Origin of the sequence: Thalassotalea mangrovi (assembly GCF_005116735.1) — a bacterium.
GTDB lineage: Bacteria > Pseudomonadota > Gammaproteobacteria > Enterobacterales > Alteromonadaceae > Thalassotalea_A > Thalassotalea_A mangrovi.
This window is the reverse complement of record NZ_SWDB01000030.1, coordinates 57,672-102,020: the sequence shown is the minus strand read 5'-3', so window position 1 is coordinate 102,020 and position 44,349 is coordinate 57,672. Positions and strand designations below refer to the sequence as shown.

Below are 44,349 nucleotides of genomic sequence, written 5' to 3'. Positions count from 1 at the left end.
GGCTTCAAAACCCTTCCTGGTTAGTCGTTGACTTGTGCCGTGGAAGTGGATGCGCATTTTAGGGATTTTCTGGTCGCGGTCAACACCCAAATCAACAAAAAACACAAAAAACCGATCGTTCGTTTAATTATCGTACAACATCAACAAATGGTTAACTAAGGCGAGTAAAAAAGTTCACAAAACCGTGGATTCAGGACTCAGAGACTTAAACAAAGTCTGCTTGTATAGGTACGCAATCGAAGATTGCTCCGAGTACGGAATATTAATAAGTACGCTATCAAAGTTTGCTCCGAGCACGGAATATTAATATTCCTCCGGGTACATGAATCAAAGATTCATTTCGGGTACGCGATGAACAACATCGCTTCGAGTATGGGCTCAGGTTTCAGGTTTCAGGTTTCAGGTTTCAGGTTTCAGGTTTCAGGTTTCAGGTTTCAGGTTTCAGGTTTCACAGGTCATCCTCACGTACGTGGGGATCTCGCTCTTTATCTTATGGTGGAGATTTCCTGTCGTAGCAGGAAATGACGAAGACTGTATGGTCTGCGAAAGTCTCTGGGTATCAAAAGCTGTCTAAAGGTGACAACGAAAAGCCTTGAGTTTAGGTGCCCGATGCCATCCCGGCGAAAGCCGGGATCTCACTATTTATATTCTGGTTGAGATTTCCTATCAAGTAGGAAATGACGGTATTTAAAAACGGGTGTAAGTGGAAAGTTTCCAGCTTCGCTGTGGAAAGAAAAGCCGTCTTCCACCTCACACTTCCACCATAACTCTTGCTTTTCGCTAGCCGTAATCTTCGATCGCATACTTAACTATCCGGGGTGTCTAAAGGTGTCAAAGGCTGACAACGAAGGGCCTTCACCCGAAGTAACTCTTCGAGTTACATACTCGGAGCCAATGCTTTTCATTAGCGTACCCGGAATAGATTCCGTGAATTTACGTACTCGTTACCAAAAAAGCAGTTTGCTAGTCGCTAGGCGCAATCTCCGATTGCATGCCAGGAGCTGGCTCGCCAGCGTGCTCGGAGTGAAACGTGCTAGTTGCTAAAAGTTTTGGCTGAGTCCTGAAACCTGAGTCCTTCTTTATTTGGCCTTGCGTTAAAAAATTTGTTATAAGAAGGGTGTAAAGAAACGTTCCAGACCAAGATGGTTAGCTATAAACAATAAGAAGTCGCCCTATGGATAGATTAAAAACAATTACTTCGGCTTTGCTATTGATGAACATAATCGGTTTTCAGGCAGCCGCTAAAGATGTCACCGTATATCGTTGGGTCGATAAAAACGGCCAGATACACTTCAGTCAGCATGAACCGATTGATAAAGAGTATGCGGAAGTTACAATAGAAACGCCTTACAACAAACCAAAACCGTCGTTGCCAGATCGTAAGATCAAAGAAGGTGACAGCCCGGAAGTGGTTTCGGCAAAATTGGCAATGCAAGCCGAGGAAAAGTGCGAAAATGCCAAAAGCAATTTACGCACTCTTAACGATTTCCCGAAAGTGAAAGTTACCGGCGAAGACGGTAAAACCCGAGTCCTGACACCGTTAGAGAAATTACAACAACTTCGCCTCGCAGAAAACGAAGTTGCTGTCTATTGTGATAAATCACTCACTAATTAATATTTCACCGTCACGCGCATCAACTTTAATTCTAGCCCCCGGAATAAATTTACCAGCCAGGATTTCCTGAGCCAGCGGATTTTCCACGTGTTGCTGGATCGCACGTTTGAGCGGTCGGGCACCAAACACGGGATCAAAGCCTGCTTCGGCGATTTTTGCCATTGCCGCATCGGTTACATCCAACGTTAACTGACGCTCTTCCAGACGTTTCGCCAGTAATTCCAATTGAATACCGGCAATTTGTTGGATTTGCTCAGCATCGAGTGGGTGGAATACCACCGTTTCATCGATACGGTTGATAAACTCAGGCTTAAAGTGCTGACCTACGACGCCCATAACCGTTGCTCGCAGTTGTTCATAACTGGATTCGGTTGCCATCTCCTGTATTAAGTCCGAGCCCATATTTGAGGTCATAATGATAACCGTATTGCGAAAATCAACCGTGCGTCCCTGACCATCGGTTAAACGCCCGTCATCAAGCACCTGCAGTAAAATATTAAATACTTCAGGGTGGGCTTTTTCGATTTCATCCATCAGGATCACCGAATAAGGTTTACGCCTGACGGCTTCAGTCAGGTACCCTCCTTCTTCATAACCCACATAACCCGGAGGCGCGCCTATTAACCGGGCAACGCTGTGTTTTTCCATGAACTCGGACATATCGATGCGAACCATGGCGTCGTCGCTATCGAACATAAAATTAGCCAAGGCTTTGGTTAGCTCGGTTTTACCCACCCCGGTAGGGCCCAAAAACATAAATGAGCCAATGGGTTTATTGGGATCCGACAGGCCGGCACGCGAACGACGGATGGCATTGGATACGGCTTTTACCGCCTGACTCTGGCCAATAACCCGTTTTTGAATCTCATCTTCCATGCGCAGTAACTTGTCGCGCTCACCTTCTAGCATTTTCGCCACCGGAATTCCAGTCGCTTTTGACAGCACCTGGGCAATTTCCACATCGGTTACTTTATTCTTCAACAGTTGCATATCGACAACCGGGTTTTGCTCGGCGCTTTCCAGTTGTTTGGTTAACTCTGGTATGACGCCGTATTGCAATTCCGCCATGCGTTCAAAATCACCGCTACGCTGCGCAACTTCAAAGTCTAATTTGGCCTGCTCTAATTCCGCTTTAACATTCTGAGTACCGTAAAGCGCTGCCTTTTCATTCTTCCAAACCTTTTCAAGTTCATCATACTGCTGCTGATTGGCAGAAATTTCATCTTCTAACAGTTGCAAACGTTTTCGGGATGCTTCATCGGTTTCCTTTTCAACCACTTTTTGTTCCAGCTTGAGCTGTATTAATCGGCGTTCGATCCGATCCAGTTCTTCAGGTTTCGAGTCCATTTGCATGCGAATACTGGAAGCCGCTTCGTCTATCAGGTCAATCGCTTTATCCGGTAACTGTCTGTCGGAAATATAACGGTGTGATAACGTGGCCGCAGATACAATTGCCGGATCGGTAATTTCAACACTATGGTGCAATTCGTAACGCTCTTTCAGGCCACGTAAGATTGCTACCGTATCTTCGACACTTGGTTCATCAACCAGTACTTTTTGAAAACGACGCTCCAATGCGGCATCTTTTTCAATGTATTTGCGATATTCATCAAGTGTTGTCGCGCCAACACAATGTAAATCACCTCGAGCCAGGGCTGGCTTTAACATATTACCAGCATCCATTGCGCCATCGGTTTTACCGGCACCGACCATGGTATGTAGCTCATCGATAAACAGAATGACCTGCCCTTCTTCTTTAGCCAATTCGTTTAATACTGCTTTCAGGCGCTCTTCAAATTCACCACGATATTTAGCGCCAGCAATTAAGGCGCCCATGTCCAGAGACAATACCTGCTTATTCTTCAGGCCTTCCGGAACTTCTCCATTGACAATCCGTTGCGCCAGGCCCTCAACAATAGCGGTTTTACCGACACCTGGCTGACCTATCAAGACTGGATTGTTTTTGGTGCGACGTTGTAATACCTGTACAGTACGGCGAATCTCTTCATCCCGACCGATAACCGGGTCAAGCTTACCCTGTTCCGCCCTTTCAGTGAGGTTAACCGTGTATTTTTCCAGTGCCTGGCGGGTATCTTCGGCATTGGGATCATTAACTGTCTGGCCACCGCGCAGCTTATCTATTGCCTGTTTTAATGCTGATTCTTTCAGGCCTGCGGATTTTAGTAGTTTACCTAGATGCCCCTGATCCTGCAGTGCCGCCAGTAAGAAGGTCTCAGATGAGATAAATTTGTCTTGTTGCTTTTGCGAAATTTTGTCACAAACATTCAATAAATTACCAAGTTGATGTGAAACCTGCACATCACCGCCACTGCCCTCAACTTGTGGTAGGGACGCCAATAACTGATTAAGTTGCGCTCGCAGGGAAGACACTTCAACCTGGCACTGCTTGAAAATTGAAGCTGTTGAGCCGTCGCTTTGGTTCAATAACGCCAGCATTACATGGGCCGGCTCAATAAACTGGTTATCATGGCCGAGCGCCAATGATTGAGCATCGGCCAATGCTTGCTGAAATTTCTGGGTTAATTTATCCACTCGCATTTAACAATCCTCTGAATTATCCACAATTAGAATGTGGTTTTATCGTTTGATACTGTTTAAATATGAATCGATATGCAAAAATTCAATGGCTTGGTGAAAAAAATGTTAAGCGCCATTTAACAAAATGGCGCTGTTGCAGAGGTAAGCTGCGCTGGTGGAAGAAAAGGGTTACTTGCCAGGGTCACCCTTTTCAGGTGGAGAAAATTCTCTCGCTGTCGAATTTTGGAGGTAATCGTACGATGAGGGTGACAACGAAGAGTCTAAGTTCCGTCATCCCGGTGTCGACCGGGATCTCGCTCTTTGTATTTTTTGGCTTAGATTTCCTGTCGTGGCAGGAAATGACGAAGTCTCTGGGGCTTGCCAGCGTGCAATTAGCTTGAAGTAAAGGCCTTTCGCCCTCCGAAACCTGAGACCTGAAACCTGCAGACTTAAGTGGTGAAGTAAAGAGCTTCACCACTGCTATGTTTTGGTTATTACTGTCGCCATCCTGCCAGTCTGGCCGTCGCGACGATAAGAAAAAAATGACTCTGGATTGGATACGGTGCAATAAGGGCTTCGAGTAATATGAATTACGCCTAGTTGTTGCAATGTCGTTGTAGCAATACCCTGCAAATTCGCCAAATATTTACCATCTGACTGTTTTTCAAAATACTGCTCATTGTCGATTGAATTTAATACAAATTGCTGGCGAACTTCTGCTCCCACCTCAAACTTTTGCGGGCCAATACATGGACCGAGCCAGGCATGAACATTCGTCGCAGGAGACTGAAAGTAATTGAGGGTGTTAACCACGATTCCTGCCGCTAATGGCCGCCAGCCAGCATGGATGGCAGCGATTTCCGAACCATCTTCTGCAGCAAGCAAAATGGGCAGGCAATCGGCGGTAAGGATGGAGATGGGTTGATTATCTAAGCGGGTATAGACCGCATCTGCCGTATAGGGCTTTGCACTGTAGGCGGTGAGCTCATGGACCCGGTCGCCATGGACTTGGTTCAGCCACTGAATGGATTGACCATTCACAGCCGCCGTTAGTTTTTGTCGATTCGTCACTACCTTCAACTGCTCATCACCGACATGATCGCCGAGATTAAAAGAATCGTAGGGAGCAAGGCTCACTCCCCCGGTTCGAGTCGTGCTTAGTGCTTTGACCCTATGATTATTTGAATCATTTACGTTGAATATCGAGTCAAGACTATGTTGGCTGTTAAACAATTCCCACTCCCTGTCAGGCGACACTTCATGCTGGTTATTAGAGCGTGTTGACCTTTGCTGGACAAACTTTGTTCAACAACCGCCCATTATCGATCCAATCACTGAGTCTACAAACAAGTTTATTATATGAAACGTACCATTGAATTCTGCGAACAGCGTTTGTTTTGAATCTGGTCTGCGTTTTTTCTCGTTACCGTACAATAAGTACGCTAAAGAGAAAAATCCTTACCCATATCCCAAACAACTCGCTGCAAAATTGACCTTCAAAGATCATCACGCTCTAGTATTCTTCCACCATATTCTGCTGAGCATCGAGATGCAAGGCGTCGGCTATTTCCTGCATGTCGTCAGGGACTGGCGCATGCCAGGTCATTAACTCGCCAGTAATCGGGTGATATAAAGACAACATGGTTGCATGCAATGCCTGACGTCTAAAGTTACGTAGCAACTCTCTCAGCTCTTCGCTGGCATTTTTGGGTGGTCTTGGGCGTCCGCCGTAAACCGGGTCACCAACCAGCGGATGAGCAATGTGCGCCATGTGCACGCGAATCTGATGGGTTCGACCGGTTTCAAGACGTAAACGCAGGCGCGTATGCAAGCGATATTTTTCCGCAACCCGGTAATGCGTCACCGATGGTCGTCCTGACATGGTGATGGCCATATGGGTTCGCTTGCTAGGATGACGGCCGATTGGCTCGTCAACCACACCACCAGCAGTCATGATGCCATTGGCAATGGCTTCATATTCGCGGGTGATTTCCCGGTGCTGCAGAGCGTCAACCAAATTCGTCTGTGCTGCAATCGTTTTGGCGACTACCATCAAACCTGTGGTGTCTTTATCCAGACGATGAACAATACCCGCCCTGGGTAGGTTTTCCTGGTCTGGGTTATGGTGCAACAACGCATTAAGTACGGTACCGTCTGGATTACCGGCACCCGGGTGAACCACCAGACCTGCCGGTTTATTGATAACCAGAATATCATCGTCTTCATAGACGATGTTGAGTTCTATATCCTGAGGTTCAAAATGAACTTCCGCTTCAATTTCAGCATCCAGGTTTATCACTTCACCGCCATACATTTTTTCTCTGGCTTTGGTGGTGACTTCACCGTTTACGCTGACATTGCCGGCCAGAATCCAATCTTTTAATCGAGATCTGGAAAAATCCGGGAACATTTGCGCAATTGTTTGATCTAAGCGTTTACCTAAACAGGAATCAGGAACTACTTCCTGAAGTTGTATTTTCTCAGCCATTAAGGTCTCTATGAATTAGCACTGTGCAATACAGATTAGCTGGGTTAGAATGCAATGACTTATATTTTACCCGCTTTGAGACGGGCTTTCACAATTATTTTAACTGGGTCTTTGACAACCTATGCAGAAGTTAGCTTTAAAAACAATATTATTAACGGTAGTCATCGGGGTAGCCGGTTGCTCATCCGCTCCAAAAGAAGTTGAGAAAATCCCCGACAAATCAGCGCAGGCATTATATATGGATGCCAAAAGTGCATTGGACAACGGCTTATACCAGAAAGCCATTCCTATTCTTTCCGCTATCGATTCCCGCTACCCATTTGGTGCGGTATCACACCAGGTTCAGCTGGACTTAATTTACAGTTATTACAAAACGGGTGATACGGCTCAGGGTGTTGCTCTGGTTGATCGTTTTTTACGACTAAACCCTGGCCACCAAAACGTTGATTATGTGCACTATATGCGTGGTCTAATCAACTTGTCGGAGGAAGAGAATCTATTCCAGGAGTTAGCCGGGATAAATCGCAGTGATCGAGATCCGACTCACGCTCGCGAAGCCTTTAAAGATTTCAAAACGGTATTAACCAAGTACCCAGATAGCAAGTATGCGGCAGACTCGCGCGCACGAATGATCGCAATCAAGAGTCGACTGGCTGATTATGAGCTGGCCGCTGCTCGCTTTTTTATGGAGCGCCAGGCTTATGCAGCCGCTGCAAACCGGGGCCGCTATATCGTCGAGTTCTATTCACCAAGTGCGCAGGTGGAAGATGCCTTGGAAATTATGATTGAGTGCTATCAAAAATTAGGCCTGGATGATTTGGAGCGTAATGCCAAACAAGTGCTGGCACTAAACTTTCCAGACAATGCTTTAGTGAGTAGTATGTAACTCATTTTAATTAAAAAAATAGCCGGCAATGCCGGCTATTTTTTTATCTATTCTTTGTTTTCGTTAAACTAGATCGCCGACGGACCTTCTTCTGAAGTACGGATGCGGATAACTCGCTCGATATCCGTTACGAATATTTTACCATCGCCAATTTTACCGGTTTGTGCCGTTTCGATAATGGCATCAATGCAACGCTGAACATCGTCGTCAGCAACGACAATTTCCAGTTTAACCTTTGGCAAAAAATCCACCATGTATTCGGCACCACGGTACAATTCGGTGTGACCTTTCTGACGACCGAAGCCGCGCACTTCTGATACTGTCATACCGGTAATATTGACTGCTGCTAACGCTTCCCGCACATCATCCATTTTAAATGGCTTGATAATGGCTTCAATTTTTTTCATTGCTATCCTTCCGAAAACTAAACCAAGTTGCGGGCCTTCTGCTCTTTCCTGCCCGAACCTTGCTCAAAACCATGCGAATGTCTTTTTGACATTGCTCTGCGATAAAGATTATCGCCAATTCCTGAATCAGTAAAGTAAAACACTCGTCAGCCAAAAATAACATAATCCTTTTGATGACCTACACTTGAATTGTTTCAATACTGCTGGGAGGAATACCATGTCATTAGCTCGCCTGGTTTATATGACTTTAGTGGCTGTTTTCATTGGCGGCTGTAGCTTTTTTGTGGAAGACACGCCCGCAAAACCCGATAACTTTAATTTCGATCGGGATATGGTCACCGGCGTTCGCATCGTCGAATGCACCGAACAGGATCCAAAAGGCTTTTGTGTCGCCGCCCAATGCGTTGCCGACGATATTGAAGATTGTCAGCAATGGCTGCAGGCATGTAAAAGTTATGACCTAAGTGGCGAAGGAGATGATAAAACGGCGCGGTGCGCAACGGCTAAGTAATAATGCTTTCGCATTATTACTGTCTTAAAGGGAGACTGCATTACTGTTTTAGAGGGAGACTGCGTCGGTGAGAAAACCTTCTCGTTGCCAGGTTTCCGGGTTATGGCTAGGGAAGGCCTATATGCAGAAAATGCAGGAGCAATTTTCTGTGACAGACTGACGTCGAAGACAACGAATAGCCTTGAACTTTGTCATCCCGGTGAAGACCGGGATCTCGCTTTTACTGTTTTCTTGAGATTTCCTGTCGCGGCAGGAAATGACGAAGAACTGAAATAAGGTGGAAGTGTCTAGCTTCGCTGGTGGAAGTCGTCACCCACCTTCCTCTTCCACCTCAACTCTCGCTTTCGCTAGGCGCAATCTTCGATTGCATGCTAGGAGTGATAACGTGCTAGGAGTGTAATGTGCTCGTAGCTGCAAGTTGAGGCCCTTCGCTCACCTAGACCTGAAACCCGAAACCTCAATCTTGCTTGCCACTAGTCAGATTGGTAGACTAGCCTTTTTATGCGCTATTGAGGTTTAACATGGATCGCCAGGCTATCATTGCTGAAATGAAAGTTTTGCCAGAAATTGATGTACAATTCGAAATCACCCGTCGGGTAAACTTTATTAAAGAACAATTGATCCAGTCTGGATTAAATCATTTGCTCCTTGGTATCAGTGGTGGTGTCGACTCTTCAACTTGTGGTCGTTTAGCGCAGCTTGCCATTAATGAATTGAATGAAGAACATGGTGGCGGTTATAAGTTTGTCGCGGTGCGTTTACCTTATAAAGTGCAGGCTGATGAAGACGATGCCCAGTTGGCATTACGATTCATCGAGCCGAATCAGGTGTTATCGACCAATATTTTTGCCGGTGCCGAAGGCATTCATGAAGAAGCCGTCACGGTACTAGAACAAGCCGGTCTATTAAACGCCGATAATCGTCGCCTGGATTTTTCTAAAGGCAACGTAAAAGCCCGTACTCGAATGGTCATGCAATATCATCTTGCCGGTATCCTCGGCGGCCTGGTCATTGGTACCGACCACAGCGCCGAAAACATTACCGGTTTTTATACCAAATGGGGTGATGGTGCCTGCGATATGATCCCGCTATTTGGCCTTAACAAGCGCCAGGTAAGACAAATTGCTGCGGCGTTGGGCGCTCCTGAAAAACTGATCAGCAAGCCACCAACGGCGGACTTAGAAGAGTTAGAACCCGGTAAGAAAGACGAAGATGCGTTAGGTTTAAGCTACGATAATATCGATGATTTTCTTGAAGGCAAAGAAGTCAGCCCGCATGTTGAAGATACGTTAATTGAAATTTACCTGCGCACCCAGCACAAGCGTAAACCGATTCCTAGTATTTATGATTAAGCTTAACGCTCTCTGGTTCTAGCCTTAAAGTATTAATACTACGAACGGAGTGTTTTCCTGTCAGTAAAAAAAGCCGCTATCTGCGGCTTTTTTGTGTTAGCTAGGTTTTCATTTTAACTTACCGGACAATCATTTCTTTCATCGATTGCGTGTAAATTTAAGGTGTAAGAACCTGACATTAGCGCGTCAAAAACTAAATTCGTATCGCCTTTGCTCACCTGCGCTTCCGCTTTATCGGCGGCTGCGACAACCCCATTCATTCCGGCTACACACATTTTTATCTTGTCATCACCTTTAGTCGTTAAACTGTCGATTTCCACTTCCCCTTTCCAGGTTGAGATTAAATCGAACGAACGGGTTCGACAGGTATACGTTGAGTAATCCTGACTCAAATAACAAGTGCCTGCCGACGTGTCTTTGAACATGATGTCCAGAGAACCAATTTCGATATCGCCGGTAATATCCCCGGTCAGGATGACATCACCATAAACGGCATAATCGGTCGCAAGGCAGGTGAAATTATCGATCTGGTCGTCAGCTGAGACACCGGTAAAGGTTTGTCGATACCGATCACAAGTAAAAACGCTGGCAGTGTCGTCAAACTCAATATATCCGTCCCAACCATTGCCCCAGTCGTAGACATCGCAACTATACGTCAGTCGATGGCCACCAAGAATTGTGCTGGAATCAACTAGCTGGCAATTTCCTGCACCATCGGAGGTATTAGCTTCGGGTTTAAACCGGCTCAATGGCAGGGTGGTATAAAGGTTAGCTGCAAAGGTTAGCTCATGACGCTTCGAAGGTGGATCGCTCGGGTCAAACGGACAATAAGGATCCATAGAATAGCCAAATGTGTCCATTTTTGTCACATCGATATAACCAGCATCCGTATTCAAACAGAAAAAGTCCGTCGGCACGCCCTCAAACAACATGCCCGGTTGATCACCAATGTAACTGTCTGCACGCACCATGATACCTTCGGTTATACACAAATCACCTTCGTTGCTCCCGGGAGACATATCCGAAATCACAAAATCATGGGACGCCTGACCCTCTACGGGTAATTTAAGTGCATCGGATACTCCGACCGAGTAATAAATAATCTTTTTACTTAAATCCTCTATCGGATCGCCATTTTTATCCGTCGCATATGCCATGCCCCGGTAAACCCGGCGGGCGGCAATTCTTGGATCAGCAAACTCATCCAGAGTGGTGGGATCACCCTGACAGATTTTATCGCGCTGAGTAATACCGGTTGCTAGCATGACTCCGATATTGCCGTGCCAGCCCCCCCCTAAATAGCAGGTATAATCATAATAATGGTAATCTCCGCTCTGGGTTAACAAGGTCGTCGTTGTTGACTCGTCGATTTGGATCGGCGTCGTATTACCTTCATCATCCGTAATGGTGTAATAACGCTGACAATAGGCTGCATCGGATGCTTTAATGTAAACCTGACCTGGTTTTAGTGAAGATTGAGTCGCCGTATCTATATATACCCGCCCTGAGATTTCGACAAAACCAGTACAGGGTACACCGGTTCGCTGGTTATTATCATCAAGTTCACAGGCATCTTCGAGGGTTAGCACCACATCGTCCCCGGCTTCGTCACCATTGGTTAAGCGCAAATCGCCGTCACCACGATCCAACAACCCAGTTAAGTCCCCATTAGTATCGGTATCAATAATTTCACCAGCTTTTACTTGCCCAGCTCCCAAAACCGCACGTCCTGTAGCAGAGCGAACTAATGGGTCGTCATCCAAATCCATCCCTAACAAACCGGTGATTGATGGGGATTTAAAACCAAGCTCCGTCTGCAGTTGTACCTCATGTGTTTCATTTTCGGCACTCACCCAGGACACCATAACGCTGATTTGTCTGGTATCGGCTACCTGAGTTATTTGCTCCTGGCGTGAAAATTGTGCATTGGTGCCTTTTATTGAAGTCTGGTTGGCGAATCCTAAAGTAAGCGCATACAAATCTTGAAATTCATCAATATCAGTAACGTCACCGGTATAGTTGCGCATTTCTTCAAGGCGCTGCTGTGCTAACGCAATTGCCTCAGCCCGTGCTTTATTATCATTGCTATCTTCCACTACGCTCGACTGAAAAACCGCAACGGCCAACAAGCCAACCGCTAGTATTGCCAGAGCAATAAGAACTTCTATCAGACCAAATCCTTTATTCCGTGTCATTTATGTTCTCCTAAAAATCTCTCCAGCTTCCAGCTGCGATTGTACGCGGCCCATTACTGCGGGTTTTTTGAAGCAGCCCAGTATTAAAATGAATATCGAGGCTACCGCTGGTGGTATTAAATGAACCGCCCGAAATTACCGCTCCATGAAAGGTTGAGTTACCAGATGCCGTCGCGGTGCCCATCACAAACACCACACCATAAAAATGTGGCGAACCTTTAAACTCAACATCACCGTTAATGATCAGTATCGAAGGCGCTTCATCGGCATCGGGGCATACATTACTGCCGGTTACAGCGCTGCTACATCCAACGGTACCGCCGTCGATAACGACATTCCCCTCGTACCATACAACCTGATTTGTAGAATTCAGTGCACAACCGGCATAGGTATTTGACGGGCATTCACGGGTTTCCGCAGGATTTGCGGGATCAATAATCACCGATGCCATCAACTCCCGATACGCTTCCGGCGACATGCCAAAAAAGTTTTCAAAAATCCCCTCAGGGCTTAAATTCGCGAGATCACTGTCATGTTCGAGAATATCCAGGCCTACGGTTTCCTTGTTGGAAGTCTGAATCTCGTTACAGGCTCTTGGTATGTCCATGCAACCCGGATAGGCAGGATCAGAAGGATCAGCAACAAAAGTCGCGGTCGAGTTGTTCGAGCCAATATCTATATCGCCGCCACTCCAGATGGTCGAATGCCCTTCCGGGTTGTGAACCGTTGCTGAGCCATTTACATCCAATGCGCCTCGAGTAGTCAATGGATTATCAGGATGATTTGGTAACGGATCTAGAGACTGCATGGTTGCAGTAACCGTTCTCGTCGAAGACCGGTCATCGCTTACCGCCTGGGATATAACCTCAAGCGAAGAAATATCTCCTACATTTATCTCATTGACGGTAACGGTCACCAAAGCGGTGCCAACGGTTCCTGATGGTGAATCACCGATGCCATCACTGTCGGTATCAAATACCGGGTCGATAACGTCATCATTATTACGATCAATACCATCAGCAAGGTATTCCAGTGCAATAGCGAGGCCAGCCTCTGCGGCTTCAAAAGTGGCTTTACCGCGAAAATCGTTGTTAACGATTTTTTGTTCGAACAATACAGTTCTGGCCAGATAAACCGATACCATAGTTACTAATATCAATAATATTATTGAAATGGTTAGTACTGCCATTCCCCGTTGTGATTTGAGCTTCCCATACTTAGGGTTACATCCTGTCATCATTACCTCACCCTGATTAGATCATTGCGAATTCTTACGCTCTGTGTAATTTGCATCGATACCGAGTTATCACTTTTCAACACACCGGCAAGTGATACTTCAATATCCCGGGTTTCAACCGTGATTTCACCACTTCCTACGGCGGGCACCAGACTGTAGCAATCCGCCTCGCCCGCATCGTCTATACCATTGGCGCCATCATCATCAATACCATTTGGCTCAGATGAGTCAACACAGGCCGAATTTTTTGGGTTAAACGTTAATCGAGTAATGGTATAAAGATCGCTATCGCTGAGATCCATCCACACCCCATTATTACAATTATCACCATCGGTTACGGTGCCACTGGCACGCATTTGCACTACGCCGTCAAGTAAGCGAAAGCCAAAGTACTCTGAATCAGCGTCGACCACGCCATTTTCGTTTTCATCGTAGGCGTAAACAATGCACTCACCATTTACGTCCGTATTATCGGCATAGCCTGTATTACTGGCTGGACTGTTTATCACTTCAAGAGCAGTGTCATCAAGTTGGCTAAAGGGGTTGGTTTGAGGCTCAGAAATAAAGTCATTCCAATAACCCGCACGGCGAATATCATTGCTCATCACCGACATAATGGTCATTAGTTGTGTATTTAATTTGCTGCTTTTTAACGTATCTGAACTGGATTTAACCACGGCCACGTAAATGCTGATAACACCACTGAGGACAACGATACCCAGCAGCATCGACAATAATAAATCGACCAGGGTGATACCTGCCTGTTTATGAAACGTCATCCCTGACACTCCTGGTAATCACTTAAATGAGTAGAGCACACAGAAATACTGCCTAATTTAGACAGGGTAATTTTCGTAGATTTATTACTGGCGTTAGTCAGAGTGAACACCATGGGATTACTGGCAACTCCACGCTTAGGATCAAAAATGATAAAATTACCGGCGCCGGTTAAATTGGTTAAGTTGAGAGAAATGGCATCATATTGACTGCTGTCTACGCGATTGAGGACGTTATCATCTGCAGCATTAAATACATCATCGCCATTATCTGACATTAACGTGCAGGCATTACCGTCACTGTTGTTAACAATTGTAGGGTCACAGGCAATCTCTGCCTTGATGCCATAAGCCCACTGCGTTGAATTAACACCACTAAAATTGACATACACGGATTGCGATCGAACCAGTGATTCAACCCGGGCGAGTTGTAACTGGGTATATAAATCTTCGGTAGCAGCGACCAAATGCCGTGACTCAATACTGCGAACAAATGAGGGACCGGCGACCGCAGCTAATATCCCGATGATAGCAAGCGCAACCATCAGTTCGATTAGGCTAAACGCGGCCATATTCTTTAATAATCGAACATGTTCGCGGGTTGAATTTTGCGCAAAGCGAATGCAGGAAACGGGTGACGCTCCCTGACCAAGGCGATCAGCCTTAGCAAAGGCTGCACCGCTTAGATTGAATTTATTAGCCATCTTTCCTACCCCTTAAAAGGGTGACATCCATTGTACTGACAGGTCCCGTTTTTCAGGGTCCACTAATCCTTTTTCTTTTCTTATCAGGATTTAATGACGACTACTCTCTGTCTATTTTTTAGACTAACACTGAAGTTGGTTTGAATACAAGCAGTTAAGCGTCGATGCTAATGCATCGACGCTGTTGCAGAGGGAGACTGCGTCGAGGGAGACTCCGTCGGTGAGAAAACCTTCTCGTTGTCAGGTTTCCAGGTGACAGACTAACGTCGGAGACAACGAATAGCCTTGAGCTTTGTCATCCCGGTGGCAACCGGGATCTCGTTTTTATGATTTCCTGAGATTTCCTGTCGTGGCAGGAAGTGACGAAGGCTCTGAGGCTTGCGAAGTTTCTGGGTGTCTAGATGTGTCGAAAGATGACTATGGGTGTCAATGAAATGCCTTATCCTTGGTCATCCCGGCGTCGGCCGGGATCTCGCTCTTTATATTCTGGTTAAGATTTCCTATCAAGTAGGAAATGACGTAGATCTTAAGCTAAGAGGAAGGTGGAAGGTGGCAGTCGTCTTCCACCTCCCTCTCCCACCATAACCCCCGCTCTTAACTAGGCGCAATCTTCGATTGCATGCTAGGAACGATTTTTAATCGTGTGCCAGGAGCTGATTTATCAGCGTGCTAGAAGTGACAACGTGCTAGAAACGACGTGTGCTAGAAATGAAATGTGCTAGAAATGAAATGTGCTAGAAATGAAATGTGCTAGAAATGAAATGTGCTAGGAATGAAATGTGCTAGGAATGAAATCTGCTAGGAATGAAATCTGCTAGGAATGAAATGTGCTTAAAAAGAGTCAGTAATTCTCACTGACTCTTTTTCAAAATCTACGATTACCAACATTGCGCCGGAGCTTTCAGGCCCTTAGGGTTGGCTGCGTTAACGGTCAGGGTGATGCTAGTACATCCGGTATCAGATGTCTGTGCGCCCTGGGCTGTAGCAGTGATGGTATAACTATTGCCTGACGCATTACTCAGGGCGAACGCGTAATAGCCTTCCTGGCTGGAACTACTGCTTTTTACTGTAGTAGCTGCCCCGGAAGCGCCGCAACTGTTCGCACCACCAATTGCCTGGGCGTAAAATGGGCAGCTGCCACGAAGTTTCTGCTGCGCCAGCATCATCGACATCATTCCTGAATGTGCATCACTGCGGCGAGCTTTGCGCACTGAATCCTGATAGCCCGGATAGGCGATCATCGATAAAATCCCGACAATCGCTACCACCACCAGTAACTCTATTAAGGTAAATCCCTGAGTTTTACTCGTATTGTTTTTCACTCTTTGTCTCCCTACAGACAACCATCGTTACGTGCAACGACACTGATATCGACCTGGACAAAACCACGATCAACATTTGTCAATTCAATGCTGGCGGTCTTACCGTTAATAATATTCTCAGGTGTAGTCGGAGTTGGTATAGGCGCACCCACACAGATGTCATGGTTGCTCTTTTGCGCAGTGTACATTACCTTTCCGGACCATTGATTAACGGCATCAAATTCAGCACTGGTACAAGAGTAACTGGTTCCGTCGGAATTAGTCAAACAGCTTCCGGTCGCATCGGAAATCGTTATGGCGCCGACAGCCCCTGCTAATTTATCAATATCCCCGTAAATGGTTACTGTACCTTTACCGGTATCATCATTGAAACAGTCGAAATCTGTTATCGTCTGATCACCGGTCACGTCAGTAAAGCTTTGCTTTAACGTGGTACATGAGAAGATTGAAGTATCCGGCGAGATTTGTACAAATCCGGTCCAGCCATTACCCCAGTCATAAATATCACAAACATAATGCAGGCTGTACGTGTCACCAGATTTGGTCCAGTCTTCCCGGCGACAGTTGCCGAGACCATCGGACGTGTTAACCCGGGTACGATAGACATTTTCTTCCCAGAAACTGACAGAGGTTAAGTTAACGGTACCGCGAATCTCATGACGCTCGGACGGTGGATCCGATGGGTCAAATGGACAATAGTCTTCAATACCATAACCAAAGGTATCCAGTTTCAATTGATCCACATAACTTGAATCAACATTCAAACAATAAAAATCGGTTGGCACGCCCGCAAACAGTGCACCTGCAACACCACCAATGTAAGAATCGGCACGAACCATAATCCCGCGGCTCGAGCATAATTCGCCATCATTATCACCGGGGTTCATGCTCGCCAACACAAAATCATGACCCGCCTGGCCTTCAGCTGGTAAGACTAAGGCATCGGCCACCCCAATCGAGTAATAAATAATATCGCCATTAGCGTCGGTTAATTTTGTGGTTTTAGTATCGTCCGTATAATCATGAGCCATACCACGATATACACGCCGTGCGGCAATTTTTGTATCTTCCCAGGGATTCACCGACGTCGGATCGCCCATACAGACTTTATCGTTACGGGTGATACCACCAGCAAGTACCAGCCCGATATTTCCGTGCCAACCACCACCTAAATAACAGGTGTATTCAAAATATTTGTAGCTGCCCGTGGTCGTGATGTGAGCAATAGCAGTTGAAGAGTCCACTTGTGCCGGCGCACCTAAGGCTGTGTAATAATAACGCTGACAGTATGCCGCATCGGATGCCTTTACGTAGATATCACCTGGCGTTACCCTGGTTTGCGTTGCAGTATCTATGTATACCCGGCCGGAGATTTCAACAAAACCAGTACAGGGTAAATCGGTACGATCGCCGTTAGTATCCAGTTCGCAAGCGTCTTTTAACGTCAAAACAACGTCATCACCGGCTGTATCGCCATTGGTCAGACGTAAGTCACCATCGCCGCGATCCAATATGCCGGTTAAATCACCGTTGATGTTCATATCAACAACGTCGCCAGCTTCTACTTCACCTTCACCAAGCTCCGCGCGACCGGTTGCCGAACGCACCATGGGACCATTAGCGTCAAAGTCATCCAACTCGCCGACTAATGATGGCGATTTGAAACCTAATTCACTCTCGATAACCACTTCTTCAGGCTCACCAGAACCATTTTGCCAACTCACCTTGACGGTGATTTGTTTGGTTTCATTGTCCTGAACAATACTTTCCTGACGTGAAAACACGGCATTAATGCCCTGGTGCGAAGTCGCATTGGTAAACCCTGTGGTTACCGTAAACAAAGAATCGAACTCACTGATGTTTTTCACTTCATCGGTATAGTTACGCATTTCTTCCAATCGCGCCTGTGCTAGCGCAAGCGCTTCGGCCCGGGCTTTGTTACTGGCACTGGCACCAACCATTTCGCCCTGAAATACGGCAACACCAAGCAAGCCAACGGATAAAATGGCCAGGGCAACCAGTACTTCAATCAAGCTGAATCCAAATCGTTTATTGTTATTTTTCATCGTGCTTCCTTATCAGAAATCTCAGAAATCGTGCCAGCTTCCTGACGCTACCGTTCTGGGACCATTTTCCCGGGTCTTTTTCAATAACCCGGTATTAAAGTGAATATCCAAACTACCGCTAGTCGTACTTAAACTACCACCAGTGATCACTGCGCCATGGAATGTTGAATTACCACTGGCACTGGCATCGCCCATGATAAACACCACACCATAAAAATGCGGGTTACCTTTAAAAGTCACATCGCCATCGATAATTAAAATGGTGGGCGCTTCGTCATTATTAGGGCAAACGTTACTCCCTGATACAGCTGAGCGACAACCGACGGTGCCACCATCGATTTCTAAATCGCCCTGGTACCAGACTACCTCATTGGTAGAGCCACCTACACAAGCATCATAGGTATTGGCGGCACAACCGACAGAGTCACCCGGAGATGCAGGGTCGACCACCACTGATGCCATAATTTCTTTATAGGCCGTTGGTGACATACCAAAGAAGTTTTCAAAAATACCTTCCGGGGTTAGATTAATCAGATCCGAGTCATGTTCGAGGATATCGAGGCCAACGACTTCCTTATTGGAGGTTTGAATTTCATTACAGCCCCTTGGGATATCCATGCAGCCGGGATAATTTGGATCGGTAGGATCGGCAATAAACGTTGCGGTCGAGTTGTTTGAACCAATATCAATATCACCACCACTCCAGATGGTACTGTGCCCCTCCGGGTTATGAACGGTCGCAGAACCATTGACATCGAGGCTGCCTCGAGTAGTTAATGGGTTATCCGGATGATTCGGTAACGGATCGAGAGACTGCATCGTTGTGGTTACGGTTTTTACCGACGCATCATCGAGACTGGCCGCCTGGGATACGACCGTTAATGAGGTTATATCGCCGGCAGTTACTTCAGCGACCGTCACTAATACATTTGCCTGGCCAACCACACCGCTGTTCGAATCCCCCAGGCCATCATTATCGGAGTCAAATACCGGATCGATGACCCCATCATTATCACGGTCCAGGCCATTGGCTAAATATTCAAGGGCAATGGCAAGCCCTGCCTCAGCACTTTCAAAGGTGGTTTTCGACTGAAAATCGTTATTGACCATCTTCTGTTCAAACAAGATGGTGCGCGACAGGTATAAAGATACTAATGTCACTAGAACCAGCAATATGATGGAGATAGTGAGTACTGCCATACCGGTTTGTTTTTGCCGAGACCGAATTCGAATATCTGTTTTATATCGAATGTTCGGTGCAACGCTATTATTCGTTTTAAAGGGGGGCTTTGTTGTGTTACTACTCAGACACATAACAAAATTTACCTTATTCGTATCCAGTCATTACGGACTCTCACCGACTGGGTTATAGACATGGTCACTTCTGGATCCGCTACCAAAGCCGCGGCAATGGTAATTTGAATATCCCGGGTTTCAACCGTCGTATCACCACTACCTGCCGCTGGAATTTGTGAATAACAATCCCGTTCATTATCATCATCGATACCGTTAGCACCGTCATTATCAATACCATCAGGCTCGCGGGTGTTTACACAGGCAGAGTCGTTACTGTTAAAACTAAGCTCGGTAATCGTATATAAATCACTATCACTGAATACGGTCCAGGTACCATTGTTACAGCTATCACCGTCGGTTACCGTGCCCAGGGTGCGCATTTCGATATTGCCGCTATTTAATCGGTAACCAAAGTACTCGCTGTCCGCATCGACGTTGCCATTTTCATTTTCATCGTACGAGTATGTAATGCACTGGCCGCTAGTCGCTGAGCCCAGGGTAATTTCCGTATCGGCAGCCATCGAAGCAATAACTTCCACCGCGGTATCATTTTGTTGACTGAAAGGGTTGGCAGATGGCGTTTCGGTAAAGGTCGACCAATAACCGGCGCGACGAATATCATTGACCATGATACTCATCATGCTCATTAGCTGGGTATTAAGTTTGCTGGATTTTAGTGTTGAGGCACTGCTGGAAATTACATTGACATAAATGTACGTAGCTCCTGCCAGGACAATAATCCCGAAAAACATGCCGAGCAACAGCTCGACCAGGGTAAATCCTTTTGATTTGCGCTTAGTGATCACGTACAGCTCCTGTATTCACTCAGGTCATTTGAACAAACTTTGATATTACCAATTAACGATAACGTCACCCGTATGGAACTCCCAGAGGCATTGGTCAGCGTATACTGGCGAGCGCCGTCGGTAGTTCCACGGGCTGGATCAAATATGGTTGAATTACCGAACGTGCCACTAATCACCGCCATTTGCATCGTAATGTCTTCATACTCACTACCACTAATTTGATACAGAACATTATCATTGGCAGCGATAAAGGCGCCGTCACCATCGTCTACGGGAAGAACACAGGCATTGGCAGAAGTGTTGTCGGTGATAGTTGGGTCACAGGCAGCTGACTGGTTGAGGCCAAATGCCCAGCTCGTTGATCCCATCCCGGCCACGGAAAATACCACATCTTCAGATCGAAGAAGGGATTCAGAACGGGCTAGTTGCAGGTGCGAGTACAAGGTTTCCGCTGCACTAACCAGATTGCGGTTTTCAATGCTACGAACAAAACTCGGGGCAGCAACACCCGCTAAAATGGCCAGCACGATCAGTGTGATCAGCAATTCGATTAAGGTTATACCACGTATTTTTTTCATTATTATTTACGTCTTAACTTGAGTGAAACGTATTAAAATTCAGTCATCAGTGCTGGCGTACAAGCAAAACGCTATTGACGGAAAACCGTCATGCCAACCGGGCTTCGTGGAAAGTCAGAAAGTACAGAGGGGGGGTTTACTATCTTACAACACATGTTTTACCAGTTTCGTATTATCAGTGTCAGCTATACAAACTAAAACCTCAGGGTAAAAAAATGTTATTAACCAAGATGATAATTAGCAATTTACCAACAACTTTCGCCAATTCCAACTAAAAAAATCGATTATTTTTTATTTTTCTAAATACAATCCCTGTATCGGTAATTGTCACTGCTTAATCAGTCAGGAACAAGCAGTATTTTCACTTTAACATAAGCTTTGTGTAGCGGTTTGTATCCGGAGCTTAAAACGATAAGGTAAAAACGCTATCACCGCAGCGCCCTACAGCCCTTATTTCACTGAGTCATTTGGTTCCCGACCTCCTCATTCGATTATTTTTATCCTTTCCATAAATATTTCTGGCTATGGTTAACTCATTGATTGAATTATTAATAAATTTTGCTGGTAAGTTGCTGTTGTGGCGTTAGTAAATGGCTACCATGTTTAAAATAAGGGAGGTTAGTAATGCAACGTTGTGATCAACAACTGGTTAACTGTCCGGTTAGGGTTCAGGGCCGCTTTTCAAGTAAAGGATTCAGCCTGCTGGAGTTACTAATCGCTTTAGCTCTGTTCTCTTATATTTTCCTCGGCATTGCAAAACTGCAGTTACTACTGGCGCAAAAAAGCAAGATGAGTAATCAGCAGGTAGCAGCGGCAAACATGGGCCTGGATTTGATGAATAAAATTAATCGTAATCATCAGGCAATAAATGACTACATAACGCTTGCTCCAACGACGATTAGCGCGGCAAAAGACTGTCAGTCGGCTATATGTTCTCGCGCAGATATAGCCCGCAACGATTTATACACTATCCAAAACCAGTTACAGTCGCTGCCCTTTGCCAGAGTGAAAGTTACATCTCAATCAGACAACGCTCTGATACAAATCTTCTGGCACCCAAACCCAGCTATAGGAGCCGACTTTAACTGTCCTCAACTCAAAGAAAGTGATTATCATTGCTTTCAGTTAGTCAGGACTTTGGAGCGTACCCCTTGAAGATTATCGATATGCAGCAAGTGACACGCCCCCAAAAGTGGGTCCATTCTTCTCCCCAAAGAGCGCTCGGTGCCTCATTAGTGGAAGTTATGGTGAGTTTAACGATCGGCTTATTTTTAATTGCTCTTATCATAAACTCTTTGCTGTCCCTGAATCGCTCGTTTATTTACGCCGAAGAAATGGCTCGAGTGCAGGAAAGCCTGAGGTTTGCCCGTCACCAACTCATTGAGCCAATACAAAAAGCTCAGTACTGGCAGCAATTACAACCGTTAATAACATATTCTGGCAGTATCACCGCAAATCAATCTCAGACAGAGCAATGTGTTAGTGGTGAAACCAGTTGGGCTTACCAGGTTGCGCATCCAGTCTTTGGCTTGAACAACGAACGAGCCGATTATCAGTGCGTAAGTGCCAGCAGTTTTTTGCAGTCGGATGTATTGACCTTACGTTTCTTACACGAGCTATTGACGAACGAAAACCCCAGTCATCCATTTATTCGCTTTACCAATAATCAAAGTACAGTCTTTGCCGGCCGCGATCAGCAATTTGCAATTAATCAGTTATCCGGCACCATGACTCAAATGCGTGCGGTAATGAGTGAAGCCTTTTATATAGGGAAAACCAGCCGTCGTTGTAATGGTAAAGTCATTCCCGCCCTGTATCGAAAATATTTGGTTGACGGACTTCCAAAAACTGAGGAGTTAGTCAGTGGCGTTGAACGCCTGGAATTGCTGTTCTCAGTATCATCCAGCTCCGATAATACAACCGAACAAGTTGTTGATGCCAGTCAGGTAAGTGACTGGCAGCAAGTCCGGGCAATACACGTTTATCTTGTGGCCAGAAGTGAGTGTGAACTGCCTGGTCCAGCTACCAGCCGCACGTTTTCGCTGGCCAATACGCAGCTTAGCTTTAATGATCGCTTCTTACGAGAGACCAGTAATTTTACGATTCATTTTTAATTAGGGGTTACTGATGAGAGTACAATCCACTAAATCATCGACGCCGACTCTGAAAATCCGTACAGGAGCCGGTTTTATCCTCGCCAGCACATTAATTTTCCTAATGATTTTAAGCCTGGTTAGTGGCGCACTGTTTAATCAGATAATCCAGTCACAACAGCAGGGGAATCTGGCGATTTCGCATATTCGCCTGCTCAATGCACAACAGCATGTTGCTAATCAGGCAAAAAACTTTGCCTGGGACTTGATCGCCAATGAACAGAATTTAACGGTGCCGGCGTCGGGCTTCTGCCCATTTGCGCTAAAAGATACGCAGGCAATGAATGAATGGAAAAGTGCTTCAGATGCCTCGGTAGTCGGCAGCGAACACTGGCGCTATCGCCTGGTGTATACCGGTGAAGTTCAGACTTCCGCCAACTCATCGATGCATACCTTTACCCTGCAACAGATTAATCTCGATTGGCAATCTGTGACGCCGAAAGAACAACTGTTGAAAATCATTGAGACAACGCCGAGTAACGAATGACTCTAAGTACCAGAATTCCAGGCAACACTGACAATATTCGCTCTACTGCCGATATCGGCCCGATTTGGGCGAGGGATTCAGGCTTTAGTCTAATTGAACTGCTGGTTTGCCTTGCAATTGTCACTATCTTGTTGGCGATCAGTTATCCGAACTTTCGACAAACCTGGCTGGCAAGTCAGCGCAATGATGCCAGGCAGCAGCTTTTCAGTTTAGCTGTTTTACAGCAAGAGTGGCTGACCAGAGCAGGAAGTTATCAGGCAAACTTGAGCTTACCGGATTCGACATCTGGTAAAAAAAATTATCGCCTTGAGCAGAAAGTGAAAACCATTGCAGCAGACGGCCTGGATTATTACCAAATAAAAGCCACCGCCATCAATGGTCAGGCGGACGATGTGGACTGTATTGTGTTTACCCTCGATTCATACAACGTTCGAAAAGCCTATAGCAAGGATGGGACGGAAAACCCTGAATGCTGGAAGTAACCAGGTGTTATCCGTTACTTCCACGGATTCAGGCCTCAGGTTTCAGGCTTCAGAAAGCTGATCTGACCCCAGTATTGTCATCCTCACGTACGTGGGGATCTCGCTCTTCAGCTTTTAGTTGAGATTTCCTGTCGTGGCAGGAAATGACGGGAAACTAAAACTGGGTGGAAGGTGGAAGTGTCTAGCTTCGCTGGTTATGGTCATGGGTGACCTATGCATGGAGCTAATTTCGGAGGAAGAAAGCCCGTCTTCCACCTCCCTCTTCCACCATAACTCTTGCTTTTCTTTGGGCACAATCTTCGATTGCATGCCAGGAACGATTTTTAATCGTGTGCCAGGAGCTGGCTTGCCAGCGTGCTAGGAATGTAATGTGCTCGTAGCCGACAATTCAGGCCATTCGCCCTCCGAAACCTGAGACCTGAAACCTGAGCGCCCTGACTAACCGGTAGTCCTTGCTCGGTTAGTCACAATCAATCGCGTTTCCCTGACTCGTCTCATGCACACCATCGCCATCATAATCACGAGAAATGCGAGCCCGACCCGAGCGGCTGACAATAACGGCGCGATGGTAACGTGCGCCATTGCTAGAACAAATGAGTAAAGTACCGTTTTGTGCATGGGTAAAGCCATTGGCATTGAACTGCAAAAATGCTTTGCCCTGAAACGATCGCCAGCTGACGGTAAAGGATTCTTCGGCGGCTGGAACCCGGCGAATTAATTTATCATTGGCAGACCATTGACCGTCGAGGTCCTTATCAACAAAAACCATGCCGCCCTGATGCCAATTACCGTTGCAGGCTAAGCCGTTGATGCTCGGGCAAAGTTGAGCGCGCGACTGAGATGATATCGCCGTTTGTCGGGTAAGCTGAATGTTGGCGCGCCAACGTTCCAGTTCTGTCTTCGATAACAGTTTAAGATAAATATCATTAACACCGGGCAAGGCAAACATCGCCATGATCAGGATAATAGCAATCACCACTAATAACTCGACCAATGTCACGCCATGCAATTTCCTTTTCAACATAATTCATTGTGCGTTGTTTGTATGGTCTTTTAACGTTAGAAAGGAAAATGAAGTTCGCCAGAAAAAACAAAACCACGCGATATGGCGTGGCTTTGCAGAGTATCTCCGGAGGTCGTGATGGACCTATCTTAGTTCCGCTGGCACCGCAAATACGGTCGTTTCCGCACGGCCTGGATTTTCAATCACCACATTGCCGCCATATTCTTCAAGCTTAGCAACCACATTGGAGACTAAGATCTCAGGCGCGGAAGCACCGGCAGTAACGCCCACTTTTTCAATGCCATCTAACCAGGTAGGGTCGATATTATCGGCACCATCAATTAGATAAGAGGTAGTCCCCATCTTTTCCGCCAGCTCACGTAATCGGTTTGAGTTCGAACTGTTCTTAGCACCAACCACTAACAATAAATCCGTTTTACTGGCGATAGAACGTACCGCGTCCTGACGGTTTTGCGTCGCGTAACAAATATCATCCTTACGCGGCCCTTCGATTTTCGGGAATTTTGCTTTCAACGCATCGACAACCTCTGAGGTATCATCAACTGACAAGGTAGTCTGGCTGCAGAAAAACAACACATCGGGATTTTTGACTTCCAGAGTAGCCACATCAGCCACTGACTCTACCAGGTAAATACCACCGATTTCGCTTTCGTACTGACCCATGGTCCCTTCTACTTCAGGGTGCCCGGCATGGCCAATTAAAATACACTCATGATCTTTTCTTGAGGCGCGAGTCACTTCCATATGTACTTTCGTCACCAAAGGACAGGTCGCGTCGAACACTTTCAAACCACGATCTTTCGCCTGCTGACGCACCGCTTTCGATACCCCGTGAGCAGAAAAAATCACGGTATTATCATCTGGCACTTCATCCAGTTCATCGACAAAGATGGCACCACGTTGTTTCAGGCCATTAACCACAAATTTGTTATGAACCACTTCATGGCGCACGTAAATGGGAGCATCAAACAGGTCCAATGCCCGGTCAACAATACTAATGGCACGGTCTACGCCAGCACAAAATCCCCTTGGATTCGCTAATATGATTTCCATTATGCTCCCTCTGTTAAATCGACGTCAGTGAGATCACAGGATCTCAACCACATCAACGGCGAATGTAATTGCCTGACCGGCCAACGGATGATTAAAATCCACGGTTACCGACAGGTCGTTCACTTCACGAATAATCCCAGGTAATTCTCCGCCTGGCTGGCTGAAAGTTATAATACTACCGACTTCGGCTGGTGTCTCGCTGCTAAATTTGGTTCTGTCCAGATAATGGATATTATCCGGATTCACTTCACCAAACGCATCTTTTGCCTGCAGGGTAAACTCTTTACTTTCTCCCGCTTGCAAACCCAATAACTCAGCTTCAAAGGCAGGCGATAAACTGTTATCACCCATGATCACCTTGGCCGGCTTATTATTGACCTTAGTACTGTCCGCCGCTGAGCCATCGGCCAGCTTCATGGTAATGTGCATTAAAACGGTAGAATCATTGGCTATCATACTGCTCGCCATATCTATCTCCAGGGTATATATCGTTAAGACTTACTTTCTGCGCGTTCGGATTTATCATCTTCATTGGTAAAGGCTTCGAAAATCATCAAAGCGGCACCAACAAAAATTGCAGAATCGGCAATATTAAAGGCTGGCCAGTGGTTATCACCAATGTAGAAATCGAGGAAGTCGATGACATAGCCAAACGCCAGGCGGTCGATCAAATTGCCCAAGGCGCCGGAAATAATCAACGCATAGCTGATGCAAATCAATCGCTGATTAGGTTTTGCTTTTGCCATCCATACCGTTAACAGAGCACTGACGCCCAGGGCAATGGCGCTGAAAAACCAACGTTGCCAGCCGCCAGCGTCAGCTAAAAAGCTGAACGCTGCACCGGTATTATGGACATAAGTCAGGTTAAAAAATGGTATGACTGGAATCGATTGATACAAGTCCATGCCTGCCACCACCAATTGCTTGGTGACCTGATCGACAATCAGCATTACTAGCGCTAACCACAGCCATTTCAAGCCAGAATTTTTAATACTCATTATTATTCTCAAAAACTCAATTATGCGAAGTGGCGGATTTCACCGTCACCGTCAACATTAGTAATACAGCGACCGCACAAATCATTGTGCTCAGCATGGGTGCCAACATCATCGGTATAATGCCAGCAACGCTCACACTTCTTACCGTCTGAGGCTTTAATGCTCAACCACAAGCCATCGACATCGGTAGCAAGCGCATCTTGCGGCGCGCCAACTACTTCATTTACCGTTGCTTTTGAGGTAATTAACACAAACCTCAGCTCATCACCCATAGCCTGCAAACGCTTGGCTAGTTTGGCGTCTGCGTACAAGGTAACATCGGCCTGCAACGTCGCACCCACGATTTCATCGCGACGCGCCTGCTCTAACGCTTTATTCACCGCGGTGCGCACGGCTAGCAAGCTTTGCCAGTATTCATTGTTGAACTCGGTATCTTCAGCTAACGCTTTCAGGCCAGTGAACCATTCACCGGTAAATACAAACTCTTCACGTTCACCTGGCAGTTCCTGCCAGATTTCCTGGGCCGTAAAAGATAAAATCGGAGCCATCCAACGAACCATGGCTTCGGCAATCAGGTATAACGCGGTTTGACAAGAACGGCGGGCGTTACTGTTTTCCTGAGCGGTATACTGACGGTCTTTAATGATATCCAGATAAAAACCACCCAACTCAGTGGTACAGAAGTTCATCAGCTTTTGCACAACCGCATGGAACTCATAGTTCTCATAAGCCTCGATAATCTCATCCTGAAGCTGTGCCGCTTTACCGACCACCCAGCGATCCAACGCCACCATGTCATCAAAAGCAACCGTATGCTGATCAGGATCGAAACCGCTCATGTTCGCTAGCAGGAAGCGAGAGGTGTTACGGATACGACGATAAGCATCGGCCTGACGTTTAAAAATTTCGTCAGAAACGGTGATTTCCTGAGTGTAATTCACCGATGCCACCCACAAACGCAGAATATCCGCACCAAGCTTATTGGTGATCTCAGCTGGGGTGATCACATTGCCCAATGATTTGGACATCTTGTGACCTTTAACATCAACGGTAAACCCATGGGTTAATACCTGCGAGTATGGCGCACTACCATTCATCGCTACCGATGACATCATCGACGACATAAACCAGCCACGGTGCTGGTCACTACCTTCGAGGTAGAGATCGGCTTTTTTATCAAATTCTTCGCGTGCTTCTACGACGGAATAGTGAGAAACACCAGAATCAAACCATACATCCAGGGTATCGGTAATTTTAATGTAATCCTGGGCTTCGCTACCCAACAACTCTTCCGCTTCCAGGTCAAACCAGGCTTGGATGCCCTGCTCTTCAACGCGTTGTGCGACCTGCTCCATCAGAGCAACCGAGTCAGGATGTAGCGCATTGGTGTCTTTGTGGACAAATAATGCAATCGGCACGCCCCAGGTACGCTGACGGGAGATACACCAGTCCGGTCGTCCTTCAACCATGCTTTCAATTCGGCTTTGGCCCCAATCCGGGATCCATTCGGTTTTCTTAATCTCTTCTAGCGACTTCTGACGCAAGCCGTTTTGGTCCATGCTGATAAACCATTGTGGCGTCGCCCGGAAAATGATCGGCGTTTTATGGCGCCAGCAATGTGGATAAGAGTGCTCATAGGCATGATGATGCACCAATGCGCCTTTCTCTTTTAACACTTCGACAACATTGTCATTGGCTTTAAACACGTGCTGGTTGGCAAACAGCTCTGTATCAGCCAGGTAAACCCCATTAGCACCAACAGGGTTTGCCACTTCAAGGCTATATTGTTTACCAACATTAAAGTCATCAACACCGTGTCCTGGTGCAGTATGTACACAACCAGTACCGGAATCGGTAGTAACATGCTCACCAAGAATAATCGGCACGGTAAAGTCATAAAACGGATGCTGGACATGGATATTTTCCAGGTCGCGGCCCTGACAAAAACCAAGTGCATGGTATTTATCAATACCAAAACGATCCATACAATCTTTTACCAAATCGGTCGCCAGGATCAGGCGTTGTGGGCCTTTATCGCCTTCAACCTGAACTAAGCTGTACTGCAATTCAGGATGTACAGAGATGGCACGGTTGGCTGGCAGTGTCCACGGTGTCGTGGTCCAGATAACGATGCCTACCGGCCCCTGGCCGCTATGACCTTGTGGGTGCGAGAATTTGTCGGCGATATCATCACTGGCGGTAAACTTCACATCAATGGCCGGCGATACTTTATCTTTGTATTCGACTTCCGCTTCCGCCAGCGCCGAACCACAGTCGGTACACCAGTGTACCGGCTTAAAGCCCTGATGCAGGTGACCATTATCGGTGATTTTTGCCAAGGCGCGGATGATATTTGCCTCTGTGGCAAAATCCATGGTCAGGTACGGCTTGTCCCAGTCGGCAAAAACGCCAAGACGTTTGAAGTCTTCACGCTGGCCATCAACCTGTTTCAATGCGTAATCACGACATTTTTGTCGAAACTCGGCAGAATTAAGTTTTTTGCCGGGCTTGCCAAATTTTTTCTCAACCACTAACTCAATCGGCAGACCATGACAATCCCAACCAGGAACATATGGCGAATTAAAGTCAGACAGGGTTTTCGCTTTGACAATAATATCTTTTAAAATCTTATTAACCGCATGACCTAAGTGAATATTCCCATTTGCATACGGAGGACCGTCATGCAAAATGAATGATTTTTTACCCTTTTTCGCCGCGCGAATCTTTCCGTAAAGATCCTTTTCAGCCCACTCTTTCAATACTTTCGGTTCCCGTTGCGGCAAGTTACCACGCATTGGGAATGCCGTTTCAGGTAAATTTAACGTATGTTTATAATCACTCATTGACTTCATTATCCGTTTAGTTCGGCATTAACCAGAGCCTGCACGTAGGTGCGGGCCTGCTCACTATCTTTTCTAATTTGCTGACTTAATTCATCGACGGAATTAAATCGCACCTCCTGACGCAATTTCTGCAACAGGGCGACTTCAATCTGCTGACCGTAAAGGTCGCGTTTGAAATCAAAAATATGGACTTCCAGCTGTTGTCGCTCGCCATTAATGGTAGGTCTTGAACCAATATTGGCAACCCCATAATGGATTTCACCGGCAACAAAAATTTTCACCGCATAGACACCTTTGACTGGCGAGACACAGCGTTTTAATAGCACATTAGCGGTCGGAAAACCGATGCTTCGGCCACGCTTATCACCGTGTACCACGCGTCCCATAATGGAATACGGGCGTCCCAACATGCGTTGTGCTTCGGTCAAATCATCACGATACAAGGCCTGACGGATTGCTGTACTGGAAATTCGACAATCGGCAAGCTTATAGCTGGCGGTATCGGTGACCGAAAAATCAAAGCGCATGCTTGCCCGCTGCAACATAGCAAAATCGCCCTGTCGATTTTTACCAAAGCGAAAATCATCACCAATAATCAAATGCTTAATACCGAGTTTGGCTACCAACAGATTTTCGATAAAATCTTCGGCACTCTGACTTGCGAAACGGCGGTTAAAGTTGACACAAATGAGTCGCTTTACCCCGAGTTGTTCTAACAAATGATATTTATCGCGTAATCGCGACAACCTGGCCGGCGCATGTTGCGGATTAAACAGTTCTTGCGGTTGTGGTTCAAAAACCATCACCGCCGGGATCGCATTAAGCTCGGCCGCTTTCACCACCAGCGCAGAAATGACCCGCTGATGACCTAAATGTACGCCGTCAAAATTACCAATCGTCAACACGCAACCGTGATGACGGTCGCGAATATTGTGAATGCCCCGAACCAACTGCATTAAAATCGTTCACCTTTAAACGTTGGGTTTTACCCCGTTTCACGCCTTTACCTTTAAAAACCGACGAATTATATATCAGTGTGCTTTAATAATCAGCACATTGGCCCAACTAATTCGCAGTAATTTCGCCACTGTTGACGATAAAATGGCGCAGGCGCATGCCGGTCAGCAATAAACAAACTAGGTAGACGCCAGCGCCAAGGAAAATCAGCCCGCTAAGCCAGCTTACCTGAGTCAGAAGACTGACACTGAGCCAGGCATCGAAGGCCGGGGTAAATTGCCATAAAACCAGGGTCATGATCAGGGCCGAACCGATCATTTTAGCAATCACCAGCACGGTTTCTTTTTCCAGTTGGTAAACACCTAAGGATTTTAACCCCCGGTACAGCAAAAATGCGTTTAAGGTAGCGGACATCGCCGTCGCCAAGGCCAGCCCCACAAAACCGAGGAACGGTGCCAAAGACAGGTTAAATACCATATTGGCGATCATCGCAATGATGCCTATTTTTACCGGGGTTTTGGTGTCCTGGCGGGCATAAAAGCCCGGCGCCAACACCTTTATAAACATAAAGCTCACTAAACCGCATAAATACGCATAGAGTGCCATAGAGACCTGAATGACATCTTGTTGAGAAAACTCGCCACGCATAAACAGCACCATAATAATGGGTTGCGCCAGTATCAGCAGCCCGGCAAGGGCCGGCCAGCCGAGTAAACTGACAATGCGCAATGCCCAGGACAGGGTTTGTGAAAATTCCTGCGGGTTTTGCTTGGCATGCAGCCGGGATAAGCTAGGCAGTATCACCGTGGCAATACCGATGCCAAATAGCCCAAGTGGGAATTCCAGCAAACGATCGGCATAGTAGAGCCAGCTGATTGAACCGGTGACTAAGAAACTGGCGATTAACGTATCAAGCAATAAGTTAATTTGGGTAACGGAAACACCAAATAAGGCAGGGATCAGCAGCTTACGAATTTTCTTCACCCCTGGGTGCTGCCAGCCCCAACTCGGGGCCACCAGTGAATTGGCTCGTAACAGAAACGGAATCTGGAATAAAAACTGGATCAGACCACCAAAGAATACGCCCCAAGCCAGGGCAAAAGCCGGTTCTTCAAAATAATCGGCACCTATGATGGCCGCAAGGATGATGGCAACGTTTAATAAAACCGGAGTAAACGCTGCGGCGGCAAATTTGCCTAAAGTATTTAAGATAGCACCGGCCAGTGCCGTCAGACTGATAAACCACAAATAAGGAAAAGTAATTTTCAATAACAAGGAGGCTAATTCAAATTTTTCCGCGCCCGGCTCACCATTAACCCAGTCTAAAAACCAACCAAAACCAAATAACGCTACCAATACCGGTGATGCGATAACACCCAGTAAAGTGACGATGGTTAGTATCACACCTAACGTACCACTAACCTTGGCGATTAGCTCTCGGGTATGGCGATCATTATCGTCTTTCGACTGATATTCGCTAAGCACAGGAACAAACGCCTGCGCAAATGCCCCTTCGGCAAATAATCGACGCAGGAAATTGGGAATTTTATTAGCAAAGAAGAAAACGTCAGCGCCGGCATCCGTTCCCATAAAGCGGGCAATCACTACATCACGGACTAAACCTAAAACGCGCGATACCAGAGTCATAGCGCTGACAATGATCCCTGATTTTAATAATCGTTTGCTCAAACGATTAAGCTCCTGTTGTTATTGATTGGGATAATGCTAACACAAGGCTAAGCAGAGACACTAGAACTAGTGTCAATGCTGTTTCGGAGGGAGACTGCGTCGAGGGAGATAATCTTCTCGCTGTCAGATTCTCGGTGACGATTAACATCGCTGATGACTTCGTCGCGGTGTCCAAGGGTGACTTAAGTTGTCTAAGGATTATGGTCATGGATGACAGGTATGTCGAAAATGCATGGATACCGGCATGGACGCTGGTATGTCGGAAATGTCTGGAACATATTTCCGATTCAATTTTCTGTGTTAACGAAGCGCCTTGAGCTTAAGTCTCAGAAGTCATCCCCGCGAAAGCGGGGATCTCGCTTTTTTATATTTTGACTGAGATTTCCTGTCGTGGCAGGAAATGACGAAGATTAGGTTAAGTGGCGATGTTGACACAACGCCACTGTTAAAGAGGTAAGCTTCGCTGTTGGAAAAAATGCTCTTGTTGTCGCATTTTGGGTGACAGACTAACGTCGGTAACAACGGAGCGCCTTTACCCGAAGTAAAATTTTAATTTTACGTACCCGGAGCCAATGTTTTTCATTGGCGTACCCGGAATAAAACCTTTGGGTTTTATGTACCCGCAAACCTAATAACAGATCGCTAGTTGCTAGAAGCTGGCTCGCCAGCGTGCCAGGAATGTAATGTGCTCGAAGCTGAGATTAAGGCCGTTCGCCCTCCGAAACCGGAAACCTGAGACCGGAAACCTTGATTCTTTTGTAACACCCTCTCGATACCCTTATCCTTTTCCTCTATAATTGCCGGCAAGTAACAGGTGCTGTAAAGATTGCTTCGAAAAGATTGTCGGATTGTTCGACGATTTGGATTTTCGGCGATGGCGATGATTTGTGAGTGATTACACAAAATATTTGACATCCGTGGAAAAAACAGGCATATTTCACCGCCTTAAATTATGGCTATCTTATTTTAAATATTTAGGAGTTTACCTTGGCTAACTCTAAGTCTGCTAAGAAGCGCGCTATCCAATCTGAAAAGCGTCGCCAACACAATGCAAGTCGCCGCTCAATGATGCGCACCTATGTGAAAAAAGTTATCGCTGCTATTGAAGCAGGTAATAAAGAAGTTGCAACTCAAGAGTTTGCTGTTGCTGCTCCAATCCTGGACCGTATGGCAGGCAAAGGCTTGATTCACAAAAACAAAGCTGCTCGTGCTAAGAGCCGCTTAAATGCTGCTATCAAAGCATTATAAGTTTTAAGTGAATGAAAAAACCGGCTTAATAGCCGGTTTTTTTATGACCAAAATTCAGGAAATGCTAGATTTCGTACGCGACAAAAATCGTCGCTGCGGGTACGGAATATATATTCCTCCGAGTACATGAATCAAAGATTCATTCCGGGTACACAATCGAAGATTGCTTCGGGCAGTTTTCTGGTTTTCAACGTAATCCCCGCGGAAGCGGGGATCTCGCTTTTTATATTTTGACTGAGATTTCCTGTCGTGGCAGGAAATGACGAAGACTCTGAACGCTACTAACTATTTATAGTGTCAAAGGGGGTCGAAAGGTGACTAAGGGTTATGCTCATGGCTGACCGGTATGCCGAAAATGCATGGATGCCGGTATGGACGCTGGTATGTCGGAAATGTCTGGAACATATTTCCGATTCAATTTTCGGTGAAAAAGAATAACCTTTGAAACGGTCATCCCGGCGAAGGCCGGGATCTCGCTCTTTGGTTTTTGCTAGGCGCAATCTTCGATTGCATGCCAGGAACGATTTTAATCGTGTGCCAAGAGCTGATTTATCAGCGTGCTAGTAGCTCAAAGTTAAGGCCGTTAGCCCTCCGAGACCTGAGACCTGAAACCCGAGACCTCCTGTTTTTCGGTTTAATCGCCTCAGCGATTATACCGAAAACGGGTATTGAATCGGATCATGATGCTGATAACCGACCACTTCAAAATCGTCCATCGTTACCCAGGTTTCCAAGTCTTTCAGTGATTTAATATCCGGGTTGATTTTCAGCTCTGGTGCAGGATACGGGTCACGCTTTAACTGCACATCACGCATCATCTCCAGTTGATCTTCATAGATATGCGCATTAACTATTTTGTGGAACGCCTTGCCCGGCTTCTTACCGGTGATCTGCGCCATAATCGCCAGGAAGGTGAACACCTGAATCTGGTTAAAGTTTAAACCCAGTGGCACGTCACAGGAGCGCTGAAAGCTGGTCAGATACAAGGTATCGCCTAACAGAGAGAAATTGTGAGTGTGCATGCAAGGACGCAGGCAGCCCATATGGAATTCACCGGGATTGTAGAAACTTAAAATTTCACCACGGTCATCAATGCCATTGCTGAGGTTTTCAACGATTTTTGCCAGCTGATCCACATGACCACCATCGGGTTTTTGCCAGGATCTGCCCTGCACCCCATATACCCGGCCCATATCATCTTCGCCCTTACGGTGCGGATTGTTAAGCCAGGCACTGTTTTCATTGGCATTGGCATCCCAGGTACGGGTACCAAGAGCACGAAAATCTGCGGCGTTATCGTAACCGCGAATATAACCAATCAGCTCGGCGATAGCCGCCTTATAAAAGCTCTTACGGGTGGTAATTAGCGGAAAGTGATTAGCAGCTACGTCATAGGTCAAATCAGCATCGATTACCGTCAGACAACGTTTACCGGTGCGTTTGTTATCGACCCATACCCCTTCATCGAGTATGCGTTGACATAAATCTAAATACTGTCTCATTTTGCCATCCCCTTTGCTTTAGACGTTGATTTTTTCTGAACCACGGGCTGTGGAACACTGGACTTGGTCAATGCCCAGACAATTAAGCCAACCCCGGCAATAACCATTGGTAGTGACAACATTTGCCCCATGGACAGTGATGAAAGCACGAAGCCTAAGTGTGCATCGGGCTCCCGGAAAAATTCGATAAACATGCGGAACAGACCATATCCTGCTAAAAACAGACCTGAAGCCAGGCCGGTTGGACGCGGCTTCTTACATACCAAATAGATAATGGCAAAGAGTACCACGCCTTCTAAAAAGAACTCGTACAGTTGTGAAGGATGGCGCGGTAATTGTTCGGGATCGTTAGGGAACACCATCGCCCAAGGCACATCGGTTTCACGCCCCCACAATTCGGCGTTAATAAAGTTGCCGATTCGGCCAGCGCCCAGCCCCAGCGGAACTAAAGGCGCGACAAAGTCTCCCACTTGGAAAAAGGTTTTCTTCTCCTTGCGAGCGAAAAAGGCAATCGCCAGCAAGACACCGAGCAGCCCGCCATGGAACGACATCCCGCCTTTCCAAATTTCAAAAAGATATAATGGGTCTGAGATAAAGTGCTGCCATTGATAAAAGATTACATAGCCGACGCGACCACCGATAATGACACCTAAAAACCCGTAGAATAATAGATCGCCAACCTGGTCCCGGGTCCACAGTCCCTGACTGCGATCAGCTGCTTTATTGGCAATGATTAGCGCCAGCACAAAGCCCACCAGATACATCATGCCATACCAGCGCAAAGCTAACGGCCCAATACTAAAAATTATCGGGTCAATTTCCGGAAATTGAATCGCCGCAATACTCATAAAAATTCCCTGTTAAATCATCATTTCTACTGCTACCACTATCAGAAAAGCAGCAAATACTTTTTTAATTGTTTTTACCGGTAACTGGGTCGCCAGTTTAACACCATATCTGGCGAGAATGGTCGAGGTTAATGAAATACCCAACACCGCAGGTAAGTAAACATAACCGACACTCCAGTCAGGTAAATTATGGTGACCAATACCCGCAAAGATATAGGCAACGGTTCCAAATAAGGAAACAATCATACCACAGGCGGTGGCAACGCCAATGGAGCGAAGGATATTTACTCCACAATAGGTAAGAAATGGCACTAAAATCGCACCACCGCTGATCCCCATCAGGCTGGCAATTACGCCGGTTATCACCGCAACGATGCGTAATGCTGGTTTACCTGGCAGGTTTCGATGCACGGTTTGCCGAATCGAAAATAACATGTAGCAGGCAAGGAGAATAACAAAAGTGGAGAAAAATGTGGTTAGCGCTTTGGTTGACATTTCATCGGCCAATACGGCACCGAGAACTGCACCAACGGCAACAAATGGCATCAACACTTTGGCCAGCGGCACGGGGATATTACCCAGTTTGTAATGATTAAGAGCCGCAGTAGAAGAGGTCACCACGATTGAGGCCAGCGATGTTGCCAGAGCGATATGCAAGGCGATTTCGCCCTGGATATTTAACATGGGCAGGACAAATACCAGTGCTGGCACAATAATCAGGCCACCGCCAATACCCAGCAATCCCGCGAGAAAGCCGACTACCATGCCAAGGGCCATACAAATTAAAAAGACGGTTAAAAACATCTAAGCACTGACTAACACTGTGAATATTGTGGCGAATGATTTGCGGTTCGCATTATTTACCGGCCCGGATAAAGCCGCCAAAACCAAGCTGTTCCAGTTGCTGGTTAAGGTATCCGCGTACCTCTGTAACAGTGTCTAATTGTAAACAAGTTTCCAGCATCTGTCTGGCATGTTTTTGAGATATATGACGAATTACCCATTTAATACGAGGGACGTTGTAGCCATTCATACTTAGCTTATCGTAGCCCATCGCCAGCAATAAAATAGCCCCGCCAGGTTCCGATGCCAGTTCACCGCACAGTGATAAAGAAACCTTATGAGCTTTTGATTGTTCAGCAATGATATTCAATGCCCTGAGAACTGCGGGGTGATAGGCATCGTACAGTGACGAAACCCTCTCATTATTACGATCGACGGCCAGTAAATACTGAGTTAAATCATTACTACCGACTGAGAAAAAATCGACCCGATGCGCCAGTTCCGGAATTTGGAAAATTAACGATGGCACTTCCAGCATAATACCAACCGGAGGTCGCTTTACCGCTTCGCCATGTTCTTGCCTGATCTCACTGTATGCCTGGTGAATTAGACGCAATGCTTCATCAACTTCCGGTAAGGAGGTGATCATCGGTAACAGAATCTGCAAGTTATCGCGACCAATATTAGCGCGAACCATCGCACGCACCTGCACCAGAAAAAGCTCAGGATGATCTAAGGTTACGCGAATACCTCGCCAGCCCAGAAACGGGTTTGCTTCATTAATCGGGAAATACTCGAGGGTTTTGTCACCACCAATATCCAGAGTGCGCATTACGACAGGTTGTTGTTTAAAAGAGTTAAGGACATTCTTGTAAATGGCCATCTGCTCCTTTTCAGAGGGAAAACTGCCCCGCTCCATAAAGGCAATTTCGGTGCGGTATAAGCCGATACCACTGGCACCATGTTTCATCGAGCGATCAAACTCTGCTATCAGGCCAGCATTCATCAATAACTCAACCGACTGACCATCCAGCGTTACCGGTTCAAGCTCAATGTCCTTGCGAACATTTTCCTGAAGTTCACTTTCTTCCTCAATCAGTCTTTGGTAGTGCTTAATTTTGGCGGGCGTCGGCGCCAGAAAGATCTCACCGGAATAACCATCAATAATCGCCTGTTTATCGGCAAAGCGACTCAGGGGAACATCACCAACGCCCATAATGGCCGGTATACCCAAGGCCCTGGCCAGAATCACAGCGTGAGAATTAATAGAACCAGAAAGAGAAATAATCCCTTTTAAGCCTTTGTGCTGGTATTCCGCCAGTAAAGAGGCGGTAACTTCCTGAGCGACTAAAATTAAATCATCTGGCAGGCGGATGTGCTTTTGCTGATAATCCTGTAAATGCAGTAATACGCGATTACCTAAATCTTTAATATCAACGGCACGTTCGCGAATATAGTTATCTTCAACCGCCTCAAACTGCATCACATAACGGTCAATCACCAATTTGAGCGCACTTTCTGCACTCCAACCGCCAACAATGTATTTTTCGATGTCATCGCCGATACTGGCACTGGATAACATCTGCTGATACATATCAAAAATATCCAGTGTATCTTTTGGAATCGAGCCATCCATGCGAGCCCGCATTTCAATGAGCTCTTTGGATGTGCGCGCAATAGCCAGGCGTAAGCGTCGTGTTTGTTGGGCTGGTGAACCTTGTTTACTGGGTGTAATACTGCTCAGATCAGCCAGAGGCCTGCTGACAAAGCAGTTTCCAATCGCCACACCGCTGGCACCGGGTATCGCTCTCATATGAGTTTTATCGATACGTTTAAGCAGAGCAGAGATAGTACCGCGTGACTCGACATTACTGATAGTGGAAGCAAGCTGCGCCGCCAGTGTCACCAAAAATGCTTCTTCGTTTTCGGTAAACTGTCGCGATTGTTTTTGCTGAACGGAAATGATCCCTAAAACCCGTCGCTGATGAATAATTGGAGTGCCTAAAAAGGCGTTAAATGCTTCTTCTTTAACTTCCGGCGCATGTTTAAATCGAGGATGGTTATGCGCATCGGCAATATTGATCGGTTCTTCACGTTGGCCGACGAGTCCGACTAAGCCTTCACTAAAACCAATTTTAACTTGTCCCAGGGATTCCTTAGCCAGGCCATCGGACGCCATCAATAGGAAGTGCTGCCGTTCCTGATTGGCAAGATAAATGGAACAACACTCGGTTTCCATGGCTAACTTTACTTCAGACACTAAGGTTTGCAAAGCCAGATCCAGCTCTGGCTCCTGCCCAAATGCTAATACAATTCGCCTTAGTGTGGTTAACATAAAAATCCTTCGCTAAACGGTACTAATTTCCTTATTAAACAATAGTACCTGAGGTTTCTGGTCTCAGAACGTCATTGCTAATGACTCGCAGGTTTCAGGAAATTCTTCCACTAACTTCTCCAACGGTGCTATTTTTCCTTATTAATCAATAGCACCTAGGTTTCAGGTCTCAGAACGTCATTGCTAATGACTCGCAGGTTTCAGGGAGTTCTTCCACCTCCCACTCCCACCATAACTCTTGCTTTTCTCCAAGCGCTTATTACTTTGAGCGAATTGCCCGAAGTAACTCATTGAGTTACGTACCCGAAGCCAATGCTTTTTATTGGCGTACCCGGAATAAAATTCCTAATTTTATGTACCCGAAACGTGGTGTTCCTTGCCTTGGTTAAGGCCCTTCGCCCTCCGAGGCCTGAAACCTGAGACCCGAGACCGGGCTTTTTTTATCCAGCTCTCTGGATAAAAAAAGCCGTATAACCCCGTTATACAGCTTTTTAATTACATAATGATTACTTGTGCGTTGTCGCCAGTGTTACCTGTAGTTGCGACGCCGGCCTTCCCGGCGTGGTGGTTCGCGACGATTCTGAACTTCCTTGCGCAGTACCGGCAAGGCCACAGGTGCAAACTCTTTCATCACCCGACGGTACACATCTCGTTTAAAAGATACGACCTGACGCACCGGATACCAGTAACTGACCCAGCGCCAGTCATCAAACTCAGGGTGGCCCGAATGCAGTAAATTAACGTCCTCATCCTTGCACAACAACTTTAATAAAAACCATTTTTGCTTTTGCCCAATACACACTGGGTTGCTGTCGTGACGCACCAATCGCTTTGGTAAACGATATTTTAACCAATGCTTGGTGGTTGCCAGTATTTCTACCTGATGAGGCTTTAATCCTACTTCTTCGAACAACTCGCGATACATGGTTTGTTCTGCCGACTCTCCTTCATCAACACCACCTTGTGGATATTGCCAGGAATGTTGGCCGTATCGACGAGCCCAAAAGACTTGCCCCCTGCCATTTGTAATCACTATGCCGACATTGGCTCGATAGCCTTCGGCATCAATCACATGAACTCCCGTTCAAAAAACTTTATATAATCTGATTCTTCCACAAACTAATCTATTGAGCAAATATTGCAATCATTTATTTGTTAGTGTTCAATTTAGCTCTGACCATAACCATCATTTCTCTTAATCCAAGTGGAACCTTTTTCTCATGCTGACTCCCGATACCGAACGACAACTGATGCAAACCGCACAAAGCCTGTCCGGTATGAGTCTTGGCGAACTCGCGGGAAAATTAGATGTGCGGGTACCGGTAAATTTAAACAAAGAAAAGGGCTGGATAGGACTATTGTTAGAACGCGCCCTGGGAGCCAGCGCTGGTTCCAAACCTCTACCGGATTTTCCGGAGCTGGGTATCGAGCTAAAAACCCTGCCAATCGACAGAAATGCGAAAGTGCTGGAAACCACCTTTGTCTGTGTGGCTCCGTTAACCGGAATGTCCGGTGTCACCTGGCAAACCAGCCACGTAAAGAAAAAGATGGCAAAGGTATTGTGGGTACCCATTATTTCCGAGCGTCAGTTACCAGTTGCCGAAAGAATCATTTGTACGCCATTTTTATGGCAACCGGATGCCGAAGAGGAAACCTTAATGCAGGCCGACTGGCAGGAGCTTACCGATATGATAGTGCTGGGCGAAGTAGAAAAAATTAGCGGCAAATATGGTGAGGTGATGCAACTCAGGCCTAAAGCTGCCAACAGCAAAGTCAAAACCAGCGCTTTTGATAAACACGGCCGACCGTTTCAGACCCTGCCTAGGGGGTTTTACTTAAAAACCGGGTTTACGCAGCATTTGTTGAACAAGCACCTGCGAATAGATTAGCCAATCCGGCTAATTAATTCGCAGGTTTGAAGGTACGCAATCCAAGATTGCTCCGGGTTCGGAATAAAAATATTCCTCCGGGTACATGAATCAAAGATTCATTCCGAGTACGCGATGAAAAACATCGCTTCGAGTAAGTTGGTTGGGTGTCTAGAGGTGTCGAAAGCTGACTAGGGGTTATGGTCATGGATAACCGGTATGCCGAAAATGCAGGAGCATTTTTCGGTGACAACGAATAGCCTTCAACATTTTCATCCACATGAAAATGGGGAGCTCGCTTTTTGGTGTTTTATTGAGATTTCCTGTCGTGGCAGGAAATGACGAAGACTCCAAGATTTACGAGAGTTTCTGGGTGTCTAACGGTGTCGAAAGCTAACTAAGGGTAACAACAAATAGCCTTCAGCATCGTCATCCAGGCGTCGGCCGGGATCTCGTTCTTTAAATTCTGATGAAGATTTCCTGTCACGACAGGAAATGACGAAGACTCTGAGGCTTGCAAAAGTTTCTGAGTGACAATAGCTGTCTTTGAATAACAAGGAAACGCTTTAACCCGAAGTAACTTTTTGAGTTACGTACCCGAAGCCAATGTTTTTCATTGGCGTACCCGGAATAAAACCTATGGTTTTATGTACCCGCTACCTCAAAAACAGTTAGCTGGTTGCTCGGCGCAATCTACGATTGCATGCTAGGAATGTAATGTGCTCGTAGCAGCAAGTTCAGGCGATTCGCCCTCCGAGACCTGAAACCTGAGACCCGAGACCGCAGTGGCGAAAAGCAAAAATTCGCCACTGCTAGAGGTTGTAAACCTTGATCTGCTGGCCAAAGCTCACGCTTTGCTCCGGTTCTACTTCTAACCAGTTGGTATTTCCCGCTTCAACGCAAACAAACTCCTGTTCACCGCCAGGGTGGATGTCACTCATGGTACTAGCCAGATCTTCACCCGGGTTCCAGACAATCCATTGGCCAGCATTAAATTTACTGATTTCAATGGCGCGGCCCAGGCCTTTATCAATCAGGGTAACCGTATTGTCAAAGTGATAGATGCGATCCACCGGTCCTTCCAGGTTTCTAAGTTCCTGAGGCGGACAACCTTGTCGTTCGCTGATTTTATCGTCAAACCATACCTCTTTGAGTTCAGGAATGATGGTTTGCCCGGGTGTACTTACCTGAAAGTAATTGTGTAATGCATGGCTAAACCGTTGTATGTCGGAACCGATATTGGTGTAGGTAATTTCCTGAGAAAATGTGTCAGAAAACCTCAGCGTCTGAACAAGTTTGAATCCTGCTGGCCATGCATCAGACAATTCCGTGCCAAACAAAACCAGGACTAATTCAACAACATCCCGTTCAAATTTAATATGCTTAACTAACCAGGCATGGTTACGAGCAAAGCCATGATTACCTTTTCCCTGAAAATCACCAAACCAGGGCCAGCAGATTGGAATACCACCGCGAATCGCTTTACTGCCATCTAGCGGGGTATTGCTACTACACCAGAAAATCGGGGAATACGGCTTTGGATGCCAGCTAAGAACCTGTCCACCAAAGGTTGAGACGGTCGCATCGAATTTTTCATGACTGATTTTTAGAATTTCGCCGTGTTCAGAAACTTTCGTTTCTTCCAACGACCCATATGTAAACTTTCTAACCACGTATTTCCCTCAGCATTTATGCCAAGTAAACTTATTATAATCTGGCAACCGCCCTTATTATGAAAGGCACATGAATCACTTATTAACCACCTGAGGCTGCTCAGAAATCATCCCTGGGTATTCGTTGACCGATTGCTGATAATCTTTCTTTAAAATCTGCACTTGCTCCAGGTTTACGTTTGCCTTTTTAAAATACCGTGGCGATAACTCAATCGCTTTGCCCAGAAAATATTCCGCTTCTACAAGACGACCTTCGAGCATGACCAGATACCCTAAATCATTATACGCCTCATAATCAGGCATCACCTGTTTAAAGGTTTTAAGTGCTTTGTCGTAGTCCTGTTCACGAACATACACCAAACCCAGGTTTGTCCATGCGCGCTTAAACTTAGGATTGATCCTGATTGCTTTTTTAAAATACTGTTCTGCCTGGCGATATTCATTATTAAGATAATAAGAATACCCCAGGTTTGATAATATGTTGACCGAATTCGGTTGCCCGGCTAAGGCAAGTTTGTAATATTCTCGCGACTTAATAAACTGCTTTTCCATATCAAAAATAACCGCCAGGGCGGTGTAAGCTTCGATAGGGCTCTCGTCATTCGGCACAAAAGAACTCTTTTCAGTGGTCTCTCCGGCCTTCGCTAATCGCTTTTGATCCTCGGCAATGGCTTTGGAAAGGTGCACTTTTGCCTGTTGGTAATTTCTCTGCTGCAGGTAATAAACCCCGACGGCCTGCTGAGCTTCAATCACTTCGGGTGATAAAGCGATAACCTGTTGATAGGCTTTAATCGCCAAATCCTGGTTATTCAGGCGATGATGAATACGAGCAATCTGCAGATAAATATCACTGTTATCCGGTTGAAAATCTAAACTGCGAATGTAGGCAAACAGTGCTCCTTCCCAGTTTGCTTCTAGCCGGGCTCTCTCGGCCTGCTCCATTGCCTGCTGATAACTTTCTATCGGCATTTGTACCGCAGCTTTATTGGTAGCCGAGTACTGCTGAGGCTCCAGGTTAGCAGACTCATTGCTTGCACAGCCTGTACCAAAACACAATAGCGCGACAGCAATCCATCCAGTTCGAATCCATCCACTTCGATATTGTTTTAGCAAACTCAATGCTGGTTTATTCATCTTATTTTCCCCACATCGTCACTAAGTAAAGAATCAAGCTTAAAGCCAGAGTTAAAGTCAGGCCTTATCAAAAAGCCTTATCCCACACCTGCATCACCTTGAGAACCGCTGGTCCTACCGCAACAATAAAAAACGAAGGCCAGATACAGACTAGCATTGGGAACAACATCTTAACCCCAAGCTTTCCAGCTTTTTCTTCCGCTTCCTGCATCCGCTTATCGCGGTACTCTTCCGCGTACACCCGCAGAGTCTGGGCGATGCCGGTACCTAAGCGCATGCTTTGCACAATCACCGCGTTCAGGCCGCGAATATCTTCAAGCCCGGTACGTTCCGAAAACTCATGCAAGGCATCCTGCATCGAATAACCCACTCTTACCTTACTGCAAACCAGGCCAATCTCATAGGATAATTCGCCATGAACCAGTTCAATTTCTTTACTAACCCTCTGAAATGCTTCCAGAAGCCCTAAGCCAGATTCACAACAAACCACCAATA

At 46.3% G+C, this 44,349-nt stretch carries 38 protein-coding genes (1 of these 38 cut by a window edge); 10 read left to right on the top strand and 28 right to left on the bottom strand.

The features are described 5' to 3' along the window. Window positions 1-1,174 precede the first annotated feature (1,174 nt). Complete coding sequence (locus E8M12_RS12710; RefSeq protein WP_136736537.1) at window positions 1,175-1,615, top strand: DUF4124 domain-containing protein; 441 nt, start codon at window positions 1,175-1,177, stop codon at window positions 1,613-1,615. Here the strand turns inward: E8M12_RS12710 and clpB are convergent. The 3 genes from clpB to rluD form a co-directional block, all read right to left on the bottom strand. After that, the gene (clpB, locus tag E8M12_RS12705) at window positions 1,601-4,174 is read right to left on the bottom strand and encodes an ATP-dependent chaperone ClpB (protein ID WP_136736536.1); all 2,574 of its coding nucleotides are present in this window, start codon (window positions 4,172-4,174) and stop codon (window positions 1,601-1,603) included. The genes E8M12_RS12710 and clpB overlap by 15 nt on opposite strands. 459 nt (window positions 4,175-4,633) lie before the next feature. After that, entirely contained in the window at window positions 4,634-5,356 is a 723-nt protein-coding gene (gene pgeF / locus E8M12_RS12700) for a peptidoglycan editing factor PgeF (RefSeq protein ID WP_136736556.1), read from the bottom strand. A 310-nt stretch (window positions 5,357-5,666) separates the two neighbouring features. Beyond that, entirely contained in the window at window positions 5,667-6,641 is a 975-nt protein-coding gene (gene rluD, locus E8M12_RS12695) for a 23S rRNA pseudouridine(1911/1915/1917) synthase RluD (protein ID WP_136736535.1), read from the bottom strand. A 121-nt stretch (window positions 6,642-6,762) separates the two neighbouring features. Here rluD and E8M12_RS12690 point away from each other — a divergent pair, with 121 nt between their 5' ends. After that, on the top strand, window positions 6,763-7,527 hold the full coding sequence (locus E8M12_RS12690; protein ID WP_136736533.1) for an outer membrane protein assembly factor BamD: 765 nt from the start codon (window positions 6,763-6,765) through the stop codon (window positions 7,525-7,527). 68 nt (window positions 7,528-7,595) lie between these two features. On the opposite strand, the gene glnB is transcribed toward E8M12_RS12690, so the two are convergent. Next, window positions 7,596-7,934, bottom strand: a complete 339-nt coding sequence (gene glnB / locus E8M12_RS12685) for a nitrogen regulatory protein P-II (RefSeq protein WP_136736531.1) — start codon at window positions 7,932-7,934, stop codon at window positions 7,596-7,598. A gap of 217 nt (window positions 7,935-8,151) precedes the next feature. Between glnB and E8M12_RS12680 the strand changes: the two genes are divergently transcribed. Together E8M12_RS12680 and nadE are read left to right on the top strand one after the other, a co-directional pair. Continuing rightward, window positions 8,152-8,445 (top strand): hypothetical protein, encoded by a 294-nt coding sequence (locus E8M12_RS12680; RefSeq protein WP_136736530.1) that lies wholly within the window; start codon window positions 8,152-8,154, stop codon window positions 8,443-8,445. Window positions 8,446-8,966: 521 nt separating this feature from the next. Beyond that, on the top strand, window positions 8,967-9,797 hold the full coding sequence (gene nadE / locus E8M12_RS12675) for an NAD(+) synthase (RefSeq protein WP_136736528.1): 831 nt from the start codon (window positions 8,967-8,969) through the stop codon (window positions 9,795-9,797). A 113-nt stretch (window positions 9,798-9,910) separates the two neighbouring features. Here nadE and E8M12_RS12670 read toward each other — a convergent pair whose 3' ends face one another. The 9 genes from E8M12_RS12670 to E8M12_RS12630 form a co-directional block, all read right to left on the bottom strand. Continuing rightward, entirely contained in the window at window positions 9,911-11,992 is a 2,082-nt protein-coding gene (locus tag E8M12_RS12670; protein WP_136736526.1) for a type IV pilus modification PilV family protein, read from the bottom strand. 10 nt (window positions 11,993-12,002) lie between these two features. After that, window positions 12,003-13,232, bottom strand: coding sequence for a PilX N-terminal domain-containing pilus assembly protein (locus E8M12_RS12665; protein WP_136736525.1), 1,230 nt, complete (start codon window positions 13,230-13,232; stop codon window positions 12,003-12,005). Next, window positions 13,232-14,008 (bottom strand): hypothetical protein, encoded by a 777-nt coding sequence (locus tag E8M12_RS12660; protein WP_136736523.1) that lies wholly within the window; start codon window positions 14,006-14,008, stop codon window positions 13,232-13,234. Before E8M12_RS12660 ends, E8M12_RS12665 begins: the two co-directional genes overlap by 1 nt. Then, the gene (locus E8M12_RS12655; RefSeq protein WP_136736522.1) at window positions 14,005-14,709 is read right to left on the bottom strand and encodes a GspH/FimT family pseudopilin; all 705 of its coding nucleotides are present in this window, start codon (window positions 14,707-14,709) and stop codon (window positions 14,005-14,007) included. The genes E8M12_RS12660 and E8M12_RS12655 overlap by 4 nt, the downstream gene beginning before the upstream one ends. An 878-nt stretch (window positions 14,710-15,587) precedes the next feature. Next, window positions 15,588-16,031 (bottom strand): type IV pilin protein, encoded by a 444-nt coding sequence (locus E8M12_RS12650; protein WP_136736520.1) that lies wholly within the window; start codon window positions 16,029-16,031, stop codon window positions 15,588-15,590. A gap of 11 nt (window positions 16,032-16,042) precedes the next feature. Next, window positions 16,043-18,097 (bottom strand): type IV pilus modification PilV family protein, encoded by a 2,055-nt coding sequence (locus E8M12_RS12645; RefSeq protein ID WP_136736518.1) that lies wholly within the window; start codon window positions 18,095-18,097, stop codon window positions 16,043-16,045. A gap of 21 nt (window positions 18,098-18,118) precedes the next feature. Continuing rightward, window positions 18,119-19,297 carry a PilX N-terminal domain-containing pilus assembly protein gene (locus E8M12_RS12640; protein WP_169303137.1) on the bottom strand — a complete coding sequence of 393 codons (1,179 nt, stop codon included), beginning with the start codon at window positions 19,295-19,297 and terminating at the stop codon, window positions 18,119-18,121. A 122-nt stretch (window positions 19,298-19,419) separates the two neighbouring features. Further along, window positions 19,420-20,199, bottom strand: a complete 780-nt coding sequence (locus tag E8M12_RS12635; RefSeq protein ID WP_169303136.1) for a PilW family protein — start codon at window positions 20,197-20,199, stop codon at window positions 19,420-19,422. After that, complete coding sequence (locus E8M12_RS12630) at window positions 20,196-20,777, bottom strand: GspH/FimT family pseudopilin (protein WP_136736554.1); 582 nt, start codon at window positions 20,775-20,777, stop codon at window positions 20,196-20,198. The genes E8M12_RS12635 and E8M12_RS12630 overlap by 4 nt, the downstream gene beginning before the upstream one ends. A 624-nt stretch (window positions 20,778-21,401) precedes the next feature. Between E8M12_RS12630 and E8M12_RS12625 the strand changes: the two genes are divergently transcribed. Genes E8M12_RS12625 through E8M12_RS12610 form a run of 4 tightly spaced genes read left to right on the top strand, consistent with a single transcriptional unit; the run spans window position 21,402 to window position 23,899 of the window. Continuing rightward, on the top strand, window positions 21,402-21,932 hold the full coding sequence (locus tag E8M12_RS12625) for a prepilin-type N-terminal cleavage/methylation domain-containing protein (protein WP_136736512.1): 531 nt from the start codon (window positions 21,402-21,404) through the stop codon (window positions 21,930-21,932). A gap of 11 nt (window positions 21,933-21,943) precedes the next feature. Continuing rightward, window positions 21,944-22,891, top strand: coding sequence for a PilW family protein (locus E8M12_RS12620; protein WP_136736511.1), 948 nt, complete (start codon window positions 21,944-21,946; stop codon window positions 22,889-22,891). Window positions 22,892-22,904: 13 nt separating this feature from the next. Further along, window positions 22,905-23,417, top strand: a complete 513-nt coding sequence (locus E8M12_RS12615; RefSeq protein WP_136736510.1) for a hypothetical protein — start codon at window positions 22,905-22,907, stop codon at window positions 23,415-23,417. Beyond that, on the top strand, window positions 23,414-23,899 hold the full coding sequence (locus tag E8M12_RS12610; RefSeq protein WP_136736509.1) for a type IV pilin protein: 486 nt from the start codon (window positions 23,414-23,416) through the stop codon (window positions 23,897-23,899). Before E8M12_RS12615 ends, E8M12_RS12610 begins: the two co-directional genes overlap by 4 nt. Window positions 23,900-24,359: 460 nt before the next feature. On the opposite strand, the gene E8M12_RS12605 is transcribed toward E8M12_RS12610, so the two are convergent. From E8M12_RS12605 to murJ, 7 genes are all read right to left on the bottom strand, one after another. After that, the gene (locus E8M12_RS12605; RefSeq protein WP_136736553.1) at window positions 24,360-24,923 is read right to left on the bottom strand and encodes a GspH/FimT family pseudopilin; all 564 of its coding nucleotides are present in this window, start codon (window positions 24,921-24,923) and stop codon (window positions 24,360-24,362) included. Window positions 24,924-25,046: 123 nt separating this feature from the next. Next, entirely contained in the window at window positions 25,047-25,976 is a 930-nt protein-coding gene (gene ispH, locus E8M12_RS12600; protein WP_136736508.1) for a 4-hydroxy-3-methylbut-2-enyl diphosphate reductase, read from the bottom strand. Window positions 25,977-26,009: 33 nt separating this feature from the next. Further along, the gene (fkpB, locus tag E8M12_RS12595) at window positions 26,010-26,444 is read right to left on the bottom strand and encodes an FKBP-type peptidyl-prolyl cis-trans isomerase (protein WP_136736506.1); all 435 of its coding nucleotides are present in this window, start codon (window positions 26,442-26,444) and stop codon (window positions 26,010-26,012) included. A gap of 23 nt (window positions 26,445-26,467) precedes the next feature. Then, complete coding sequence (gene lspA / locus E8M12_RS12590) at window positions 26,468-26,980, bottom strand: signal peptidase II (protein ID WP_136736552.1); 513 nt, start codon at window positions 26,978-26,980, stop codon at window positions 26,468-26,470. A 14-nt stretch (window positions 26,981-26,994) separates the two neighbouring features. Further along, window positions 26,995-29,817, bottom strand: a complete 2,823-nt coding sequence (gene ileS / locus E8M12_RS12585; RefSeq protein ID WP_136736505.1) for an isoleucine--tRNA ligase — start codon at window positions 29,815-29,817, stop codon at window positions 26,995-26,997. An 8-nt stretch (window positions 29,818-29,825) separates the two neighbouring features. Next, window positions 29,826-30,773 (bottom strand): bifunctional riboflavin kinase/FAD synthetase, encoded by a 948-nt coding sequence (gene ribF, locus E8M12_RS12580; RefSeq protein ID WP_136736503.1) that lies wholly within the window; start codon window positions 30,771-30,773, stop codon window positions 29,826-29,828. 109 nt (window positions 30,774-30,882) lie between these two features. Continuing rightward, window positions 30,883-32,463: a murein biosynthesis integral membrane protein MurJ gene (gene murJ, locus E8M12_RS12575; protein WP_136736502.1), complete on the bottom strand. Its 1,581-nt coding sequence runs from the start codon at window positions 32,461-32,463 to the stop codon at window positions 30,883-30,885. Window positions 32,464-33,450: 987 nt separating this feature from the next. Here murJ and rpsT point away from each other — a divergent pair. Beyond that, the gene (rpsT, locus tag E8M12_RS12570) at window positions 33,451-33,711 is read left to right on the top strand and encodes a 30S ribosomal protein S20 (RefSeq protein WP_136736501.1); all 261 of its coding nucleotides are present in this window, start codon (window positions 33,451-33,453) and stop codon (window positions 33,709-33,711) included. 650 nt (window positions 33,712-34,361) lie between these two features. Here the strand turns inward: rpsT and E8M12_RS12565 are convergent. The 5 genes from E8M12_RS12565 to rppH form a co-directional block, all read right to left on the bottom strand. Continuing rightward, window positions 34,362-35,213, bottom strand: a complete 852-nt coding sequence (locus tag E8M12_RS12565) for a thymidylate synthase (protein WP_136736499.1) — start codon at window positions 35,211-35,213, stop codon at window positions 34,362-34,364. Continuing rightward, complete coding sequence (lgt, locus tag E8M12_RS12560; RefSeq protein WP_136736498.1) at window positions 35,210-36,061, bottom strand: prolipoprotein diacylglyceryl transferase; 852 nt, start codon at window positions 36,059-36,061, stop codon at window positions 35,210-35,212. Before lgt ends, E8M12_RS12565 begins: the two co-directional genes overlap by 4 nt. A gap of 12 nt (window positions 36,062-36,073) precedes the next feature. Further along, entirely contained in the window at window positions 36,074-36,865 is a 792-nt protein-coding gene (locus E8M12_RS12555) for a sulfite exporter TauE/SafE family protein (protein ID WP_136736496.1), read from the bottom strand. Window positions 36,866-36,917: 52 nt separating this feature from the next. Then, window positions 36,918-39,179, bottom strand: coding sequence for a phosphoenolpyruvate--protein phosphotransferase (gene ptsP, locus E8M12_RS12550; protein ID WP_136736494.1), 2,262 nt, complete (start codon window positions 39,177-39,179; stop codon window positions 36,918-36,920). Between the two features lie 529 nt (window positions 39,180-39,708). Then, a complete protein-coding gene (gene rppH / locus E8M12_RS12545; protein ID WP_136736492.1) occupies window positions 39,709-40,251 on the bottom strand; it encodes an RNA pyrophosphohydrolase in 543 nt (180 codons plus the stop codon). A gap of 148 nt (window positions 40,252-40,399) precedes the next feature. On the opposite strand from rppH, the gene mutH reads away from it, so the two are divergent. Further along, window positions 40,400-41,068, top strand: coding sequence for a DNA mismatch repair endonuclease MutH (mutH, locus tag E8M12_RS12540; RefSeq protein ID WP_136736491.1), 669 nt, complete (start codon window positions 40,400-40,402; stop codon window positions 41,066-41,068). Between the two features lie 791 nt (window positions 41,069-41,859). On the opposite strand, the gene E8M12_RS12535 is transcribed toward mutH, so the two are convergent. The 3 genes from E8M12_RS12535 to E8M12_RS12525 form a co-directional block, all read right to left on the bottom strand. Beyond that, the gene (locus E8M12_RS12535) at window positions 41,860-42,720 is read right to left on the bottom strand and encodes a D-hexose-6-phosphate mutarotase (protein WP_136736489.1); all 861 of its coding nucleotides are present in this window, start codon (window positions 42,718-42,720) and stop codon (window positions 41,860-41,862) included. A gap of 75 nt (window positions 42,721-42,795) precedes the next feature. Further along, on the bottom strand, window positions 42,796-43,854 hold the full coding sequence (locus E8M12_RS12530) for a tetratricopeptide repeat protein (RefSeq protein ID WP_136736487.1): 1,059 nt from the start codon (window positions 43,852-43,854) through the stop codon (window positions 42,796-42,798). 67 nt (window positions 43,855-43,921) lie between these two features. After that, a protein-coding gene (locus tag E8M12_RS12525) for a type II secretion system F family protein (protein ID WP_136736486.1) crosses the window boundary here: on the bottom strand, window positions 43,922-44,349 show its end. It continues 541 nt past the right edge of the window; only the last 428 of its 969 coding nucleotides appear in the window; its start codon lies off the right edge, out of view; its stop codon occupies window positions 43,922-43,924.

What these genes read in the sequence shown, in the direction of transcription:
- glnB (WP_136736531.1), bottom strand. Translation starts at nt 7,934, where the DNA reads ATGAAAAAAATTGAAGCCATTATCAAGCCATTTAAAATGGATGATGTG.
- lgt (WP_136736498.1), bottom strand. Translation starts at nt 36,061, where the DNA reads ATGAGTATTGCGGCGATTCAATTTCCGGAAATTGACCCGATAATTTTT.
- clpB (WP_136736536.1), bottom strand. Translation starts at nt 4,174, where the DNA reads ATGCGAGTGGATAAATTAACCCAGAAATTTCAGCAAGCATTGGCCGAT.
- E8M12_RS12660 (WP_136736523.1), bottom strand. Translation starts at nt 14,008, where the DNA reads ATGACGTTTCATAAACAGGCAGGTATCACCCTGGTCGATTTATTATTG.
- rluD (WP_136736535.1), bottom strand. Translation starts at nt 6,641, where the DNA reads ATGGCTGAGAAAATACAACTTCAGGAAGTAGTTCCTGATTCCTGTTTA.
- nadE (WP_136736528.1), top strand. Translation starts at nt 8,967, where the DNA reads ATGGATCGCCAGGCTATCATTGCTGAAATGAAAGTTTTGCCAGAAATT.
- E8M12_RS12670 (WP_136736526.1), bottom strand. Translation starts at nt 11,992, where the DNA reads ATGACACGGAATAAAGGATTTGGTCTGATAGAAGTTCTTATTGCTCTG.
- E8M12_RS12610 (WP_136736509.1), top strand. Translation starts at nt 23,414, where the DNA reads ATGACTCTAAGTACCAGAATTCCAGGCAACACTGACAATATTCGCTCT.
- ribF (WP_136736503.1), bottom strand. Translation starts at nt 30,773, where the DNA reads ATGCAGTTGGTTCGGGGCATTCACAATATTCGCGACCGTCATCACGGT.
- E8M12_RS12690 (WP_136736533.1), top strand. Translation starts at nt 6,763, where the DNA reads ATGCAGAAGTTAGCTTTAAAAACAATATTATTAACGGTAGTCATCGGG.
- E8M12_RS12565 (WP_136736499.1), bottom strand. Translation starts at nt 35,213, where the DNA reads ATGAGACAGTATTTAGATTTATGTCAACGCATACTCGATGAAGGGGTA.
- E8M12_RS12655 (WP_136736522.1), bottom strand. Translation starts at nt 14,709, where the DNA reads ATGGCTAATAAATTCAATCTAAGCGGTGCAGCCTTTGCTAAGGCTGAT.
- E8M12_RS12630 (WP_136736554.1), bottom strand. Translation starts at nt 20,777, where the DNA reads ATGAAAAAAATACGTGGTATAACCTTAATCGAATTGCTGATCACACTG.
- E8M12_RS12665 (WP_136736525.1), bottom strand. Translation starts at nt 13,232, where the DNA reads ATGATGACAGGATGTAACCCTAAGTATGGGAAGCTCAAATCACAACGG.
- E8M12_RS12605 (WP_136736553.1), bottom strand. Translation starts at nt 24,923, where the DNA reads ATGTTGAAAAGGAAATTGCATGGCGTGACATTGGTCGAGTTATTAGTG.
- E8M12_RS12620 (WP_136736511.1), top strand. Translation starts at nt 21,944, where the DNA reads ATGCAGCAAGTGACACGCCCCCAAAAGTGGGTCCATTCTTCTCCCCAA.
- E8M12_RS12555 (WP_136736496.1), bottom strand. Translation starts at nt 36,865, where the DNA reads ATGTTTTTAACCGTCTTTTTAATTTGTATGGCCCTTGGCATGGTAGTC.
- fkpB (WP_136736506.1), bottom strand. Translation starts at nt 26,444, where the DNA reads ATGGCGAGCAGTATGATAGCCAATGATTCTACCGTTTTAATGCACATT.
- ileS (WP_136736505.1), bottom strand. Translation starts at nt 29,817, where the DNA reads ATGAGTGATTATAAACATACGTTAAATTTACCTGAAACGGCATTCCCA.
- ptsP (WP_136736494.1), bottom strand. Translation starts at nt 39,179, where the DNA reads ATGTTAACCACACTAAGGCGAATTGTATTAGCATTTGGGCAGGAGCCA.
- E8M12_RS12680 (WP_136736530.1), top strand. Translation starts at nt 8,152, where the DNA reads ATGTCATTAGCTCGCCTGGTTTATATGACTTTAGTGGCTGTTTTCATT.
- E8M12_RS12640 (WP_169303137.1), bottom strand. Translation starts at nt 19,297, where the DNA reads ATGGCAGTACTCACTATCTCCATCATATTGCTGGTTCTAGTGACATTA.
- E8M12_RS12710 (WP_136736537.1), top strand. Translation starts at nt 1,175, where the DNA reads ATGGATAGATTAAAAACAATTACTTCGGCTTTGCTATTGATGAACATA.
- E8M12_RS12615 (WP_136736510.1), top strand. Translation starts at nt 22,905, where the DNA reads ATGAGAGTACAATCCACTAAATCATCGACGCCGACTCTGAAAATCCGT.
- E8M12_RS12530 (WP_136736487.1), bottom strand. Translation starts at nt 43,854, where the DNA reads ATGAATAAACCAGCATTGAGTTTGCTAAAACAATATCGAAGTGGATGG.
- E8M12_RS12645 (WP_136736518.1), bottom strand. Translation starts at nt 18,097, where the DNA reads ATGAAAAATAACAATAAACGATTTGGATTCAGCTTGATTGAAGTACTG.
- ispH (WP_136736508.1), bottom strand. Translation starts at nt 25,976, where the DNA reads ATGGAAATCATATTAGCGAATCCAAGGGGATTTTGTGCTGGCGTAGAC.
- mutH (WP_136736491.1), top strand. Translation starts at nt 40,400, where the DNA reads ATGCTGACTCCCGATACCGAACGACAACTGATGCAAACCGCACAAAGC.
- E8M12_RS12625 (WP_136736512.1), top strand. Translation starts at nt 21,402, where the DNA reads ATGCAACGTTGTGATCAACAACTGGTTAACTGTCCGGTTAGGGTTCAG.